Genomic DNA, 56330 nt, shown 5'->3' on the forward strand with positions numbered 1-56330 from the left:
TAGCCGAGCGCGGCGAGCACCTTGTCGAACGCCAGCTCGACGGCCTTGCGCGACTCGTCGGTGTGATCGAGCAGATCGAACGAATGCTGCCCGTTCGGCACGTCGACGATCTCCAGATTCGCGCCGGCCGCTTCGACGAAGGCCGCCACGCCCGCCGCGATCTCGGGCCGTTCCAGACCGACCCTGACCAGCACGATCGGCAGGGTCGACTCGCCGACCGCCTCGACCGGCCGGAACCGCGGTTCGATCTCCCAGCCGGGAAAGGTGGCCAGCAGCGGATAATTCGCCGCGACACAGCGCAGCCAGCCGTGCCCCGCCCGCAGCCATTCGGCGCTGAGCAGCCCACCACCGGAGAAGAACCAGACGGCGATCCGGTTCGGGTCCACCCGAGGATCGGCGCGAACCAGTTCGACCGCGGCGGCCACGTCCTCGGCGGCCGTGGGGTAGGCGTCGAAGGCGTGCAGCCGGTGATCGACCACGGCGGCGACAACGCCCTTGGCGGCCGAAAGCGACCCGTAGCCACGGAAAACCGGCCAGTCACGCGGCGTCGGCCGCTGCTCGGGCGCGACCGGCCCGCCGTGCACGAACACGATCGCGGGCCGGGGCCCGTCCGCGTCGGGCAGGTACAGATCGACGGCGCCGTGCCGTTCGGGCTCAGTGGGTTCGACCTCGATCACGAACGGCTTCAAGACGTCTTCGAACGGCATGTTTTCAGCCTACGGATTTCAGTGAGAGGCCGTGCCCGGTTCCGGCAACGTGAGACTTGACTCCCTGCTGACCAGCGGTTCGGCGGTTACCGTGATCGAGTGGATTCCGAATGGTCAGCTCGTACCCGCGCCGTGGCCGCCGGCCGTCCCCACGGCCCCGGTGAGCCGCTGAACACCCCGATCGTGCCCGCCAGCACCTTCGAAGCAGGCGGCGACCGCAACTACTCCCGCGAGAACGGCACTCCCACCTGGGAGGCGCTGGAGCAGGTGATCGGCGATCTCGAAGGCGGCCACGCCACCGCGTTCGCCTCGGGCATCGCCACGCTCGCCGCGATCATCGACATCACCCCGGTCGGCGCGAAGGTCGCCGTGCCGACGTTCAGCTACGCGGGATCGCGCGGCCTGCTCGCGCACGCCCACCGGACCGGACGCCTGGTCGTCACCGAGCTGCCGCCGGACGAGACCGACGCGTGGACCGGCTCGGACGCGGACCTGCTCTGGCTGGAGTCGCCGACCAACCCGACCCTCGACGTGATGGACCTCAAGGCCATCGCGGCCGCCACCAGCGGCCGGGTCGTCGTCGACAACACCTTCGCGACCCCGCTCGGCCAGCAGCCGCTCAGCATCGGCGCGGACATCGTCGTGCACAGCGCGACCAAGCTGATCGGCGGCCACAGCGACCTGCTCCTCGGCCTCACCATCGCCGCGGAGCCGGCGCTGGCCAAGGAACTCCGCGACGCCCGCACCCGCAACGGCGCGACCCCGGGCGCACTGGAGGCTTACCTCGCGCTTCGCGGCCTGCGCACTTTGCCGGTCCGCCTGGCCGAGCAGACCCGCACGGCCGCGACCCTCGCCGAACGCCTTGCCGCGCACCCGGCCGTCACCAAGGTCCGCTACCCGGGCGAGGGCATGATGATCGCCTTCGAACTGCCCGACGCCGAATCCGCCGACGCGGTGACCGCCCGCTTGCGCCTGATCCGCCGCGCGACCAGCCTCGGCGGCGTCGAAAGCGTGGTCGAACGGCGTGCTTGGCTCGCGGGTGACGCACATGTCCCAGCCGGTCTGCTGAGGTTCAGCGTCGGCCTCGAAGACCCCGAGGACCTCTGGCGAGACCTGGCATCCGCCTTGGGATGACCTGGCTCAAAGGGTCGTGAGTGCTTAGGCCGGTTAGAACCGGCCGCGCCACTCACGACCCCCAGCGAGCACGCCTAACCGACGCCAGTGCCCGGATACGGGAACCCGCGCGGTGCTTCGGCATCGATGTCGACCCAACGCCGCATCCCCGCGTCACAAGCCGCGTAACCCCAGTTGATCAGCCGCTCCTGCACGGCCTTGGGCATCTTCGTCAGCCGGGTGGCGGTCTCGGCGAGCGCCTGGGTCTTCGCCACGGGCGCGGCCAGCGCGTCGGACAGCTCGAAGTTCGAGATGTCGCTGTAGCTGCCCCAGTAAGTCCCGCCCATCTCTTTGTCCACATAGGACTTCAGCAGCGCGCCGGTGCGCAGCTCTCGGACCTGGTTGTCCACGATGTCCAGCACCCGCAACAGCTGCCCCGGCCAGCTGCGCTTCGGCTGGCCCGTGCGGGTCATCCGCTTGCCCGCGTCGCTGACCAGCACGGTCGCGTGCTGGTCTTCGACGGGGTCGAGGCCCAGGTTGTCGTAGACGCCCGCGTCGCTGAGCACGATCTCGCCGCTTCGGTCATCGCGAGGATCCGGGACGAGCACGGGGGACAGGAACGGCGGGAAGGCCGACGACGCCGCGACGGCGGTCGCGAGCGGGACCTGGCCGTACGGGCCGGGCTGGCGGAAGAACCACCAGAGCGCGCCGTCCTGCAGGTTCGTCGCGGTGAACACGAAACGCGGGCCGCTCGGGTCGAGCTGCTCGAGGCGGCGGTCGCCGAACAGGTGCTTGGCGTAGGCGGCGGCGAGTTCCTCACCGACGCTGCGACCGGGTTTCAGCATCCCGCGCAGCACGATCGGGATGTCGAGGCGCTTTCCGGCGAGCCTGCGCAGTGGCGCCACGACCTCGTCGTGGAAGTTGGCCGCGACACCGCCGCTGAACCGGAGCTTCGGCCACGCGTGCGCGAGGGTTCCCGCGGCGATCGAGCCGCCGGAAACGCTGGACACGCAACAGAGCTTGGGCAGCCAGCCGAGTTCGTTGAGCCGCCAGAGCGCGCCCGTGTGGAACAGCATGGCGCGGTAGCCGCCGCCTGACAGCGCCAGGCCGACGCCTTCGCGTTTGTTCTCCCCCTGAGACATGGCATCAGGCTAGGAGGGTGGGCTCAGCCCAGGTCTTCCCTTTCGAGCAGCGCTTCGAGCAGACCTCGCTCGCCTTCCGGGACATACTCCGCGTAGTTGTCGTATAGAGCCTGTTTCGCCAGGCGTGCGGCGCGGGCGCCGTCGCCGTCGCGGATCGCGTCGAGCACTTCGGCGTGGTGGGTGATCCAGGTATGCATCAGCTCCGTCCGGTCCCTGGCCTTCTCCAGCCGGTCTTCGATCAGCTCGAGGAAGACGTTGTGCACCGCCTCGCCGCTGAACACGAGCAGCGCGTTGCCCGTGGCCTTCGCGATCATCTCGTGGAAGAGGATGTCGGCGAGGCTGTACGTCGCGTAGCTCTCCTCGGCGCCTCGTCGCATCGCGTCGAGCGCTTTCTCCAGGTCGCGAAGGTGCTCTTCGGTGCGCAGGCGTGCGGCCAGCAGATGCGCGGAGCCGTCGAGGACCATCCGGAACTGCAGCAGCTCGGCGAGGCCGAGGTGATCCGCGCGCGCCAGCCGGTGCATGGACTTCTTGAGCGCCGCGGGCGACGCCGCGAGGATCTCCGGACCACGCGGGTCACCGGGCTTGGAGCGGACGAGATCACCTGCCTGCAGCACCCGCAAGGCTTCCCGCACCGTGGACCGGCTGACGCCGAACTGGGTCATCAGATCGCGCTCGCTCGGCAGCCGCTCGCCCGCCTTCAAACGGCCGCTGACCACGGCTTCTTCGATCTGCTCGACCACGCGCTCGTAGGCACGCACCGGTGCGACGCGCTCGAACTCCATCTGTGCATCCTTGACTCGGGGCCGTGTTTCTGGGTTACTGGTCTGACCAGCATACCGCCGGAGGAGGGACCATGAAAGGCCGGATACACGCCGCAGCGTTGGCCGCGCTGCTTGTCGTGTCCGGCTGCTCGGCGGGCTCCAGTGCGACGGTCGCGACCGGTGGCGACTCCTTGTCTATCGGCTTCACGGCCGAGCCGCAGAACTTCGACTTCACGCGCACCGACGGCACCGCCATCCCGCAGGTGCTGCTCTACAACGTCTATGAAGGCCTGGTGAAGCTGGACGCGAGTGGCAAGATCGTGCCGCTGCTCGCGAAGTCGTGGAAGATCAGCGAAGACCGTAAGACCTATGACTTCGAGCTCCAGCAAGGCGTCAAGTTCTCGAACGGCGCGCCGTTCACCGCCGCGGACGTCAAATTCTCGCTGGAACGGGTGAAGACGGACTGGAAGATCTCCATCAAGTCCAAAATGGACGTCGTCGATCACGTCGAGGTGGTCGATCCGGCGCACGCCAGGGTCGTGCTCACCAAGCCGAGCAACGGCTGGCTGTTCGACCTCACCGGCCGCGTCGGCGCGATGTTCAGCCCCAGCGGGGTCGCCGATCTCGCGAACACGCCGGTCGGCACGGGGCCGTACACGGTCGCCCAGCGGCGGCGCGGCGATTCGATCGTCTTGAAGCAGAATTCCGCTTACTGGGGCCCTAAACCCGCGTACTCCACGGTCTTCTTCAAGTACATCAAGGATCCGACCGCGCTGAACAACGCGCTGCTCAGCAACGGGATCGACGTGATCTCCGCGATCACGGCGCCGGACTCGATACCGCAGTTCCAGAGTGACGACCGGTTCACCGTCGTCGAAGGCACCACGAACAGCGAGGTCACCCTCGCGATCAACAACGCGAGGCTCAAGGACGTCCGGGTGCGCCAGGCGCTCACCTACGCGATCGACCGGAAAGCCTTGCTGGACACGGCATGGGCAGGCCGCGGCACGCTCATCGGCAGCATGGTCCCGCCGACGGATCCCTGGTACGAGGACCTTTCCGGCAAGTACCCGTACGACCCGGCGAAGGCCAAAGCCTTACTCGCCGAGGCAGGCCAGCCGAATCTCAGCCTCCGCCTGCGGATCCCCAACCTGCCGTACGCGCTTTCCGCGGCGCAGGTGATCGCTTCGCAGCTGGACGATGTCGGCGTCAACGTCACCATCGAGCCGCTCGACTTCCCCGCGGTGTGGCTCAAGCAGGTCTTCACCGACCACGACTACGACCTCTCGATCATCCAGCACGTCGAGGCGCGGGACATCACGACGTTCGGGAATCCCAAGTTCTACTGGGGCTACGACAACCCGAAGGTCAAGAGCCTGCTCGCACAGGCGGACACCGGCACCGAGGAGCAGCAGGTCACCGCCATGCGCGAGGTCGCGCGGCAGCTCAACGCCGACGCCGCCGCCGACTGGCTGTTCCTCTTCCCCAACGTGATCGTGGCGAAGACCAAGGTCACCGGGTTCGCCAAGAACCAGGTGAGCGAGTCCTTCGATGTCACGGGATTGGGGAAGAAATGATCCCCAAGATCCTGCGGCGTACGGCGATCCTGCTGGTCAGTGTGTTCGTCGCGTCCATCGTGGTGTTCCTGTTCATGGCCGTCCTGCCCGGTGACCCGGCGCAGGTCGCGCTCGGCGTCAACGCGACCCCCGAGCTGCTCGCCAAGACCAGGCAGGATTTCGGGATCGACCGCCCGCTGCTCACGCAGTACTTCGACTGGATCGGCGGCGTGCTGCACGGCGACTTCGGCAAGTCGTACGTGACGCGCGAGGCGATCGGGCCGCAGCTGCTGGACCGCTTCGGAGTGACGTTGTGGCTGGTCGGCGCGGGGATGCTGGTCGCGTTCCTGTTCGCGTTGCCGCTCGGCACCTTCGCCGCGGTCCGGCACCGGAAAGCCAGCGGTGCGGCCGTTTCCGGCCTGTCGCAGGTCGGCGTGGCGATCCCGGCCTTCCTTGCCGCGATCCTGCTGGTCCAGATCTTCGCGGTCCAGCTGCGCTGGCTGCCGTCCGGCGGCTGGACTCCGCCCAACCAGGACGCGGGCGAGTTCATCCGCGGCTTGATCTTGCCCGCGCTGTCGCTCGGCTTGGTGCAGGGCGCGGTCCTCACCCGGTACGTGCGATCGGCGGTGCTCGACACACTCGGCCAGGACTACCTGCGCACCGCGCGCTCCAAAGGACTCCGCCCGTTCCAGGCGCTGTTCCGCCACGGCCTGCGCAACGCCGCCGTCCCGGTGGTGACCGTGCTCGGCCTGCAGCTCGCGACGCTGCTGATCGGTGCGGTGGTCGTCGAGCGGGTGTTCGTGCTGCCCGGCCTGGGAAGCATGCTGCTCGACTCGGTCGCCGCGCGTGATCTGCTGACCGTGCAAGGCATCGTGCTCGTACTGGTGGTCGGCGTGCTGCTGATCAACTTCGTGGTCGACCTGCTGTACACCGTGCTCGACCCGAGGCTGCGAGGTGCGTCGTGAACCGGACGCTGACCATCGGGAGCGTGCTCGTCGGCCTGGTGCTGCTCGCCGCGCTGGTGTCCTTCGCCTGGACGCCGTACGACCCGACCAAGATCGACGCGGCGCACCGGCTGCTCGGGCCGAGCGCCGAGCACCTCTTCGGCACGGACCGGTTCGGCCGTGACGTGTTCAGCCAGCTCATGGTCGGCGCGCGCACCACGTTGTACGTCGGCGTGGTCGCGGTCGGCATCGCCGCGCTCATCGGCACTCCGCTCGGAGTGCTCGCCGGGCTGGCGCCGCGGTGGCTCGGCGAGTTCGTCATGCGGGTCAACGATCTCGTGCTCGCCTTCCCGGCGCTGCTGCTGGCCATCATGTTCGGCGCGGTGTTCGGCGCCGACACGCTCACCGCGATGATCGCCATCGGCATCGCGACCATCCCGTCCTTCGCCCGCATCGCACGCTCCGGCAGCCTGCAGGTGATGAGCACCGAGTACGTGCTCGCCGCGCGCTCGGCGGGCCGGTCGCGCACGAACATCGCCACCCGCCACGTGCTGCCGAACATCGGCGGACTGCTGATCGTCCAGTCCTCGGTCTCGTTCGCGATCGCCGTGCTGGCCGAAGCCGCGTTGTCGTTCCTGGGTTTCGGCACCCGGCCGCCCACTCCGTCATGGGGCCGGATGCTGCAGGAATCGCAAGACCTGCTGACGGCGCATCCGCGGCTCGCGCTGGTGCCCGGCATCGCGATCGCGGTGGCCGTGCTCGGCTTCAACCTCCTCGGCGACGGACTGCGAGACCGGCTCGACCCTCGATTGGCGGCGCGGTTATGACTCTCGTCGTCGAAGGTCTCGGTGTGTCCTCGCTGGTGCGGGACGTGTCGTTCGAGGTGGGCAAGGGCGAACGCGTCGGCTTGATCGGCGAGTCCGGCTCCGGCAAATCGTTGACCGCCTTGTCGATCATGGGTTTGCTGCCCGATGAGCTGACCGCCGTTGGCTCGGTGAAGCTCAGCGGCCGCGAGCTGCTCGGCGCACCCGAGCGTGAGCTGTCCCGGTTGCGCGGCGACGAGCTGTCGATGGTCTTCCAGGAGCCGATGACGGCGTTGAACCCGGCGATGCGGGTCGGCCGTCAGGTCACCGAGCCGGCGCGGTTGCGCGGCAAGCGTCCTGACGCAGCCGAGTTGCTCGAGTCCGTCGGCCTGCCCGCTGACGCGGTCCGCGCTTATCCACACCAGCTTTCCGGTGGTCAGCGGCAGCGGGTCGTGCTCGCGATGGCGCTGGTCAACAACCCCGCGCTGCTCATCTGCGACGAGCCGACGACGGCGCTCGACGTGACCGTCCAGGCCCGGATCTTGGAGCTGATCCTCGCCGCCACGCGCGAACGCGAGACCGCGCTGCTGTTCATCACGCACGATCTCGCGGTCGTCGCCTCGGTCTGCGAGCGCGTGCTGGTGATGCTCGACGGCGAGATCGTCGAGGCGGGCACCACCCGCGAGGTGCTCACCGCCCCGCGCCACGACTACACGAAACGCCTGCTCGAAGCCTCGGATCTGGAGGCGTCATGAGTCCGCTGATCGAAGTCCGCGACCTCGAACGCCGGTACAGCCGCCGCGACGTTCACGCGCTGCGCGGCGTCTCGTTCGAGGTCCAGCCCGGCGAGCGGTTCGGCATCGTCGGCGAGTCCGGCTCCGGCAAGTCCACTTTGGTCCGGCTGCTCGCCGCGCTCGACCAGCCGACGGCCGGCTCGGTCTCGTTCCGCGGCCGGCAGGTCACCGGCCTGCCCGAACGGCGGCTCAAGTTCCTGCGCTCCGAGCTGCAGATCGTCTTCCAGGACCCGATGGGTTCGCTGGATCCGCGGATGCGGGTCCGGGACATCATCAGCGAGCCGCTCGGCCACCGCGACCGCACGCGGGTCGCCGAGCTGCTCGAAGCCGTCGGCCTGCCCGCCGACGCCGGTGATCGCTACCCACATCAGTTCTCCGGCGGGCAGCGGCAGCGGATTTCGATCGCGCGGGCGCTCGCGCCGAAGCCCAGCGTGCTCGTCGCGGACGAGCCGGTCAGCGCGCTGGACGTCTCGGTGCGCAAGCAGATCCTCGACCTGCTGGCCTCCCTGGTCGAGCAGTTCCAGCTGACCCTCGTGTTCGTCTCGCACGATCTCGCGGTCGTCCGGCACGTCTGCGAAACGGTCGCGGTGATGCGTCGCGGCGAGATCGTCGAACTCGGCGCGGTCGGCCAGGTCTACGACGAGCCGCGCCACGAGTACACCCGCGAGCTGATCGCGGCCGCGCCCAGCCTGCGCAAGGCGCTGGCCGCATTGACGAAGGGGGAGTGAGGTGCCCTACCCCGAAGGACTGCCGATCGGCCCGGACTGGGTGTCCACTGAGGACAGTGCGCCGGTCGTCTTCCCGTTCAACGGCGACGTCGTCGGCCAGGCCCCGGTCGGCACGGCCGCACTCGCGAGGCGGGCGCTGGACGAGGCGGTCGCGATCGCCGACGTGGTCGCGAAACTGCCGTCGCGGACGCGCCGCGCGTTGCTGCTCGCGGTGGGCGCGGCCATCGAGGCACACCGCGAGGAGTTCGAGCGGATCTTGGTCGGCGAGACGGGAAAGCCGCTGGTCGACTGCCGCGTCGAGGTCGCACGCACGATCGTCACCTGGCATGCCGCCGCCGAAGAGGTCTCGCGGCTGCACGGCGAAACCGTGCCGCTGGACCTGCTGCCCTCGGGCGACGGTCTCGTCGGGTTCTGGACCCGCAGGCCGATCGGTGTGGTCGTCGGCATCGCGGGCTTCAACTACCCGCTGCTCTTGGCCTCGCACAAGATCGCCCCGTCGATCGCCGCGGGCTGCCCGGTCGTCTGCAAGCCCGCGCCGCAAACCCCGCTCGCGACGTTGTGGCTGGTCCATCTCGTCCGGCAGGCGGCCGCCGAACTCGGCGTGCCCGCCGCGCTGGTCCAGCTCGTCACCGGTGGCGCGGACGTCGGCGAAACACTGGTCACCGATCGCCGCGTCGGCGCCGTGTCGTTCACCGGCTCCGCCGCGGTCGGGCATCTGATCGCCAAGAACGCCGCCCCGACGAAGACCCTGCTCGAACTCGGGTCGAACTCCGCGCTGGTCGTGGCGGGGGACGCCGATCTCGACGCGGCCGTCGACGCCGTGCTGCGCGGCGGTTTCTACGCCTCCGGCCAGGCCTGCATCTCGGTCCAGCGGGTGCTCGTGGTCGACGAGATCGCCGACACGTTCGTCGAAGCGCTGCTCGGACGGCTCGGTGAGATCGTCATCGGCGACCCGCGCGAGGAGTCGACGCGGGTGTCCGCGCTCATCGATCCACAGTCGACCGGCCGAGTGCTCGACTGGGTCGACAAAGCGACGAAAGCCGGAGCGAAGGTCGTCGGCGGCGGTCTCGAGGGGACGGTCCTCCGCCCGGCCGTGCTGCTCGACGTGCCGGACGGCGTCGACTGCTGGGACGAGGAGATCTTCGGCCCGGTCGTCTGCGTGCGCACGGTGCCCGATGTGGACACGGCGTTCGACCAGGTCAACGCCTCGCGCTATGGACTCCACGCCAGCGTCTTCAGCCGTTCGCTCAAGACCGCGTTCGACGCGCTCGACCGGTTGCGGGTCGGCGGCGTGGTGGTCAACGAGGTGCCGGGCTTCCGCTCGGACACCATGCCGTACGGCGGGGTCAAGGACTCCGGCATCGGCAGGGAGGGGCCGCGCTTCGCGGTGGAGGAGCTGACCGTGACCAGGATGGCGGTGATCAGGCCGTGAACTACGAGAACCTGTTCCGGCTCGACGGCAGGCGCGCGCTCGTGCTCGGCGCGGGCAGCGGCATTGGCCGCGAGTCCGCCAGAGCGCTCGCCGCGCAGGGCGCGTCGGTCGTCTGCGCCGACCGCGACCTCGGCGGTGCCAAGGAAACCGCCGCCCCGATCGGCGGCGAGGTCTACGAGATCGACCTGCTCGAACCTGGCGCCGCCGAGCGCGCGGCCGCCGAACTCGGAGCCGTCGACGTCGTCGTGCTGACGGCCGCGACCAACGTCCGCAAACGCTTGCTCGACTACACCCGCGAAGAGTTCGACAAGGTCGTCGCGCTGAACCTGGGTGCCGCCTTCGACGTCGTCCGCGCGTTCGGCGCGGGCATGGTCGAGCGCGGCCGGGGCAGCATCATCGGCTTCTCGTCGATCAGGGGCACCACCGTCGAACCTGGTCAGGGCCCATACGCGGCCACCAAGTCCGGGCTGGTCCAGCTGCTCAGGACGGCCGCCGCCGAGTTCGGGCCGTCCGGCGTCCGGGTCAACGCGATCGCGCCCGGCGTCGTCGAGACGCCGTTGACCGCGCAGATCAAGGCGAACCCTGACTGGTACCAGGCGTACGCGAGCAAGGGCGCGCTCGGCCGCTGGGCGCGTGCCGACGAGCTCGCCGGCGCCGTCGTGTACCTCGCGTCCGACGCGGCGAGTTTCGTGACCGGGGCCGTGCTGGCCGTGGACGGCGGCTGGACCGCGGTCGATGGCCGCTTCGAACCCCCGGCGTCGTAGAGAAGAGGCACCCGGATGAGTGACGCGCTTGACCTTTCGGCCACCGAGCTCCGCGCCGCGTACGGCGCGGGCGCGCTGTCCCCGGTCGAGGTGACCGAAGCCGTCTTGGCTCGCGTCGAGACGCTCGAGCCGGTGCTCCACGCGCTCTACGCGTACGACCCGGCCGGCGCCAGGCTCGCGGCCGAGGCATCCGAAGCGCGCTGGCTCGCGGGCGAGCCGCTCGGCCCGATCGACGGCATCCCGCTGACGCTCAAGGAGAACATCGCGACCAAGGGCACCCCGGTCCCGCTGGGCACGGCCGCCACCGAGCTGATCCCGGCGAAGGCCGACGCCCCCGCGGCCGCGCGCGTGCGCGAGTCCGGCGGCGTGCTGCTCGGCAAGACGACCATGCCCGACTACGGGATGCTGACCTCGGGACTTTCGAGTTTTCACGAGACCGCGCGCAACCCGTGGGACACCGCCCGCACGCCGGGCGGCTCCAGCGCGGGCGCCGCTTCGGCCGCCGCGGCCGGGTACGGACCGTTGCACGTCGGCACGGACATCGGCGGCTCGATCCGGCTGCCGGGTGGCTGGTGCGCCTTGGTCGGACTGAAGCCGAGCTTCGGCCGGGTGCCGGTCGACCCGCCGTTCCTCGGCCGGGTGGTCGGTCCGATGACCCGCACGGTCGCCGACACGGCGTTGCTGATGGAGGTGCTCGCGCGGCCGGACGGCCGCGATCACCTGAGCCTGCCGCCCGCGGAGATTCCTTGGCAGGACCTGGAAATCGACATCACCGGAAAACGGGTCGCGCTGCATCTCGACGCGGGACTGGGACTCGGCGTCGACCCCGAGATCCGGGCGGCGATTATCGACGCGGCTCGGCGCTTCGAGGCGGCAGGCGCGGTCGTCGAACCCCTCGACCCGTTCCTGACCAGGGAAATGCTCGAAGGGCTCGACAAATTCTGGCGAGTGCGTGCCTGGTCGGATATCTCGGCGCTGCCGAAGGAACGCCAGGCGAGCGTGCTCCCGTACATCGCCGAATGGGCCGAGGGTGGCGCCTCGATCTCCGGACTCGACACCTATCGCGGTTTCGCGCAGATCGACGCGATGACCGTCGCGACGCTGCGCGCCACCGAACAATTCGACTTCGTGCTCTCGCCGACTTGTCCTGTGTCAGCGCCACCTGCCGAATGGGCGTCGCCGACCAATGACCCGGGCCGACCGTTCGAGCACATCGGTTTCACGGTGCCGTACAACATGTCGGGGCAACCCGCTGTGAGCATCAATGCCGGATACACCAGCGAAAATCAGCCGATCGGGTTACAGATTGCCGCTCGACGATTCGACGACCTCGGTTTATTGCGGGTAGCCGCCCTTTTCGAGCGGCTGCGGGCCGCGCAGCACGAATTTCCCACTATTGCGTAGTCCTTTTCGGCAATCACCCCTGCCACGATTGTCCGCATGCGGATGGTGTTCATCGGTGCCGGGCCGGAAGATTTCGACAGAGCCCAGCGGCGGCTGCTCGACGAGTTCCAGGCCTGGGCCGAGATCCGCGGCCGGGCCGTCGATCCGGCCGCCGCTGGCGCGGTGCTCGAGTATCGCTACCTGACCGACGGCCTGCTCGGCCGCTGGACCGGAGCGCTGCTGCGCGAGGTGCTCAGCCACGAGTTCACCGACGTGGACATGACCCCGGCCACGGTCGGCGCGCTCTTCGACTTCTTCGCCGACACCGATCTCTTCGACGACCGCAGCGATTCGGTCGAGTTCCTGCGTGAAGCGCTGGCGGACATCGCCGCGGGCTTCGACGAGCAGGAGCGTCATGCCCGGTTGCCGCAGTTCTCCACCCCGATCTTCGATCTGGCCGAGGACGACGAGCTCCGCGAGCAGGCCGAGGGCACGGCCATCGTGCGGCGCATGCACGAGTTCCTCGAATGGCTGGACGAAGACCGCACGCTCCCCGACGACATCGACGACTTTCCCGAAGGCCGCAAACTGTTCGCGCTCGCCGAAGGCATCGGCATGTTCCGCGACGAGCCACCGGATGACCTGCTCACCGACGCGCTGGCGCTGTGGACCAAGATGTTCGACCGGATGGACATCTGGGTGGGCGCCGACTCGCCGTCCGATTTCATCGGCGGCGACGGCAAGACGCTGCTGGGCATCCTCGCGGCGATCTTGGGCGGCCAGGGTCACGCGCCCGAAGAGCTCGTGTTCCGGTCGCAGGCCACCGTCGCGAACGACCCAGACGGCCGCGATGAGTTCGATCGCCTCCGCACGCTCCTCTTCGACTACGGGCTCGCCGCCCGCGAGGTGCGCACGATGCGCCACCTGCTGCCCGAAGTCCACGACGAGGACGAGGTCACCCTCCCGCTCTACCGGCTACTGCCGCTCGGCGTCCGCGCGCTGCACGGCGTGTACTCGCACGGCGGCGTCCACACCACGACCTTCCAGGACCTCACCCGCGAGACCCCGGAAGTCATGATCGCGAAGATGCTCGCCTCGGATCCCGCGCTGGCGGACGCGCTCATGGAGAGCTGGATCGCCATGCATCCACCCGGCGACGCCCGCGCCGAGCTCATCGAACTCATCGGCCGCACCGACGACTTCGAGCACCGGATGTTCGCACTCGACCTGCTCGGCAAACTCGGCCAGATCGGCGTCGAAGCCATCGTCGCCCTGCGCGACAACCCGATCTGCGGCCCCTGCGTGGCGACCTGGCTGACCCGCCACGGCATGCTGCCCGAGGAGGACATCTCGGAGCGCGAACTGGTCTACGTCCGCCTCGACGTGCTCACGTCCGGCCTCCGGCAGGCACCCGGCCGCACGATGGCGCAGTTCGCGGCGCAGCCACGCCACCTCCAGGTGCTGATGGTCGAGGACATGCCGGGCAGCGGTCACCCCTGCACCGGAGAGGTCCTCACCAAGATCGCCACCGACCACCCGGACGACTTCGTCGCCAAAGCCGCCCGCCAGGCACTGGACCGCCTGCGCGCCGAATGATCAGTCGCCGGCTTTCCCGATCGCGTCGGCCAGCGCCAGCACGCGGCGGGCGTTGTCCACGTGGAGGTTTTCGATCATCCGGCCGTCCACGGTCACCACGCCCCGGCCTTCGGCCTGTGCCGTCTCGAACGCCGCGATGATCTTCTCCGAGCGTTCGATCTCCTCGGCCGACGGCGCGAACACCCGGTTGCACGCTTCGAGCTGGCCGGGGTGGATCAACGTCTTGCCGTCGAAGCCGAACTGGCGGCCCTGCACGCACTCCGCCTCGAAGCCTTCGAGGTCCTTCACGTCGTTGTAGACGCCGTCGAGGATGACCTTGCCGGTCGCCCGCGCGGCGAGCAGGGCTAGCGAAAGGCCGCCGAGCAGGGGAGCCCGGCCCGGCACGAACTCGGCGTGCAGTTCCTTCGCGAGGTCGTTGGTGCCCATGACCAGCACGGTCAGCCGCTCGCTGGCCGCCGCGATCTCCTCGGCGTGCAGCATGGCGATCGGGGTTTCGACCATCGCCCAGATCTTGGTGTGGTCGGGCGCGCCGCCGAGTTCGAGCGCGCGCTCGATGTTGTGCACCTCGGCGGCGGAGTTCACCTTGGGCACCACCACCGCGGCCGGTCCGGCCTGCGCGGCGGCGCGCAGATCGGCGTCGTGCCAAGCGGTGTCGAGGCCGTTGACGCGAATGGTCACTTCGCGGCGGCCGTAGTCGCCGGACGACGCGGCGGCGCAGACGCGCTCGCGGGCGGCTTCCTTGGCATCGGGGGCGACGGCGTCCTCGAGGTCGAGGATGAGCGCGTCGGCGTCCAGTCCCTTGGCCTTCTCCAGCGCGCGTTCGTTGGCGCCGGGCATGTAGAGCACCGAACGGCGCGGCCTGAGCTCGGTCATCGGTCGGTGTCCTCCTCGGCGATTTCGCGGTACGCGGCGGCCAAGTCCTCGTCGCGCGCGGCGAGTTCCTCGGCCAGCTCGGCGACCACGCGGCACTGTTTCACGGACGCGTCGTCCTGCATCTTCCCGTCGATCATCACCGCGCCGGTGCCGTCGCCCATGGCGGCGATGACCTTGCGCGCCCAGCGGACGTCCTCGACGGACGGCGAGAAGACCTTCTTGGCGATGTCGATCTGGACCGGGTGCAGGCTCCACGCACCGACGCAGCCGAGGATGAACGCGTTGCGGAACTGGTCTTCGCAGCCCACGACATCGCGGATGTCCCCGAACGGCCCGTAGTACGGCAGGATCCCGTTCGCCGCGCAGGCGTCGACCATGCGCGCGACCGTGTAGTGCCACAGGTCCTGCTGGTAGGTCGTCCGGCCCGCGGTGAGGTCCTCGCCGGTCGGGTCGGTGCGGACCAGGTAACCGGGGTGACCGCCGCCGACGCGGGTGGTCTTCATGCGGCGGCTGGCCGCGAGGTCGGCGGGGCCGAGCGAGATGCCCTGCATGCGGGGGCTCGCGCCGGCGATCTCCTCGACGTTCGCGACGCCGCTGGCCGTCTCCAAGATCGCGTGCACCAGCAGCGGGCGGGTGAGCCCGGCGCGCGCCTCGAGCTGGGCGAGCAGCCGGTCGACGTAGTGGATGTCCTGTGCGCCTTCGACCTTCGGGATCATGATCACGTCGAGCTTGTCGCCGATCTCGGTGACCAGCGTGATCAGGTCGTCGAGCACCCACGGCGAGTCCAGGCTGTTGACCCGCGTCCACAGCTGCGTCGAGCCGAAGTCGGTGGCCTGCGCGATCTTCACCAGGCCCTCGCGCGCGGCCTCCTTGCGGTCGGCGCGCACGGCGTCCTCGAGGTTCCCGAGTAGTACGTCGACCTTCTTCGCGATGTCCGGCACCTTCGCGGCCATCTTCTCGTTGCTGGGATCGAAGAAGTGGATCATCCGCGACGGTGGCACCGGGATCTGGCGCAGCGGCTCGGGTGCCCCCACGGCGAGTGGTGCGAAGAAATCCTTCGGCGAGCGCATCGGTCCTCCAAGGCATGTGACTCGTCGGTAACCCTAAACCGGTGACATCGGGAACCGCTGCGGCGAACGTCACCTCTTAGGGGTGTGGATGCTCCGAAATTGACCGGCTTCACCGAGCTGGAAGCGCTGGGCGAAGGTGCCTTCGGCAAGGTCGTGCTGGCCAGGCACGACGTGACAGGTCAGTTCGTGGCCATCAAATATCTCACCCGGATGGACGGACTCGCCGACTTCCGGCGCGAGGCCGAGACGCTCCGCCACGTCGACAATCCGCACATCGCGCGCCTCTACGAGTTCGTCGAGGACGGCACCAACGCCGCGATCATCATGGAACTCGTCCGCGGCATCTCGCTGCAGCGGCTGCTGGCCGAACAAGGCACGCTGGCGCCGGAAGCCGCGTTGGCCGTGCTCAAGGGCTCTTTGCTCGGCCTCGCCGGCGCGCACGCGGCGGGTGTCGTGCACCGCGACTACAAACCGGGCAACGTGCTGGTCGGCGCCGACGGCCAGAGCAAACTGGTCGACTTCGGCATCGCCGTGCTGACCGGGCAGGGCGGCGACCTGATCGGCACGCCCGCGTACATGGCGCCGGAGCAGTGGCGGGGCGACCGGGCCACCCCGTCGACCGACGTCTATGCCGCGACCTGCGTGTTCTTCCGCTGCGTCACCGGACGCCACCCGTACACCGAAGACCTGCGCGAGGCACACCAGCGCGCGCCGATCCCCGTCGCCGACGTGCCGGAGCCGGTACGCGGCCTGGTCGTCCGCGGCATGGCCAAGGAGGCGCTCCTGCGGCCGGCCGACGCCGCGAAATTCGCCGCTGAGCTGGAGAAAGCCGCCAAGGCGGGCTATGGCCGCGACTGGGAGGCCAAGGGCTGGCGGGCGCTCGGGGCAGGCGCGGCGGCGCTGGTGCCGTCGCTGCTGACGCTCGGCGTCGCCGGTTCGGCGCTGGCCCCCGCGATCGGTGGGGTGACCGCGGGCGCGGGCGTCGCCGGCGGCAGTGTCGGTGGCATCGGCGGCGTGGGTGGTGGTGTCGGCGGGCTGACCATCGGCGCGAAGATCGCGATCGGGGTCGGCGCGCTGGTCACGGCCGCCGTGGCGACCGTGGTGGTCGTGCTGTCCACCGGCGGCGAGGACAAGGAAGCCCAGCTTTCGACGACGCAAACTTCCACGCCACTCGCGCTGAACGTCTCACTGCAAGAGCGCTCCGAACAGTTCACGGATCCGAAGTTCGCCTTCCGTGGCCAATACCCGGTCGTCACCGGCATCGCCGATCCCGCCGTCGCCAAAAAGATCAACGACGCGCTGGCCGCGCCACTCGAGGGACGCAAGCAAGAAGTGCGTGACGTGCTCAACGGCCTTGGCCCGGATTTTCTGTCCGGCTACCCCGAGACGCCGACCACCATCACCAAGACGGAAGTGGTGCAGGGCGGTCCCAAGCTGATCACCGTGCGGTACGAGCATTCGGCGGAAGGCCAGATTCTCGGGCACGCTTCCTGGCGCAGCGCGGACATGGTCACCGTTGATCTCACCACCGGACGGCAGCTGAACGCGCAGGACATTTTGAAGCCTTCGACGATGACGGCCGACGGTCTGCGCGCATTGATCACGAAGGTGCGTGCCGCGGATTCGAACCAATTCTGCGGCGAGGACCTCATCCGGTACCCGCTGACGCCCGACATCTTCGCGCGTTATGGCCACCGGGAGGCCGTGAAGATGGCCGCTTCGCCAGGCGGCCTCACGTTTGTGGTGTTCACGCCCGCCATCGGCACCTATGCGGAGGCTTGTGGCGAGAAGACGATCGTGCTCCCGTACGAAAAGATCAAGGAATTCCTGCGCCCGGAATTCCTGGCCCTCATCTGAGTTGTCCACAATGGATTACGCCGTTCAGTCGAACCCATTGGGCCGCTTGACCAATTTGTGACCTCCGGCACCGTAATCGTTCGGTTACACCACTCAGCTCTTGGTCACTCGGTTGGCGGCACGGTCGGACCGAAGTCCGATGACCGCTTGCCGACCGGTCACCGACCGCTGGGCGCCGCCGATCGCAGCCACTCCCGTTACCCGGCGACCGGGCCGTCTCGCACTGGTACTCAATTAACGTGCCCTTTTGCGTTCGGGGCGGACGAGCTTGAAGGAGGCGGACCAGTGGCGGCAACACCCGCATCTCAGAACACCGCGATCACCGGCGGTGCGAAGAGCAGCCGATCGCTGCCCAGTCGCGTGGTGCCGCCCATCGAGCTGCCCGCGCCCGTCGCGGAGCTGGCCCGCGGCGGCGCCGCCCAGCTCGGCTGGAGCGGGGTCGTCCTGCCCGAGATGACGATGCTGGGCCGCAAGGTCACCGTCGTCGCCAGGCTCCGCACGGACGTGCACGCCGAGCGGATCGCCATGGGCATCGGCCCGGTGACCGACCGCGCGACCGTCGACACCTGGACCTGGCCGGAGCTCGCGAGCTCGGCGCCCGGCTCCGCCGCCGAGATCATCGGCGTGCTGGCCGTCGGCAGGCACTGGCGCACCGCGATGGCCTCGGCCGTCCCGTTCGCCCGCTACGGCGAAGCGGCCATGGTGCTGCCGTCGCCGTCCACCCTCACCGAGGACTACGTGGCGAACTGCCTGCCGCGTGCGCGTGCCTACGGCCTCGCCGTGATCACCGCCGACCCGAACGGCGTCATCGACTTCGACCTCGAAGGCCGCACCGAGCGCATGCTCCTGGCCGAGGACCCGGTCTCCCGCTGGGTCAACGAGATGGTCTACGCCGAGCTGCTCGCGACCACTGAGGTGCCCGCCGACGTCGAGTGACCTAGGCTCGTGATCATGCGAGTCGTCATTGCCGGTGGACATGGTCAGATCGCGCTGCGGCTGGAGAAGCTGCTCGCCGCACGCGGAGACCAGGCGGTCGGGATCATCAGGAAACCCGAGCAGGCGGGCGATCTCGAAGCGCTCGGCGCCGAGGCGGCCGTCCTCGATCTCGAGAAGTCCGATGTGGACACCGTGGCCGGTGTCCTTTCCGGAGCGGACGCGGCGATCTTCGCCGCAGGCGCCGGTGCGGGCAGCGGCACCGACCGCAAGGACACGGTCGACCGCGCCGCCGCGGCCTTGTTCGCCGAAGCCTCCGAGCGTGCCGGGGTGCGGCGTCACATCCAGGTCGGCTCGATGGGCGCCGACCGATGGGACACCATCGACGTCTCGGACGACTTCCGGATCTACCTCAAGGCCAAGAAGGCCGCCGAAGACGACCTGCGTGCCCGCGATCTCGATTGGACGATCCTGCGGCCGGGCGCGCTGACCAACGATCCCGGCACCGGGCTCGTCTACGTCGCCGAGTCGACCGGGCGTGGCTCGATCCCGCGTGACGATGTCGCCGCGTTCCTGGTCGCACTGCTCGACCACCCGGGCACCGCGCGCAGCACGCTGGAGCTGATCTCCGGCGAGACCCCGATCGCGGAGTCGCTCTAGGCGGGCCCGAGCACCCGGTCGAGGTAGGCGTTCGAGAACAACCCGGCCGGGTCGACCTCCTTGCGCACGGCGAGGAAGTCGTCGAACCGCGGGTAGAGCCTGCGGAAGTCGTCTGCGCCGAGCGTGTGCATCTTGCCCCAGTGCGGACGGCCGCCGACCTTGGCGACGATCGACTCGAAGCCGGCGAAGTACTCGCGGTAGGGCATGCCGACGAACTGGTGGATCGCGATGTAGGCCGAGTCGCGGCCATACGCCGTGGACAGCCAGATGTCGTCGGCCTGCGCGACGCGGATCTCGACCGGGAACATCACCGGGTTCTCCAGCTTCGGCACGAGCGCGCGAAGCTCGGCCAGCACGTCGTGCAGTGCTTCGACCGGGACCGCGTACTCGGACTCGACGAACCGGACGCTGCGCGCGGTCACGAAGACCTTGTGCGAGACGTCGCTGTACTCACGGCCGGACAACACGTTCGACGAGAGCTTCCCGAGCGGGCGGACGAGTTTCGGCACCGCGCGGCCGAGACGGCACAGCGCGCCGAACGCGATGTTCTCGGTCAGCTCGTAGTCGATGTACTCCTTCACCCGGCTGAGTGGTTTTGTCGGAGTGCCTGCCGGCAGCCGGTTGTTGCGCTTGACCAGCGCGTTGTCGCCGTAGGGGAACCAGTAGAACTCGAAGTGGTCGTTGGTGGCGGCGTCGCGCTCGAACCCGGCGAGCACGTTCTCCAGCGGTTCCGGGCGCTCCTGCGCGGCGAGCGCGTACGCCGGTTCGCACTGCAGGGTGACCGTGGAGATGACGCCGAGCGCGCCAAGCCCGAGCCGGGCGGCGGCGAACAGCTCCGGCCGTTCGCCAGCCGAACAGGTGACGACGGAACCGTCCGCCAGCACGAGTTCGAGCGCGGCGATCTGCGTGGTCATCCCGCCGAACTTCGCGCCGGTGCCATGGGTGCCGGTGGACAGCGCGCCCGCGATGGTCTGGTTGTCGATGTCGCCCATGTTGGTCAGGCCGAGACCGAGCTTGTCCAGCTCGATGTTCAGGTTGTGCAGCGTGGTGCCCGACCGGACGGTGACCAGGTGTTTCGCCGTGTCGACGGCCTCGATGCCGGTCCAGCCGGTGAGGTCGATCGCGTCGGAGTCGGCGGCCGCGATGGCGGTGAACGAGTGCCCGGAGCCCCACGCGCGCACGCGGCGGCCATCGAGCGCGACGCTCGCGACGGCTTCGGCGATCTCGCCGGTGTCACGCGGCTGATGCACCCGCTGCGGGGTCGCGGTCGCGGTACCTGCCCAGTTGGTCCACTGCGTCATGCGTCACCACCATAAGTGAAAGAGATTCGCGTTTCAAGAGTTTTTGTCGTACCGTGAGTAGCGTGAGCACTGCGACGAAGTACGACTTGGCGACGAAGGATCTCGACGCGCCGTTCGCCATTGTCGACCTCGACGCGTTCGACGCCAACGCGGACGACCTCGTGCGCCGCGCCGCAGGCAAGCCGATCCGCGTCGCCAGCAAGTCCGTCCGCAGCCGCTTCCTGCTCGAGCGCGTGCTCGCGAAGCCTGGCTTCGAAGGCCTGATGGCGTACACGCTGGCCGAGGCGTTGTGGCACGTCGAGATGGGCACCACCGACGACCTGCTGGTCGGCTACCCGACCGCCGACCACGCGGCGCTGCGCGCGCTGGCCGCGTCGGACCGTGCCCGCGCGGCCATCACGATCATGGTCGACTCGCCGCAGCACCTCGACCTGGTCGACGCGGCGCTCGGCTCCGACCACCCCGAGATCCGCGTCTGCCTCGAACTCGACGTGTCGTGGCACCCCGTGCCCGGCGTGCACATCGGCTCGCGCCGCTCGCCGGTCTTCACCGCGCGCCAAGCCGCGGACCTGGCGCGCACCATCGTGGCGCGCAAGGGTTTCCGGCTCGTCGGCATGATGGGCTACGAAGGCCAGATCGCCGGCCTCGGCGACACCGCGGGCAGCGGCGCCAAGAACGCCATCGTCAGCTGGATCCAGCGCAAGTCAGCCGCCGAACTGAGCGCGCGGCGCAGCGCGGCCGTCCGCGCGGTGCGCGCGATCGCGGACCTCGAGTTCGTCAACGGTGGCGGCACCGGCAGCATCGAGTCGACCGGCGCGGAAAGCGTGGTCACCGAGATCGCGGCGGGCTCCGGCCTGATCGGCCCGACCCTCTTCGACGGTTACTCCCGCTTCCAGCCCCGCCCCGCGGTCCTGTTCGCGCTCCCGGTGGTCCGCCGCCCGGCCAAGAACATCGCGACCCTGTTCTCCGGCGGCTACATCGCCTCCGGCCCGACGGGCACCTCCCGCCAGCCCGAGCCCTACCTGCCCGAAGGCCTCTCGCTGACCGCCATCGAAGGCGCCGGCGAGGTCCAAACCCCGGTCATCGGCAAGGCCGCCCGCACCCTCCGCATCGGCGACCGAGTCTGGCTCCGCCACGCCAAAGCAGGCGAGCTGGCCGAGCGCTTCGACACCTACCACGTAGTCGTCGGCGACCGAGTCGAGCGCACCATCCCCACCTACCGAGGCGAGCACAAGAACTTCGGCTGACCTCCCAAAAACCCGCCCCCAGTACTTACCCACCCCCCGCCCGTCCCTGGGGGCTCCGCCCTGCATCAGTCTATCGGCCCACCCCGACACACCCCGGCCGAATCGGACATTTCGGCAAGGTTGTCCACAGTTGTGGACCCCTGTGGACAAAATCTGTGGACAGGTGCAAATCAGCAGGTCAGAGCCACTTTCGGGGTGTGGGTGGCTCCGGTTTGCGGGTGCCGAGCGCATGAAGCCACGTTCGCAGCGTTGAGCGACGCAAAAGCCCCGTTCACTACGTCCAGGGCGCCCGGCAAGTCGGGCAAAGCGCGCTAGACCAGACAGAACGCGAGGCCTGACGTCCTCTGTGGACGGTCAACGGCGGTGCGCAGGCGAAGGTGGCCTTCGCGAAACCCGAATTCTGGCCAGCCAATGGCCCAAACTCGGGTTTCGCGTAGCCACGACGCGAGCCGAGCGAACCTCAGGACTCGCCGAATTTGCGTGCCAAGTAGCCCTTCACCAGGAACTTCGTCTCGGCGACGATGTGCTCGTCGCCCATCGGGTCGCGGCGGAAGGCGAGCTTCAGCAGTGCGTCGGCGACCTCGTTGGCGATCGTGATCGCGAACTTCAGGTCGTCGACGGGGGTCGACAGGTTCGGGGAGAGCACACCGACCAGCGAGTCGACGATGACCGTGTTGTTGTCGCGGCTCTCGTCGAGCAGCTGCGTGTCGACCACGTCGCCGAAGTGGACCTTCGAGAAGCCCGGGATCTCGCGGTGCATCCGCAGGTAGATGTCGAGAATCGAGTCGACGACGTCCCACCAGTGGCCCGCGTCGATCGAGTCGAGCCGCTCGGTGATCTGCTGGATGAAGCGCTCGAGGTTGCGTTGGGTCAGCGCCTGCACGACGGCGCGTTTATCGGGGAAGAACTGGTACAGCGAACCAACGGCCACGCCCGCGCGCTTCGCGATGAGCGTCGTCGTCAGTGCTTCGTAGCCGAGTTCGTCGATCAACTGGGCGCTCGCGTCGAGCATCTGCTCGACCCGCTTCGCGCTGCGCTGCTGGACAGGCTGACGGCGAAGGGGCGTGTCCGTCCCCTTCGCGGCCTGGATGTCGGGCACGTCGGCTCCTCCTCTGCTGATCAGCGACTTTATCGTGTCGGCAGGCTTCCCCACCGTCGAGTGAAGGCCTAGTATATGAGAAGTTTTCACGTTCCACTGACGGAAGGTGTGCCTGGAGTGGAAAATCTGAACTTTCCGTCCGACTTTCTCTGGGGAGTGTCCACTTCGGCCTTCCAGATCGAGGGCGCGACTCGCGAGGGCGGCCGCGGACCGTCCATTTGGGACACATTCACCGAGACCGAAGGCAAGATCGCACAGGGGGAGGACGCCAAGGTAGCGGCGGATCACTATCACCGCTACCCGGAGGACATCGCGCTGATGTCCGAACTCGGTGTCGGCGCCTACCGGATGTCCCTTGCGTGGCCGCGAATTCAGCCTGACGGCAAAGGCGCGCCCAACAAGGCGGGCCTCGACTTCTACGACCGGCTCCTCGACGCGATCTGCGACGCGGGCATCGCGCCCACCGTCACGCTCTACCACTGGGACACCCCGCAGGCGCTCGAAGACACTGGCGGCTGGCTCAACAGGGATACAGCCGAACGCTTCGCGGAATACGCCTCGATCGTCGGTGAGCGTTTCGCCGATCGAGTGAAGATGTGGATTCCACTCAACGAACCGATGGTCATGTCGATTTATGGCTACGCGATCGGTGAGTACGCGCCAGGCCAGTTCCTCATGCTCGACGCGATTCCGACCGCGCACCACCAGAATCTCGCGCACGGGCTGGCCGTGCAGGCGCTGCGTGCCGCCGGCGCCACCAACATCGGCACGGCGAACAACCATTCTCCGATCTGGCCAGCCAACGACACCGACGAGGACGACAAGGCGGCCATCTGGCTCGACGCGCTGCTCAACCGCCTCTTCGCCGATCCGGTGCTGCTCGGCAGCTATCCCGAACAAATCCTCGATCACCTGCCCGCGAATTACGCCGCAGACCTCGCGACCATTCACCAACCGCTCGACTTCTACGGCGTCAACTACTACGAGCCGCAGGGTGTCGCCGCGCCAGGCGAGGGAAACCCGCTGCCGTTCGAGCTTCGCCCGATCGACGGATTTCCCATGACCACCAACGATTCCCCGATCGTCCCGCACGGGCTGCGCGAACTACTGCTCTCTTTCCACAACCGTTACCAGGAAAATCTCCCGCCGATCCACATCACCGAGAACGGCTGCAGTTTCGCCGACACGGTCGCCGAGGACGGTGGCGTGCACGACCCCGAGCGCATCGACTTCCTCACCGGGCACCTCGGCGCGCTCCGCGAGGCGATGGACGCCGGCGTCGACGTCCGCGGCTACTTCGTCTGGTCGTTGCTGGACAACTTCGAGTGGTCCAAGGGCTACGCGCCACGTTTCGGCATCGTGCACGTCGACTACGAAACCCAGAAGCGCACGCCCAAGGACTCGTTCCGCTGGTACCAAAAGCTGATCAGCAATGACTGACGTCCACACCCCTGAAGCGCTGGCCGAGCCGCGGACGAAGGTCCGCGGCGGCTGGATGACGTTGTTGGTGCTCGCGAACATCGCGCTGTGGCTCGGGATCTACGCCCCGATCCAGGTGCTGCTCCCCAAGCAGGCCGAACTGCTCGACGCCGCGGACAAGGTCGCCATCTTCAGCATCGTCAGCGCGATCGGCGGTGTGGTCGCGCTGATCGCCAACCCGGCGGTCGGCCTGCTCTCGGACCGCACCTGCTCCCGTTTCGGCCGTCGCCATCCGTGGACGGTCATCGGGGCCGGCGTCAGCGTGCTCGGGTTCGTGGTGCTGGCCGTCGCGCCGAACGTCGTCGTGATGACGGTCGGCTGGTGCCTGGTCCAGGGCGGGCTGAACGGCATGCTCGCCGCGCTCATGTCCGCGTTACCCGACCGGGTGCCGGTGCCGCAGCGCGCGATGGTCGGCGGACTGGTCGGGATCAGCCAGATGCTCGGCACCGTGCTCGGCGCGGTCGTCGTCGTGGTGGTGCTCGACATGGCAGGCGTGCCGACCGCTTATCTCGTGTGCGCTGTCGTCGTCGTGCTCGGCGCTGCGGCGTTCGTACTGCGCACGCCCGACGCGCCGTTGCCCGCCGAATTCCGGCCGCGCACCGATGTCGCCGAAATCCTGCGCGGCCTGTTCACCCCGCTCCGGCACGCGGACTTCGCCTGGGCGTGGAGCTGCCACTTCATGATCAACCTCGGCAACGCGCTGGGCACGCTGTACCTGCTGTTCTTCCTCAAGGACGCAGTGCACTACGAGGACCCCGAGTCGGGGCTGCTCGTCATGATGGGTCTCTACGCCGCGGCGTTGGTGGTCGGTGCGCTGGTCACGGGACACTTCTCCGACAAGTCCGGCAACCGGAAGCCGTACGTCTACGTGTCGTCGGTCGTGATGGCGATCGCCGCGCTGATTCTGGTGTTCTGGCCGAACTGGACCGCGTCGCTGATCTCGGCGCCGCTGCTCGGCGTCGGATTCGGCATGTACATGTCGGTCGCGCTGGCGATTCTCACCCAGGTGCTGCCCGAGGCGAAGGACCGCGCGAAGGATCTCGGCATCATCAACATCGCGAACTCACTGCCGCAGGTCGTCGCGACCACGGCGACGGTCGGGATCCTGTCGCTGCTCGGCGGTTATGCGGGGCTGTTCACCGCATCCGCCGTGGCGACGATTCTCGCGGCAGTGCTCATCACGCGAGTGAAATCCGTGAGCTGAAGCGTTGGAGACCGCGGGCCCCGTGCCGGTCGGGGGAGGGGGAGTGCAACGGCACGGGACCCGCGGCGTTCGGGGCCGCATTCTCTTGAGGGCGGGGGTACTACTTCAAGGGACCGAGGGAGGCTCGTCACGCTCGGGGGGTACGGACGAGCCTTCCTCGGTCAAAGGTGAGATTCGGCGTCAAACCCTGACGGGGGCATTCAGGTCCGCCGCGCTCACCAGCCTGGATTTACGGTGTGGCGGCGATGACGTGCCGCGACGGCGGGATGAGCGCGTGACGTCCGGTCGTCTCCGCGGGGGTCGGGGAACTCCCTCGGCTCTGACTGGGCACGCTCTTCCGCCGTCCCTGACGCCGCGTGTCGTGCTGCGGAGCCAGGCCACCGGCGACCAGGTGTTCATGGGCGACCTGCCAGACGGAACACGGCGCCTTGCACCGGTGCCAGCGGGTCGAACAGGTGGGGCAGTCGCCACGCTCGTCGGGCATGTGCGCCTGGAGCATGGCGCGCCAGCCTTCGGCGAGACGAGGCAGTTCGGAGCGGGCTACCGAGACCAGGGAGTGGGCGTCGGCCCGCTGCGCCAGGTCGGAGAGCATGTCGAGGCGTTCCCACACGGCATCACGGAGAACCTGCCCAAGGACTTGATCCACTTGGAACTCACCGTCACCTTTCCGCCATCTTGGCGGCTTCGTTGAGCGCGGCTCTGAGCTGACCGAGCTGGCCAGTGGTCAGCCGCGCTGTCTCTCCCGGCGGTGAAACGAGAACCACCTGGTTGTCTTCGACGAAAACCGTCACGGCGCGCTCCCGGCTGATCAGGTCACCACACTGCACTCGCCAGACCAGCTGGCCGCCTTCGTAGCGGCGCAGGCCTGCGGTGCGGGGGTCCACGACCGGTGCGGGCGCAGTGCGGGCCACCGTCATGGGACGCACGGTGCGCGTGGCTGTTCCAGCATGTGCTGGCATCGCGTCCACGAACTCCACGGGGCTTCTCCGCTCTGTCGGCTGGCGCATCTTGCATTTCGCACTGCGGTTTTCGGTAGCTCTCCGTGATCGCGGGCCGTACCCGGGCGGTCACGGAGAACTGATGACTACATTGCGACCAAACCGGAGTCGATAGAAGGTCGAAACCGCGTCATAGCGGCGACTGGTCCGGGTTCCACGGTAAGCGGTCGGTGAAGTTCGTTCGGGCCGATCAGTGACCGCTATCGGGGTTTAGCACGGTTGAATAGCTTTGCCTACGCTGAATGACAGACGCCCGATCGGACTGTGAGGGGGCGCAATGGACGCCACTGGTTCCGGCCAAGACGGCCGGCAGGGTCAGCAGCTCATCCCCGCGGATGCCTGGGAGCACCCGGAGATGCGCGAGGCCCTGTCCAAAAGAGAGATCAGCTCGGTGTACCGGCTGCTCCGCAAGCACGGTGTCTCGCAGCGTCAGATCGCCGCGATGACCGGCCAGTCACAGTCCGAGGTGTCCGAGATCCTCAAGGGTCGCCAGGTCATGGCCTACGACGTCCTCACCAGGATCTCGGACGGCCTTGGCGTCCCCCGTGGATACATGGGCCTCGCTTATGACGAGGCCACAGCGATACGGGTCGTCGGCGCGGCCGGCGGCCAGCAGGCAGAGGAGGACGAGTCCGTGAAGCGACGGAGGTTCCTCGCGCATGCCGCACAGGTGACGATGGGCGCGGCGGTGTTCGGCCCGGAGTCGGGTACGTGGTCGGCGAATCCGGCACGCACGCCCGCACCTGGGCGGATCGGCATGACGGACGTGCGGCAGGTCGAGGCCGCGACCAGGGCGCTGCGCGCGCTGGACTACCAGTACGGCGGCGGGTTCTGCAGGGACGCGGTCGTCGCACAGCTGTCCTGGGGACAGCAGATGCTCGAATCGAACGGCACGGACATCGTCAAGGGCAGGCTCTACGTCGCCCTCGCCGATCTGCACAGCTTGGCGGGCTGGACCTCGTTCGACACCGGGCTCATGGATTCCGCGCGCGGGCACTTCGCCAACGCGCTCGACCTGGCCAAACAGGGTGAGAATCACCCGCTGGTGGCCAACGTGCTCTACCGCATGGGCCGGGTCTACCTGCACCAGGACGCGCCGAACGACGCGCTGAAGCTGTTCCAGCTGGGTCAGATCGCCGCCCAGGAATCCGGCTCCGAGCTGGCCGTCTCCGTGCTCTGCGCCAACGAAGCGTGGGCCTACGCGATGATGGGCAACGACGACATGGCCGTGAAGCTGCTGAACCGGTCGAAGGACGAGTTCGGCCGCGCGGACATCGACAAGGCCGAGTCCTGGGTCAAGTTCTTCAACGAGACCGACGTCTACGCGATGATCGGCACCGTCCACACGGTACTGGCGCAGGAAGTGAGTGCTTCGCACACGAAGTTCGCCATTCCCGCGCTGACCAAGGCCGTCGAGTCCTACGACGACGACATGGCACGCAGCAAGACCTTCATGCTGGGCGCGCTCGCCACGAACCACCTGCTCGACGGCGATATCGACCAGGGCGCGAAGGTCGGAGGCAAGGCGCTCGACTGCGCGGAGGGCATCAAGTCCGCGCGGGTGCGCGACCGCCTGAAGCCGCTGCAGGTCGAAGCCGAGCAGCGCCGGAACAATCCGGATGCCCGCGACCTCGCCGACCGGCTGCACGCGTTCTTCGCGGCCTGAGGCGCAGGCGGTATCCGGGGGGACTGACACCGTCTTGGACGGTCGCTTCACCAGGGAAAAGCTCGAAGAAGTCCTGATCAGCGCCTGTGCGCTGCTCGGCTTCGACGCTCAGGGCGCGCGGCTTCTCCGGTTCACCAACAACGCCGTCTACGCGCTGGACGGCGCGGGTGTGGTGATCCGGATCGTCGGCTCGCGCGCGCTGCGGCACCGCGTCGGCAAGGTCGTGCGGGTCGCCGAGCATTTCGAACGCCACGGGGTGCCCGCGATCCGCCTGCTGCCCGGCGTTCACCAGCCATTGTGGATCGCCGGGCACCTGCTCACGGTGTGGACCGAGGTGCCGGACACCGGCCGTGAGCCCACCGCGGCCGACCTCGCCCAGCTGCTTCGCCAGGTCCACGCGCTGCCGCCGCCCGACGACATCCCCGACTGGGCGCCGCTCGACGCCGTCCGCGCCCGCGTCGCCGACGCCGAAGAACTCGACGACGGTGACCGGCGGTTCCTGCTGCGGCGCTGCGCCGAGGTCGAGGCCGAGCTGGCCGAACTGGACTTCGCGCTGCCCAGAGGGCTCGTGCATGGCGACGCGCACACGGGCAACGTCATCTGCGGGCCCAGCGGCCCGGTGCTGTGCGACTTCGACTCCGCCTGCCTCGGCCCGCGTGAATGGGACCTGACGCCGATGGCCGTCGGCCGTGAGCGGTTCGGGGACTCCGAGGAGCGCTACCGCGAGTTCGCCGGAGTCTACGGCTTCGACGTGACGTCCTGGCCAGGTTTTTCGGTGCTGCGAGCGGTCCGCGAACTCAAGCTGACGACCTCAGTGCTGCCCATCCTGCGCAGTCATCCCGATGTGCGGGACGAATTGCGCAGAAGACTTGATGATCTACGCGCGGGCCGCACCGATGTTCGGTGGAACCGGTACCGCTAAAAGGCCTAGGACATGATTGTTCTCGGGCATTCACCGAACCGTAATGACCGCTCGTCGTTTCTGAGGTGAACGGCGTATTTGAGTAGTCATTTCGGCGGAGCTGATCACCCTGGACGGGCTAGTTGCAAACCCACATGCGCAAGTTGCAGCTACGCTCCGCCACCTTACCGGGTAACGATCATGCTTTCGCGTCGGGGGTCACAACCCGGCGAGCCGATTCCGTAACGCATCGGCTTCAGGACGGCCCAAGCCGACGAGGATGGGGAGCGCCTGGTCGTAGAGCCGCTTGGCCTCGTCGACATCGCCCGCGGTCTCCGCGACCTCACCGAGTGCCTGCAGGGTCCTGGCCTCTTCGAACTTCGAGCCGCGTGCCCGCATGACGGCCTGCGCCTTGCCGAGTTCCTCGCGGGCGGCCGCGAACTCGCCGGTCAGCGCGAGCGCGCGGCCGAGTTCGATGCGGGCGCGGGCGTCGTTGTACTCGTCGCCCTGTTCGGTGAGCAGCGCGCTCGCCTCTTCCAGCCTGACGATCGCCTCGGCAGGCCGCTCGGCCTTGGTGAGTGTCGCGCCGAGGTTGATCAGCGCGAGGCCGACGTCGTGCGCCCGCTCCTGGTCCCGGCTCATCCGCAGGTTCTCGGTGAACGCCTCGATCGCGTCGTCCACCCGCTCCTTCGCGAGCGCGACCAGCCCGAGTCCCTCGACCGAGCGAATCGCCACGACCTGGTCGTTCGCCGCGGTCGCCGTCTCGTAGCCCGACCGGTAGTGCCCGACGGCGTCGTCGAACCGGCCGGTGCCGCGTGTCGCCGCTCCGCTGCGGTTGTGCATCAGCGCTTCCGCCGAGTGGTTGCCCCACCGGCTGGCGCACTTGACGCCGAGCTGGCTGACCCGCAGGAAGTCCGGATAGTGCTTGTGGAGCAGGAAGAGCGGCCACATCGCGGCGGCCAGCTGCCAGCCGAGCTCGTACAACTGCTGCTCGTAGGCGGTCTCGACGGCGGCGATCAGGTTGGCGCGCTCGAGTTCGAGCCAGGCGAGCGACTCCTCGCGCGAGGCGAACGTGACGCGGGTCTTCGGCCGGTACTCGTAGGTGTATTCGATCGGCTTCTGGTCGGCCACGGTCAGATCGGCCGTCGCGCTCGCGGCGTAGAGGTACCACTCGAGCATGCGGCGAATGGCGATCTCGCGGTCGCGCTCGTTCTCGTGGCCCGCCGTCTTCTCCTTGGCGTGCAACCTGGCCAGATCGTGGAAAGTGAACCGCTCGCCGTCGCCGTGCACGTCGATCAGCAGGCCATCGTCGACGAGCTGGTCGAGCAGGTCCTCGGCGGCCTCCGTGCTCTTGCCGATGGACGCGGCGGCGACCCCGACCCCGAAGTCAGGCCCGGGGTGGAGCCCGAGCGCCGCGTACAGCGCGGCCGCGTCCGGCGGTAGCGCGTCATAGGACAGGTTGAAGCTGGCTTGCACCGAAGTCGCCTCTTTCGTCAGCACCGCGAGTCGTCGATGCTCCAGTTGTAGCTCAGATGCGACCTTCGCGAGCGGCATGCGTGGTTTGGCGGCGAGTTTGGCGCTGATCGTCGACAGCGCGATCGGCAACCCGCTGCACAGCCGGACGATCACTTCGGCGTGCTCGGTTTCGGCGTTGACCCGGTTCTCCCCGATGGTCCGCGTCAGCAGTTCCGCACCGTGCGCCGAGTTGAAGGGGTCGAGTTGCACCAGGTTGACCAGGTGCTCGGACTGCAAGGTCCCCAAGGTGCGCCGGGACGTCACGATGACCAGGCTGTCCGCGCTCGCCGGGATCAGCGGCCGGACCTGGTCGGAGGTGCGCGCGTTGTCGAGGAACACGAGCAACGGCTTGTCGGCGGTGACCGTGCGATACAGGTTCGCCAGCTCGTCGGGATCGCCGGGCAGCCCGTTCGGCGGCACGCCCAGCGCACGCAGGAACCGGCCGAGCACCTCGGACGTGGCCAGCGGGCCGGTGGTGCTGTAGCCACCGAGGTCCGCGTGCAGCTGGCCGTGCGGGAAGCGCCAGCTGACACTGTGCCCCCAGCTCGTGGCGAGCGCGGTCTTGCCGATCCCGCCCTGGCCGCTGATCAGCTGGATGGCCGGGGTGTCCCGCTCACGCTCGATCAGCTTGTCGAGCAGCCGGACCTCTTCGGCGCGGTTCGTGAAGTGCGCGGGCACGATCGGTAGTTGCCTCGGCCCTGACGTCGACGGCCTCGCGGCTCCCGCCCCGGCACGCGGCTGGGGCACTTCCACCTTGCGGTCTCCCGGAACCGGGCCACCCATCGACGCGCTCCTCCTCCACACGGGTTACCCCAGAGAACGCGCCGAGCATCCCCCGTGACGCGTCTCGGGGTAACCGCTTCGCGTCAATTAGGGCCGTTTGGAGTAGCGGCGCGCGGACTGACCCGGCGCCAGTAGGTGAGCGCGCTGATCGCCGAGGTGCCGAACGCGAGTACCGCGTAGCCCAGCAGCCACCAGGTGAACTCGGGCGGCTGCCGGTGGGTCGTCACCAGGTCGATCAGCACGAGCACGGCGAAATAGCCGGGCATGGCCAGGAAGCTGTCTTCGACGCGCAGCATGGCGTCGACCGAGGCCGATGCCGGGTCGTCGGCGATGACCGGCGCTCGCCACGTGCCGACGAGGATCACCGCGGTGCACAACGCGCCCCAGGCGAGTGCCCCCAGCCAGCTCCACGCGTAGGTCCGCGCCGAGGTGGTGACGTACATGGCCACGGCCAGTGCCGTGCCACCGGCGAAGGTGATCACCAGCGAGGCCAGGTACCAGCCGCCGAGGTGCTTCGACCAGGACGGGCGCTCCACACTCGCCGAGACAGGCAACCCACCGAGGTCCCGCTCCCGGCCCCGGATCGACAACCAGAAGCCGACAACCGTCCCGCCGATGATGAAGTAGACGCCCTGGCTCTCGGTCATCTCGACGCCGCGCACGTTCGGCAGGTACTGCAGGCAGTGGTAGGCGACGGCCAGCAGGAGGCCGATCAAGAACCCGCCTGCCCGCCAGCGGTTCAGCACGAGCCGGCTGGGTTTGACATCGCGGGCGCCGAGTCGCACCGCGAGCATCCTGGGCAGGGGACTGATCAACACGCCGTGCTTGGTCAGCCAGGCGTTCGCGAACTTGGTCTCCGCCTCGGTCAAATCCGTGTTCACGACCGCTACACGCAGGCGGCGACGAGAAGGTTGCCTCGGGAGATCAGCTGATCGAAACCGGAGCCCTCGTCAGCACCACGGCGAACCCGAAGGCCAGTCCCATGATCGTCAGTTCGAGCGTCGCCCAAGCCGCGAGCGCCGTCCGGTTGTGCCGGATGATCTGCGGCATCAGCCGCCACCGCACGTGCGCGCCGAGCAGCGCGATCGCGCCGGTGCACAGGAACTTCAGGATCACCAGCCGCCCGTACGGCGTGCTGAACAGACCGTCCCAGAAGCTCAGCGTCGGATTCAGGTAGATCTCGATCAGGCCGTTGAACAGCCCGGTGGCCGTCGAAAGGATCAAGCACAGCGTCGCGAGCTTCGAGAACTTCGGGAGCGCGTGGGCGAGCAGGGTGCGGTTGCTCGCCAGCAGCACGGTCATCGCGCCGAGGCCGCCGGTCCAGGCGACGGCGCTCATCACGTGCAGTTCCATCGAGATCATCGTGTAGTCGTGGTAGTTCCAGTTCGCCGCGTGCCCGGTGACCGGCAAGGGCAGCAGCGCGAACAACCCCAGCCCGACCCGCACCTCGGCGGGCACCTTTTCACCGTGGCGCAACGACAAAATGCCCAAGCCCGCGTGCAGCAGCGCGAGCACGGCGACGATCAGCAAAGCCTTGCCAGCGCCGAACTGCGCGATGTACGCGCCGACGTCGTTCATGCCGATCTTGGCCGCGCCCGGCCGGAATTCGGCCGTCTGCAACACCAGCGCGACGAGTGCGGTCGCCGCCCAGACCAGAGCGGCGGCGACGGCGCCGGGACGCGCGTGGCGCATCACGGGTTCGCTCAGCTTCGGCCGGTCGTAGCCGACCAGCACCGAAAGCAGTGACAACCCGATGGTCGTGACGGCCGCTATGTCGAGCAGCACCCGCACGATCGGGATGCCGACCGAGACCACCCCGCCTGCCTCCTGGACACCGGGCACCGGTGTCGTGGTGGTCAGCGCGACGCCGATGAGCGCGCCGATCAGACCGGCCGTGACCACGCACAACAGCGTGGAATAGCGGACATTCGAGGTGGTCTCGGTCTTGGTCATGCCTTGGAACCCGTTCGGAGCGCGACGGTCAGCCCGACGCCGAGCAGCACGACGGCTCCCGCGATCCACACCCAGATCGGCACTCCACTGTCCGATGTGGACTCGGCGGTGGCCGCCTGCCCGGTGCCCTTGGCCGCTTCGGCGCTCGCCGGCGTGCCGGTGCCCGCCTTGGCGAGGGTGAAGGTGGACTCGCCGGTGACCGCGTGCCCGTCCGCGGACAGGATCCGGTAGCCGATCTTGTACTCGCCCGCCGGGCCGAGCGGGCGCAGCGGCACGGAGACGACGCTGCCGTCGACCTTGACCTGGCCCTCGGCCCACTGGCCGCCGCCGGGACCGGTCACCGCGATCTGGTTGACGTCGGCGTTCTGCACGAACTGGTCGAACGTGAGCGTGATCTTCGCGGGCCCGGCTTCGATCGAAGAGCCCTTGGCCGGATCCGTCGAGATGAGCACATTGTGTGCCAGCGCCGGAGCGGCCGAGAAGAACAGGGCCGCCCCGGCGAGGGCTAGCGCGATGAGCGCTTTACGCATCAGTTGGTTCCCTTGCCTGCTTTACGTGCACGGATCGTCGCGCCCGCGCCGACGCCCAGGCCCAGCGCGCCGACGGCCAGCCCGGCGCCGGCGAGCCAGCGGGCCGTGGTGTCACTGCCGGCCGCCGCTTCAGTGTGCTCCGAAGTGTCGGTCGCCGTCGCGCCGCCGTGGTGGTCGCCTTCGGCCTTCTTGTCGGCCAGCTTGACGGTCGGGGCCGGGTGCTCCGGCTCCTCGCCGCCAGCGGGGGCCTTCTCGTTCCAGTTGACGACCTTGTTGCCTTCGTAGGTCTGGGTCGCCGGGAACTCGATCTCGTCGAGCTTCGGGAGCGCGCCGATGCTGATCTCGAACTCCGCGAACTCCGAGGTGCCCGCGGCGATCTTGTTGCCGGGCTCCGCGGTCCAGCTGACCTTGGTGACGACCTCGGAGACGTCGGCGCCTGCCGCGTTCTTCACCGGGGCGGGCAGCTTGGTCTTGGTGACCTGGGCGGTCCAGCCGGGCACCTTGGTGGTGCGGACGGTGCCGATCGCGTACTCCGGCTTGATCTCGATCTCGACCTTGGTGGTGCCGACCGCGGGGTCCTCGTTGGGCACGCGGAAGAAGATCGCGCCGTAACCGCCCTTGGTCGGCTGGGCGCCGTAGACGTTGGCGGTGACGTGGGCCGAAGCGATGCCGGTGCTCATGAGGCCGAGGACACCGACGGTGGCGGCCAGGAAACCGGCGCGCTTGAGAGACTTCTTGTAGGACACGGAATACTCCTGAACAGGGGTGTGCCAACGAATCGGGGGATTCGTTGGTGGGTAAGGGAAAATGAGGGTTCAGGAGTAAACGGGCGGACCGCGTCGCGCATGCAGGCGGCGCAGTGTGACGCGCGTGAGATGCCCGGCGACCGGCGGGAACGCCAGCGCGCGGGCGGGTGCGGCCGGAACGGGGACCGGCCGCCAGACGACGGGGAGCAGCAGCCGCAGCGCCGCCACCGCCGTGAGCAACAGGGTGTCGGCGTGCGCGAGCAGGAGCGCCGTGGCCAGCGTCGCGAGCGCGTGCGTCGCGAACATCGGCCCGCTCGGCAGCAGCCCTGAGCCGCCGCTGTGCAGTTCGGCGTGCGTGACCAGCGTGGTGAGCACGGTGTGCATCACGACCTGCCCGGCGCCGAGCACGGCCACCGTGCCGAGCGCGCCGCGGCTCTTGGTCGCGAGCGCCGTGGCCGTCCAGCCGATCAGCGTGGTGAGCAGCAAGGTCAGCGCCGCGTCCGGCACACCACCGTCCGCGATCGCGTGCGCACTGACCGCGAGCGCCGCCGACGAGACCGCGAGCAGGGCACCACGAACCACGCGCAAGGCGCTCTGCTCGTTGGTCCGGATGCTCACCCGGCTCACTCTATGGGACGAACCAGTGCCAAAGCGACAGCTTCTCGCGTGGTGAGCACGACAGCGGTGGGCGACTCACACGAATGGCATCTTGACAGTAATTAGCGCTGGTCAGGGGCTTAAGTAAGCCTCCAAACCGGACGCGAAGGTTGCCGAACCCAGGTGAATAGGCAACGGTTGGCAGACGTTCGGCGGTGGGAGTTCCCAAGACAATGAACATTCTCGAGTACGTGTCCGACCGGTGGGACCGGCTGTCCCTCCAGGCATTACTGCACGTCAGCGCGGTGGTGCAGTGCACGATCCTGGCCGCGGTCATCGGCGTGCTGATCGGGGTCGCGGTCTACCGCAGCCCGGTCGGCTCCGCGCTGGCCACGGCGCTCGCCAGCACCATCCTGACCGTGCCGTCCTTCGCGCTGCTGGGCCTGCTGATCCCGGTGCTCGGGCTCGGCGCCGACACCACGGTCGTCGCGCTGGTGCTCTACGCGCTGCTGCCGATCGTGCGGAACACGATCGTCGGCCTCGGCGGCGTCGATCCGGCGATCAGCGACGCGGCCAAGGGCATCGGGATGAGCCGCTTCGGCGTGCTGACCAGGGTCGAGCTACGGCTGGCGTGGCCCGCGATCCTCGCCGGGATGCGCGTCGCGACCCAGATGCTGATGGGCATCGCGGTCATCGCCGCCTATGCCAAAGGCCCCGGCCTCGGCTCCGAGGTCTTCTCCGGCCTGTCCAACGCGGGCAGCGCCAACTCGCTGAACCAGGCCATCACGGGCACGGTCGGCGTGGTCATCCTCGCGCTGCTGCTCGACGGCGTTTACGTCCTGATCAACCGGCTTACTGTTTCGAGGGGTGTCCGTGGCTGAGAACGAGGTCTCCGGGGTCGAGATCGAACTGGAGAACGTCACCAAGCGTTATCCGGGCACCCGTGAACCCGCCGTCGACGACTTCTCGATGGTCGTGCCCGCCGGCAAGATCGTGGTCTTCGTCGGACCGTCCGGCTGCGGCAAGACGACCACCATGCGGATGATCAACCGGTTGATCGAGCCGACCTCCGGCAAGATCACCATCGGCGGCGAGGACGCGCTCAGCATCGACGCCGACGACCTGCGGCGCCGGGTCGGCTACGCGATCCAGCAGGCCGGATTGTTCCCGCACTTCACCGTCTCGCAGAACATCGCCGTGGTGCCCGGGCTGCTCGGCTGGGACAAGAAGCGGATCAACGACCGCGTCGAGGAGATGATGGACCTGGTCGGCCTCGACCCCGCCGACTTCCGCGACCGCTTCCCTCGTCAGCTTTCCGGCGGTCAGCAGCAACGCGTCGGCGTCGCACGCGCGCTCGCCGCCGACCCGCCGGTGCTGCTGATGGACGAGCCGTTCGGCGCGGTCGACCCGATCACCCGGGGCAACCTGCAGGACGAGCTGCTGCGCCTGCAGACCGAGCTCAAGAAGACGATCGTGTTCGTCACGCACGACTTCGACGAGGCCGTGAAGCTCGGCGACAAGATCGCCGTTCTTGGCGACAAGTCGACAATCCTGCAATACGACACCCCGGAGTCGATCCTCGCGAACCCGGCCGACGACACGGTCGCCGGTTTCGTCGGCGCCGGCGCCTCGCTGAAGCAGCTGACCCTCCTGCGCGTCCGCGACGTCGAACTCCAGCAGGAAGCGCTTACGGCGGAAATCGGTGAGTCGCCCGCCGATGTGCGCGAGAAGCTGGTGCAGCGGAACAAGCACTTCGTGCTCGTGCTCGACCAGCGCCGCCGGCCGGTGCGCTGGGTGCACCTGCGCCAGCTCAGCACCGCGAGTTCGCTGGCCACGGCCGGGAAACCGTTGCGCGACATCGTCACCCTGCAGTCGACGCTGCAGGACGCGCTGGAGGCGATGCTCGCCGAAGGTGGCGCGGTGCCGGTGACCGGCGCGCGCGGTGAGTACGCCGGGACGATCGAACTCGACACGGTGATCGCCACCATCCAGAAGCTGCGCGAGGACCACAACGGGGATGTGGCGGAATGACGGCTGCTGTCGATACGGGGTTTTCCACTGAATCCAGTTCCAAACGTGCCGAGCGGGTCCGGCTATTCGCCCAGCCCGCCGCGGTGCTGCTGATCGTCGGCGGAGTGCTCGCGGTGGTGTTCGCGAGCGACCTTTCCGCCACGGAGAAGGAAACCCTCAACGCGAGTTCGTTGTTCGCCGCGCTCGGCGATCACCTGCTGATGACGCTGGTGGTGACGGCGATCGTGGTGGTCGTCGCGGTACCGCTCGGCGTCATGGCGACGCGGCCGTGGGCGCGCTGGGCCGCGCCGGTGCTGCTGGCGATCGCGAACATCGGCCAGGCGGCGCCCGCGCTGGGCGTGCTGGTGCTGTGGTTCATCATCACCGGCGCGACCGGCGGGCTGTGGGTGGCCGCGCTGCCGCTGGCGTTCTATTCGCTGCTTCCCGTGCTGCGCAACACGATGGTCGGCCTGCAACAGGTCGACCCGGCGCTGATCGACGCAGGCCGCGGCATCGGGATGTCCTCGTCCGGCGTGCTGTGGCGCGTCGAGTTCCCGCTGGCCATCCCGCTGATCCTGGCCGGTCTGCGCACCTCGCTGGTGCTCGCGGTCGGCACGGCGACGTTCGGCATGTTCGTCAACGCGGGCGGCTTCGGGCTGCTGATCGACACGGGCTACAAGCTCAACCTGACCAAGGTGCTGGTCACCGGCTCGGTACTGGCCGTCGGGCTGGCGCTGCTGGTGGACTGGCTGGGCGCGGTCGCCGAACAGCTGCTCGGACCGAAGGGACTGCGATGAAGGCTCGGGCACTCGCCGCCGTGGCGTTGGTGGCGTTGACCAGCGCGTGCGGCCTGGACGTCAACACCTCGCTCCCGTACACGATCCAGCCCGGCTCGATCCAGCCGATCCCGGCGCTCAAGGACGTCAAGGTGACCGTGGGGTCCAAGGACTTCACCGAGAACATCCTGCTGGCGTACATGGCCGAGATGGCGTTGTCGGCGGCGGGCGCCGACGTGCGCGACCTGACCGACATCAAGGGCTCGAACTCGTCACGGCAGGCCCTGCTGGGCGGCCAGACCGACGTCACGTGGGAGTACACCGGCACCGGCTGGATCAACTACCAGGGCAACGAACTGCCCGTGCCCGGCGGTGAGCAGGCCCAGTACGAAGCGACCAAGAAGGCCGACGAGGAGAAGTTCGGCATCAGCTGGCTGAACTACTCGCCGCTGAACGACCAGTACGGCTTCGCCGTCACCGAGGCCTACGCGCAGCAGAACAACCTGAAGACGACCTCGGATCTGGCTCGCTTCTTAAAGGAGCGGCCAGATCAAGCGGTGTTCTGCCTGGAGACCGAGTTCACCAGCCGTCAGGACGGTTTCCCCGCCGCGGTCAAGGCGTACGGCTTCCAGCAACCGGTGGTGAAGAACTTCGGCATCGGCACGATCTACTCGGCCGTGTCGAGCGGCACCTGCCCGATCGGCGAGATCTTCACGACCGACGGCCGCATCGCCGGGCTCAACCTCAAGGTGCTCGACGACGACAAGAAGGCGTTCCCGCAGTACAACGCCGTCGCCACGCTGCGCTCGGACTTCCTCAAGCAGCACCCGGAACTGCGCGGGCCACTCGAGACGGTCAGCAAGGCCATCGACAACAAGCAGATGATCGAGCTGTGCAAGCAGGTCGACGTCGACGGCCGCGACCACGGTGAGGTCGCACGCGACTGGATGGTCGCGAAGGGGTTCGTGAAGACCGACTAGCCTGACCCGTATGGGGGAATGGAGCAAACTCGGCGAAATCACGTGTCCGTCCGGTGTGCTGGTGATCGGCGACGGCGGTCATCTCGGGATCTGGTCGGGCGAGCGGTCACCGGCCGAGCTCGACGTCGCGGGGCTGGACGTGCATCCGGCGCGGGTGGCGGAAGAACCGGAGACGCCGCATGCCGAGCGCGCCAGGCAGGGCGCTGACGGCGAGTTCGCCGTCTTCGGTCTGCCGATGGTGGCCGTCGGCGGTCTGCCCGTCGACCGGCCGTTGAGGGTCGACGGAACCCGGATGCCGGATGACGAGTACTCGTGGGAAAGTCTGCGGCTGGCCGTCTCGGAGTCACCGGCGGCGCGCACTGTGCGGCTCGGCTCGATCTGCGTCGACTGGGCACGCCTGTTCTTCGGCGATGTCGACGCGTTGAGTCACTGGGAACACCACGATCCGATCGACGGCAAGGCCGACTTGGTCTTCTGGGGGCGTGCCGAGGAAGCCGTCGCGGCCGAGTTCGGTGCGACCCGGACCGGAATCCCAGGCGAGGAAACGAGCTGGGGCTGGGTCGGCCTGGGCATGCGCGAGGCCGTCGAGCGCGGACGCGCGATCGTCGCTTGGCAGCAGGCGAATCCCGAGCATCGGTTCAAGCTCGACTTCCGTCCGCACTCGCACCACTGGCAGGTGATGGCCCAGGTTCGCGCCACCGCGGAAGAAGCCGGGGTCGTCGAGGTCGGCGGCGCGCGAGTGCTCTTCGCGATGACCACCTGGGGTGACGGCTTCTTCCCCGTGTACGCCGACTACGACGGCGACAATGCCCTGGTCGCCGTCCGCGTCGACTTCGTGGGCGACTAGACGCCGAGCCGGTGCAGCAGCTGGCCCTCCAGCACGTCCAGCTCACCGGCGACCGCGCGGTGCGCGGACTTGCGGCGCGGCGCAGGCATCCGCTCGGCCGCGCGCACGGACGCGGCGAGCTGCTCGAGCGTGCCCTTGGTGCGGTCGGCGAACTCCTTGTCAGCCGCGGTCGCCTTCGAAGACAGGGAAAGCTCGACGAGACCGTCGGCCAGACCCGAGATCCGGGCGTGGAGTTTCGCGCCGCGCCCGGTGAACTCGGCGAGCCGGGAAACGTCGACGCCGAGCTTGCGTGCCTGGTAGCGGTCGTAAGCCTCACGAACCGCGCCCGCCGCCTGCACCGCGTACGGCGCCACGACCGGGATCACCGCGGGCGCGATCACCTTCGCCACGCCGAGTGCGTTGCGTGCGTTCTTGGGGGTGAACTTGCCCTCACCCGCGTCCTTCTTGACCTTGCGCGCCATGGTCTACCTCCGGGAGCTTGGTCACGAACTTACTGGCACCGGTGACCGCGAGCATGTCGGTGTCCGGCTTCTTGCATAGAGTGACCTCCATGGGCCCGGATGTTCTCCTCGATGCTGGCGCGGTCAGCCGCTGTCGTCGTCGTGTGCATTTGGACCACGACCCGGCCATGCGTGACGTTCCGCTGGCCCCGCCTGACCCCGCGGCCGAGCAACGCATCGCCGACGCGACCGCGCACCGCAGGGAGATCGCGCGCCAACTCGAAGAGGCCGCGAACGCCGGCGACGGCTGGGTGACCATCGCGCGCGACCAGCCCGCGGCCGAGCGCGTCGAAGCCACGGAGAACGCGCTCGCGGCCGGTGCGCGCTACATCTGGGGCGGCCTGCTGCCCGCCGACCGCGTCGGGCACCGGCGCGGTGGCTCGGAACTGCTGGTCCGGACCAGTCAGGGGTACCTGCCGGTGCTGGTCGTGCGGCACCGCATCACCGACCGCGGCTCCGGCGCGATGACCACCCCGATGCTCGACCTCGACGCGGCGAACCAGCTGCCCGATCCGGCGCGCAAGGTCCGCTCGCAGCCGCGTGATCTGCTGCGGCTGGTCCACCTGCGCAAGATGCTGGAGACGCTCGGTCACGCCGAAACCGGCCGTGCGATCGGCGGCGTCATCGGGCTCGACGCCGACGTGGTCGTCTGGCACGACCTCGCGGCGCCGACCTGGCCGGGTGGCCGCAGCGCGCTCGCCGAGTACGAGACCCGGTTCGCGGACCGGCTCGCGATCGCGACGGCCGCGTCGAACGGCGATCCCGCGCTCGCGGAGCCGTCGCGCGTGCTGGAATGCCGCCGCTGCCCGTGGTGGCCCACCTGCGAGACCGAGCTGAACAACGCGCGCGACGTCAGTCTCGTGGCACGCGGCGAGGACGCGGCCGAGCTGCGCAAGGCCGGAATCTCCACTGTGGACAAACTGGCCGCGATGAACCCCGGCGAAGAACCGCCGATGCCATGGACTGGCCCGAGCTTCTCCGACGCGGTCTACCTCGCGCGCGCCTGGCTCGCCGACCTGACGGTGGTCCGCCGCACCCGCGACGTGTTCGTCCCGCGCGCGGACGTCGAGGTCGACGTCGACATGGAGAGCTTCGGCGAATCCGGCGCCTACATGTGGGGTTCGCTGCTCACCGGTGCCGACATCGGCCTGCCGCAGGGCTACCGCGCGTTCGTCACCTGGGACCCGCTCCCGACGACCGACGAGGCACGCTCGTTCGCGGAGTTCTGGGCCTGGTTGAGCGAAGTCCGCGAGCGCACGGCCGCGGCGGGCCTGACCTTCCGCGCCTACTGCTACAACGCGATGGCCGAGAACCGCTGGCTTTTCGGCTCGGCCGATCGGTTCGCCGAATACCCCGGCATCCCGACGAAGAAGGACATCCAGTCCTTTGTGGACTCCGAGGAGTGGGTCGACCTCTTCCGCAGCGTCACCGACCAGTTCCTGTGCTCCCAAGGCAAAGGCCTCAAGGTGATCGCCCCGGTCGCCGGCTTCACCTGGCGCGACCCCGAAGCGGGCGGCGAAGCCTCGATGGGCTGGTACCGCGACGCCGTCGGCATGGACGGCGGCCTCCCCGACCCCACCCAGCGCGACCGACTCCTGCGCTACAACGAGGACGACGTCCAAGCCACCCGAGCCCTCCGCGCCTGGATGTCCGGCCCCGCCATGGCCAACGTCCCCTACCTAGGCGACCTCTGACCCCCCGGCCCTGGAAAAAAATCCCAATGTGGCATTGGTCAGTTTTCAAACCCCGAAAGTGACTTTCGTCAGATGGGACCTGACGAAAGTCACTTTCGGGGTTTTCCGAGGCCCTAACGGGGGGCCATCCGGAGCGAGCCGTCCATGCGGATGACCTCGCCGTTCAGGTAGTCGTGGTCGATGATCGCCAGCGCGAGCTGGGCGTACTCGTCCGCCCGGCCCAGGCGCTTCGGGAACGGCACACCGGCGGCCAGCGTGGCGCGGAACTCCTCGGAGACGGTCGCGAGCATCGGCGTCTCGATGATGCCCGGCGCGATGGTCATCACGCGGATGCCGTGCGAGGCCAGGTCACGCGCCGCGGGCAGGGTCATCCCGACCACGCCGCCCTTGGACGAGGAGTACGCCACCTGCCCGATCTGGCCGTCGTAGGCGGCGACCGAGGCGGTGTTGATGATGACGCCGCGCGCGTCGTGCTCGAGCGGCTCGGTCTTGGCGATGGCCTCCGCGGCCAGCGTCAGCACGTTGAAGGTGCCGATCAGGTTGATCTGGATGACCTTGGCGTACAGGTTGAGGTCGTGCGGGCCCTTCTTGGACAGCACGCGCCCGGCCGGGCCGATGCCCGCGCAGTTCACCACGGTCCGCAGCGGCCCCGACCCCGCCGCCGTGTCGACGGCGGACTGGACCTGCTCGGGGTCCGTCACGTCGGCCTCGACGTAGGTGACGCCTTCGACCTTCTCGGCCTTCTCGATCGAACCCGCGAGGTCGAGCGCGAAAACCCGCGCGCCCTTCGCGGCGAGCGCCGATGCGGTGGCGAAGCCGAGACCGGAAGCGCCACCCGTGACGATCGCGGACGTGTCGGTGATCTGCATGTTCATCCCTTCATGACCTGCGTGAGACCGAGAACAGGTTAACGCTCGTTCGCACATTCGTCGCCAGTGTGCTGCCTCACCTGTCGTGAGGAGTACTCGGGGAGGCCCACCTTTGTTAGTTTCGCGGTCAACTCGGGCTGAGACCTTCGCAATCATGACCGCAGCTCGGATCGTGGTGGTGGGGACCGGATACGTCGGCTTGACCACGGGGGCCTGCTTGGCCAGCCTGGGTCACCGCGTCACGTGCGTGGACGTCGACCAGGCAAAGGTCGCGCGGCTCTCGGCAGGCAGGGTCGACATTCTCGAACCCGGTTTGTCCGAATTGGTCGCCAGGGGACTGACCAGTGGGCGGCTCACCTTCGTCGTCGGCGCCCGCGAGGCCGTCCAAGACGCCGAGGGCGTGTTCCTCTGCGTGCCGACCCCGATGGGCGCGGGCGGATCGGCCGACCTGCGCGCCGTCGAGGCGGTGACCGAAGAGATCGGCGACGTGCTGCCGTCCGGCTGCGCGCTGATCACCAAGTCGACCGTGCCCGTCGGCACCTCGCGGCGGATCCGCGAGATGGTCGGCCGCTCGGACATCCCGGTCGTGTCGAACCCGGAGTTCCTCCGCGAGGGCACCGCGGTCGTCGACTTCCTCAACCCAGACCGCATCGTCGTCGGCTCGGACGACCGCGAAGCCGCCACCTGGGTCGGCTCGCTCTACGAAGACCTCGCTTCGGCCACCGTCATCTGCGACGCGGCCAGCGCCGAGCTGGTCAAGTACGCGGCGAACTGCTTCCTCGCGGTCAAGCTCTCCTACGTCAACTCGATCGCCGAGCTCTGCGAACGACTCGGCGCGGACATCACGGTCGTCACCGAGGGCATGGGCTACGACCGCCGCATCGGCCGCTCCTTCCTCAAGCCAGGCCCCGGCTGGGGCGGCTCCTGCCTCCCCAAGGACACCAGCGCGCTGGTCAAGATCGCCGAGTCGGTGCAGTACGACTTCGGTCTGCTCAACTCCGCGATCGAGGAGAACATCGCCCAGCGCGACCGCGTGGTCGCCAAGATCGCGGGCGCGGTCGGCGGCACGCTCAACGGCGCCCGCATCGGCGTGCTCGGCCTGGCCTTCAAAGCGGGCACCAACGACCTGCGTGACTCACCCGCGCTCGCTGTCTCCTCGGTCCTGTGCGCGCTCGGCGCCGAGCTCACGGCCTACGACCCGGCCGTCGGCGGCGAGATCGCGGGCATGACGGTCGTCGACGACCCGTACCAGGTCGCGAAGGCGGCCGACGTGGTCGTCGTGCTGACGGAATGGGACGAGTTCAAGCGCCTCGACTGGTCCTACATGGCCGAGCAGATGGACGGCGACACGGTCGTCGACACGCGCAATCTCCTTGACCCGCAAGCGATCCTGGACGTCGGCCTGTGCTGGCAGGGCATCGGCCGTCCCCGCGTGCGCCGCGAGGTCAACGCCTGAGTACTAGGGTCTGCGCATGTCTGTAACCGTGCGACCTGCTACTTCGGCCGACGTGCCCGCCGTCGCCAAGATCTGGCGCGACGGCTGGCACGACGCGCATCTCGGCCATGTCCCCGACGGGCTCGTCGAGGTCCGCACCGACGAGTCGTTCGCGACGCGTGCGGCCGAGCAGGTCGGCGAAACGGTTGTCGCGGTGGTCGGCGGGGTGCTCGCCGGGTTCGTCATGGTGATCGCCGACGAGGTCGAGCAGGTCTACGTCTCGGCCGACCATCGGGGCGCCGGGGTCGCGGCGGTGCTGCTTACCGCGGCGGAGCAGGTGGTCGTGCGCAACGGCCACGGAAAGGCCTGGCTCGCCGTGGTCGAGGGCAACACCAGGGCTCGCCGGTTCTACGAGCGGCAAGGCTGGATCGACGAGGGACCGTTCGATCATCACGCGCCGAGTGCCGATGGGCTGATTCTCGTGCCTGCTCATCGCTACGTGAAAGTAGTTAGCAACGCGTAGGATCTGAGGCGTGTTCACGACCAGGCCGGAACTCGCCGGTACCCACGGCATGGTGGCATCGACGCACTGGCTGGCCTCGGCCACCGGCATGGCGGTGCTCGAAGACGGCGGCAACGCCTTCGACGCGGCAGTGGCCGCCGGGTTCGTGCTCCAAGTCGCCGAGCCGCACCTCAACGGCCCCGGCGGGCAAGTGCCCGCGATCTTCGTGACCGCGTCGGACCGGACGCCCCGCGTGCTCGCCGGCCAGGGTGTCTCGCCCGCCGCCGCGACGCCCGAACACTTCGCCGACCTGGGCCTCGATCTCATCCCCGGCTCCGGGCTGCTGGCCGCGACAGTGCCGGGCGCGTGGGACGGCTGGCTGCTCCTGCTGCGTGACCACGGCACGAAACGCCTGCGTGACGTGCTCAAGTACGCGATCGCCTACGCCCGTGACGGGGTCCCGCTCGTCGACCGCGTCACCGAAACGATCGCCGCGGTGTCCGATTTGTTCCGCGATCACTGGACCTCATCGGCCGAGTTGTGGCTGCACGCCAGGCCGGGCGAACTGCACCGCAATCCCGCGCTGGCCGCGACCTGGGAACGGCTGCTGCGCGAGGCCGAGTCCGTCAACGACCGCGACGCCCAGATCGAGACCACGCGCCGGGCCTGGTCGCGTGGGTTCATCGCCGAGGCGATCGACGCGTTCAGCCGCCAGGCGTTCCGCGACGACTCCGGCCGCGACCACGCCGGCCTGCTCACCGCGGACGATCTCGCGAGCTGGGAAGCGACCTACGAAGACGCGTTGATCACCGATGTCGGCGACTGGGGACTCGTCAAGCTCGGAGCTTGGACGCAAGGACCGGCGCTCGCGCAGCAAGTGTTGCTGCTGGACGGTTTCCGCGACGAATTGTCCTATGTGGACGGCGTGCCGACGGCGCGCACGGTGCACCTGGCGACCGAGTGCGCGAAGCTCGCGTTCGCCGACCGCGAGGCTTGGTACGGCGACACCGACGTCCCGCTCGACGTCCTGCTGTCCGCCGAGTACACGGCCGCGCGCCGCGCGTTGATCACCGATGAGGCGAGTGCCGAACTCCGGCCGGGCAACGGCGGCCGGCTGCCGTCGATCATCGAGAAACTCCGTGGCGCGCAAGCGGGTTCGGGGGCGACCGGCGAGCCGACCATCGGCCCGCAGGGACAGACGCGCGGCGACACCGTGCACATCGACGTCGTCGACGCCGCGGGCAACATGGTGTCCGCGACCCCGTCCGGCGGCTGGCTGCAGTCGAGCCCGACCATCCCCGAACTCGGTTTCTGCCTCGACTCGCGCGCCCAGATGTTCTGGCTCGAACAGGGCCTGCCGAACTCGCTGCGCCCAGGCAAACGCCCGCGCATCACGCTTTCGCCGTCGATGGCGCTGCGCCACGGCGAGCCGACCATCGCGTTCGGCACGCCGGGCGGCGACCAGCAAGACCAGTGGCAGCTGTGCTTCTGGCTGGCGCACACGCTCGGTGGCCTGAACCTCCAAGAGGCCATCGACTCGCCTGCCTGGCACACCACCGCGTTCCCGAGTTCGTTCTACCCGCGCTCGTGGACACCGCGTGAGCTGGTCGTCGAATCACGGCTCGGAAAGTCCACAATGGACGAACTCGCCGAGCGAGGTCACCAGGTCGTCGACGCCGGACCGTGGTCACTCGGCCGCCTGTCGGCCGTCTCGCGCGACCCTGCCACCGGCATCCTGCGCGCCGCCGCCAACGCGCGGGGCGCGCAGGGATACGCCGCGGGCCGCTAGGGCTTGCGCCAGAGCCAGAACTCGATGCCCTGGTCGTCGGTGCAATCCGCGGTGTCGCCATACGGGTTGTGCTCGATTTCCCCTGGCCGCCCGCCCTGCGCGCGAACCCGCTCGAGTGCCGCCTCCAGGTCGTCGACGGCGTACATCAGCTTCCAGCCGACCTGGGACTGCCCGCCCCAGAGCCCGCCAGGGAGCCCCGGCCCTTCGAAGCCCCAAGCCCCTTCGACACGCCCGGCCGAGAACTGCCAGCCCAGCACGGCGCTGTAGAACGTCTTCGCGGCCTTGTCGTCCGGGGCCTGGAAGGTGAAGTACATGGCTTCACCGTGCTTGGCGGGTTTCTGCCCCGGCGCGGTCGGCGCCGCCGCCTGCGACACCAGCCACCGCTGGCCGAAGGGGTCACGGAACGCCCCGCTCGTGCCATAGGGCGACGCCGTCACCGGCCGGATCACCTCGGCGCCCAGCTCCACCGCCCTGGTGAAGCTCGCGTCCACATCGGACACCTCGACCCGCACCGACGCCCCACCGGTCGTCGAGGCGACGTGCCCGATCTCGGGGTGCTCCTCGGCCAGCATCAGCACGGAATCGCCGATGGCCAGCTCCGCGTGCCCGATCTTCCCGTCCTCCATGACGATCGGATCGCCCCGCCGGGTCGCGCCGAACACCTCGACATAGAAGTCCAACGCCGCCCGCGCGTCGGAAACAGCCAGGTAAGGCGCGAGCGAACGGGTTTCGGCGCGCGACGGCGCCTCGGTCGTGGTCATGTCGTCTCCTCGCAACACGGCTTCGCGAAGCCGCGTCAGCAGCTCCTCGGCGAAGTCCGCGTCAGGTTCGATGGGCTGCGGAGGACGGCGAAGCGCGTCGAACGGATCAAGCATCGCTGCCCTCCTTCTCTTGATAGGCCTTCCTGAACGCCATGCGCGCTCTGACCAGCAACGCCTCGGTCGCGTGCACGCTGCGTCCCAAATGCGCCGCGACCTCGGGCACCCCGAGCCCGTCCACATAGCGCAACGTCAACGCGGACCGGTGATGCGGACCGAGCGTCGCGAGCACCTGCCTGGCCAGCAGCGCGTCCAGCTGCTCGTCCCACGGATCAGTGACCTCGGGTTCACTGTCGTGGACGATCCGGAGCCCGCGCTCTTCACGTTCCTTGCGCCGCCAGTGGTCGGCGAGCTTGTGCCGGGCGACGCCGATCAGCCACCCGGTGCTCACCTCGGGTGCGTAGTCCTTGCGGCAGGCACTGACCGCGCCGAGAAAGGTCTCGGACGTCAGCTCCTCGGCCAGCGTGCGATCACCGCACCGGGACAGCAAGTACCCATAGACCTCCGGCAACGCCGACTCGTACAGAGCCAGCAGCGCGAAGGCCGGGTCCCGGCGCACCCGCGGTTCCGTCACATCCTCATCGTCGCTCGGCGAGCCCATTCTCCGACGGGTGAATCTCGAATTTTTCGAGCAGCGCCGACTTGATCACCGGCCTGCTGCCCGCGACCAGCAAGAACGTCGCCTCCCTGACCAGCCGCTGTGCGTGCTGACCGGCGAGCACGGCACCACTGCCGACCGCCGCGACCAGGGCACCGGCCGACCGGAAAGCCAACTCGGCGGCCCGTGCCCTGGCCTGTGGCAGCGCGCCCGGATCGGCCAACCCCACGTCCAGCGCGGCTCGGATCTTTGTCTGCTCGGCGCGTAGGGAAGCGGCGGTTTCCGGCTTCCCCGCGTCTTCGATCAGGCGGGCCGCCCGCTCGGCGATTCCCAGGGGAGCGCAGCCGTTCAGCCGCGACGCGAAGGTGTTCCCGGCGACGAAGTCCGCGTAAGCCACCTCGGCGAAGACGTTCTCTCGTGGCACGTACAGGCCGTCCACGGTCAGCCCGACGGTAGCGGTGCCTTGCGCTGCCACCAGCTCCAGCCGCCTGACCGCGAGATTCGGCCCGGCCACCGGCCGGATAACGGCGCTGACCACGGCGTCGCCGTCCCGTCCGGAAAGCTGAAGCACATCGATGCCGCCCCAGCCGCTCACGAAAGGCGCCTCGCCTTCGAACATGTACCCACCGTCGACGCGGGTGGCGCGCATCCGCGGCGGCGTCGGGATGACGCCCGCGTAGGCGACCCCGGCGCGCAGATCACCCCTGATCAGCGAGGCGAGGTACCTGTCGCGCAGAGCCTCGTTCGACGACGAGAGCAGGCCGACCACCAGTCCGTGGTGCTGGATCCAGGTGAACATCGTGCTCAAGCAGCCGCCTGCGAGCGTCTCAAGCACCGCGATCAGTTCCGGGAACTCGGCCCCGGCGCCGCCCGCCTCGGCAGGCGCCGCCAAGCCATAGAAGCCGTCAGCGGCCAGCCGGTCGAAGTGGGCGCGTGGCACCTCACCCTTCGCGTCCACCTCGGCCGCGGCCGGAAACAGTACGTCATCGGCGAGGGCACGGGCCCGCTCGACCAGCTCACTCATGAAGTTAGGTTACCCTAAGTTGAAGGGCTCGTGAGCGTTGCGGGCGGTTAGAACCCGCCCGCAACGTTCACGACCCCCGTTTACCCCCGCGGATCCGGCAGGCGCCGGGCGAACCACATGACCCCCACCGTCAGCACCGCCTGCAGCCCGATCACCGTCATGAACGCGTCCCGAACGCCCACCGACCCGATCAGCGAAGCGAACAGGCTCCCCAAGGTCGCGACCCCCAGCGCCAGCGACGTCTGCTGAGTCGTGGTCATCACGCCACTACCCACACCGGCGATCTCGGTGGGCACCCGCGAAAGCACGACCCGGAACAGTGTCGTCATCGCCAGCCCCTGCCCGATCCCGGCCAGCAACATCCCCGGCGCCAGGTCCAGCACGGTGACCAATGGCCAGGCCATCGCGACCGTCCCGACCAGCACCAGCAGCCCGATCAGCTGAAACGCGGCGCCCGCCACCACGACCCGCTGACCGAACCGCGTCACGAACCGGCTGCTGACCAGCGACATCGTGAAGAATCCGACGGCCATCGGGGTTAGCGCGAGCCCAGACTTCAGCGGCCCGAAGTGCAGACCCTCTTGCAGCGTCACGGCGACCACGAACATGAACGCGCCGAAGCCCGCGAAGAACGGCACCCCCACCATCAGCCCGCGGCGCATCGACGGCATCCGCATCACCGAAGGCGGCAGCAGCGGCATCGCACCGGACCGCTCGATCCGCCGTTCCACCACCACGAAACCCCAGACGGCGAGTGGGAACACGGCCAGCAGCACGATGCTCCACACCGGCCACCCCAGCGCGCGCCCTTCCATGAGCGGGACCAGCAGCGAAAGGATCGAGACACCCAGCAACACCGTGCCGAGCCGGTCGACGCCATGCGGGTTCTCCGAGCGGCTCTCCGGCAGCGTCTGGCGGGCGAGCCAGAGGCCGACGAGGCCGATCGGCACGTTGACCAGGAAGATCGGCCGCCAGCCGGTGCCCCACAGGTTGGCCGAGACGAGCAGTCCGCCCACGAGCTGGCCGACGACGGTCGAGATCCCGCCCATCGCGCCGTAGAGTCCCAGCGCCTTCGACCGGCTTTCCCCCGATGTCGACGCCTGGATGATCGAAAGCACCTGCGGCAGCATCAACGCCGACGCCGCCCCTTGCAGGGCCCTGGCCAGCACCAACATGTCGACAGATGGCGCGATTCCGCAGAGCAGCGAGGTCACGGTGAACGCCATGAGCCCGATGAAGAACAGACGGCGGCGGCCGTAGGCGTCCCCCAGTCGCCCACCCACCACCAGCAACAGCGCATACGAGATGCCGTACGCCGCGACCACCAGCTCGAGCGTGGCGGTGGACGCGTGCAGATCGGCGTTGATCGTCGGCAGCGCGACGTTGACGATGAAGAAGTCGATGATCGGAAGTGCCGCCCCCAGCAGCACGGTGACCAGGCCAGCACTGGACAGGCCCGGCCTGACTACGCGCGTCGGCGCGGCTTGAGTCAAGGTCATGGGTACTACGATCCGCCGCCAGGGAACCTGGTACCAGGAGCCTGTTCATCCTGGTACCACGACTACCTGGCACCCGTCTCACGCCTGTGCGAACCTGGATACATGACCGTTGCCGTCCAGCGCCACGAGCTGGCGTCCTTCCTCCGCAGCCGCCGCGAGCGCATCACGCCCGAGCAGGTCGGGCTGCCGCAGGGCGGCCGCCGCCGCACGCCCGGCCTGCGGCGCGAGGAGGTCGCGCAGCTCGCCGGGGTCGGTGTCACCTGGTACACCTGGCTCGAGCAGGGCCGGGACATCAACGCCTCCGAGCAGGTGCTCGAAGCCATCTCGCGCACGCTGCGCCTGGACCCTTACGAGCACACCCACCTGTTCACCCTCGCGGGCGCGCCCGAACCGGCCATCCAGTCCGAGTGCCGGGTGATCACGCCCGCCATGCAGACGATGCTGACCCAGCTGGAGCCGCTCCCGGTCGCGGTCCGTAACGCACGCTGCGACCTGCTCACCTACAACCGGTCCTACAACTGGCTGATGGGCGACGTCGACGCCATCCCGTTCGAAGAGCGCAACACCCTGCTGCAGTGCCTGACCAACCCCGACTGGCGCCGCCGCCTGCCCGACTGGGAGATCAACCTGCCGAGGGTCATCGCCGGGTTCCGGGCCGCGATGGCCGAGCACCTCACCGAACCGGCGTGGAAATGCCTGGTCAAGCGGTTGCGGGAGGAGTCGCCGTTCTTCCAGCAGGTCTGGGATCAGCATGACGTCAGCTCCGAGCGGATCCTCACCAAGCGGTTCCTGCATCCCGAGGTCGGCATGCTGCGGTTCAACTTCGCCTACCTCTATCTCGGCCGCCGGTCCGAGATCGTGATGACCACCTACACGCCCGCCGATGAGGACACAGCGGGCAAATTGCCCATGTTCAGCTGAGCCGGTTCGGAACTATTTGTACCTCCAACTCAAATTTCGGGCAGGGGTGGCCTATTTCGTGGCCAGCCCCTGCCCGAGTTCGTTTCTCACTCGGCTCGAGTGGTCTTCACTGCGTGCGGCCCTAATAGTTCAGTTGCGCTGGAGAGCTAGACGATGTTCTGAACTGCTGCGCAAGCCCCGTTGCAACTGGGTCCGTATAAGCGGACCCAGTGCTCTCCTGGGCCGCTTCCGAAACGGTGATCCATCCAGCTTTGCTCCCACTCGCCAAACGTTTTCGTTGAGGCGCACCAGTCGTGCTCGATTGTAAGTTTATTATTTCGTAATAGAAGAGTGTGGAGAAGTTGAGCTAACTCACGTATGCTTTCCGGGCAGTATACGATTTTCGGACTAACAAAAGTCGGCTCAATGAAGTATTTCTAGCCGGCAGGTTTCGAGCTCCACCTCGCCGCCTGTCGGCCAGGAATACGTTAGATTTCGATCGGCTTCGGCAAGGACTCTCCTTTCCTGAACGCAAGTCCCTGGCGCTTTTCGCCACGTACCCACCCATTCCAGGCCTTGAGGTACACGGCGATGTGTTCTCTGGCATCCATCCGCCTTCGGCCGTTCTGTGCACGGGCATTGAGAAAGAATGCACGCAGTCGGAGTCGGGGGTCTCCTTCATCCAGGTTGGCGCCTGTGATGACACCGTTAAACCAATCCTCCTGGTCCAGTTCCGGCGCACTTCGGCGGGTCAGATAGATCGCGCTAGCGCAGGCTGATGCAATGATGCCAATCGTGCCTGCAACTGGACGGGCTCGTCGAACGCACTCGATCATTCGAGGGTGCTTTTCATGAAGTTCGAGTATCTGATCGTTAGTAAGCCTTGCGCGATGTCCACTCCATGCGGCATCGCCAGGCAGTGTGTCGCAAAGATGCACGTACCTCAGTGCGGCGGCAAGGTGAATGACGTCCGCTGCTCCAATTGTACGAAGACTGTCGCTGGCACTTCGACGCTTGCCTGTATCAACGATGCTAAATGAATTGCGATCCACGCCGCGAACTACCAGCATTGGGACGGTTTTGCCGGACTTGACTACGGCCGCAAGGCGATGTTGCCCATCCAGCAGCTCCCCTTCTTGGTCGATTGCGATTCCTTGATGTGACAGTCGCCATTCGTTGCGCTTCATCGCTCCGGCGTAGATTTCTACCGTGGCACGATCAAGCTTCCGGTTCCCTTCGTTCTGCTTGAGAATTTCGACTGCGACCTCGGGGGTCACTAGCTGAATACTTGATGCGAAACCGTCGGGCTCGAGGTCCGTCTCGTCATGATCAATTAGTTGTAGCTCAATCACGCTACCAACACCTACTCTTCGAGTGTCGAACAACAAGACGTCCAGGCGAGCCTGCCGCCTGGACGTCGAAGACGGTATCGACCTGACGTGTGACTCCCTGTTTAGCGACACAAGCGCCCGACTCGAACCACTCGTTCGTGTGAACCTTCCCAAAGGTGCTAGGGAGCGGAAAGCGTGAAGTGTGTGACCTACCGCAGGCGGCCGACGTGTGGTCCGAGGAGTCCCTACGCGATCGGAAGGTGGTCGAGATCGTGACCTGCATGTGTGTGGGTGCTCCGCCGTTCGTCAGTCCCGCTTGAACTACTGCGGAATGCTCACTGGCCACCCTGCGCATAGAGATGGCACGCTCATCAAGTTTTCGCGTGCTAGACGTGAGTGTTGGTTGTGTACTCGCGGGCCACTACCTAGCGAACGGGACTGATTACATAGAGTGCTAGTCGAGGTGGGTGCAGCGGGCAAATTGCCCATGTTCAGCTGAGCCGGAATACCGCACCTGACGTAGTACGAGAACCGCTTCTCGGCTGACGCTGTTGGCGCTCTACTCGGAGTAGTTTGCCTCCCGTGTGGAAGACAGCGCGCAAGGCGGACGTGGTGACAGCGGTCATCGCGACCCTTTTCGTGCTCGCCGTGCACACCGGGGCCGCCAGGTGGCAGCCGGAAACGCACCGGCTCGACGCGTTCGCCTACCTCTGGCTCGCGGCCGCCGGGCTGCCGCTGATCGTGCGGCGCCGCTTCCCGTTGACGGTCTTCCTCGTCTCCGGCGTACTCACGTGGGCGTACTTCGCGGCGCATTACTACGCGCTCGGTCCCGCGTTCGTGCTGCCGACCATCGCGCTGTTCGTGCTGACCAGGGTGCGCGGCTGGGTTGTCGCGAGCATCGCCGCGGGTTCGCTGATCACCGGTGGCTGGATCGCCTACCTCATCACCGGCGGCCCACTCCTGCCGGACATGCGTGGCGTGGTGGTGCTCGTCTTGGCGAGCGCGGTGATCGGAATCGGCACGGCTGTGCAGAACCGGGTGGCCGTCATCGCCGCGAACCGTGAGCGCGCGGCCGAGCAGCAGCAGCGGATGGCCGAGCAGGAGCGGCTGCGGATCGCGCGCGAGGTGCACGACGTCGTCGCGCACAGCCTGGCGATGATCAACGTTCAGGCCGGGGTCGCCGCGCATGTCGCCGACCGGCGGCCGGATCAGGCCAAGGAAGCGCTGGTCAACATCAAGGAAGCCAGCGCTTCGGCGCTCAAGGACCTCCGTGCGACGGTCGCGCTGCTGCGCGGCGGCGAAGACAGGGCACCGGCGCCGAGCCTTCGTCAGATGTCGGAGCTGATCGAACACGCCCGCGCGACAGGGCTTGAGGTGCAGGTTCACGGTGAACCCGGTGAGCTGCCCGCGCCGGTCGACGGCGCCGCTTACCGGATCTTGCAGGAGTCGCTGACCAATGTCGTGCGCCATGCCCACGAACCGACCAAGATCGATGTCCATTTCGGACAACAAGGCCTCCAATTCCTGCTCGTCGTCAGGGATGATGGGACGGGAGCGGTTCAGCCGAAACCCGGGCACGGCTTGCGGGGCATGGGTGAGCGGGCGGCGGCGCTCGGCGGACGGCTCACGGCGTCCGTTGTAGACGGCGGGTTCGAAATCAAAGCCGAGTTACCGATCGAGGGGGCGCCATGATCCGCGTTCTGCTGGCCGACGACCAGGTGCTGGTGCGTGCTGGATTCCGCGTGCTACTCGAGACCGAAGACGGCTTCGAGGTCGTCGGTGAGGCCGGCAACGGTGAAGAAGCCGTCGCGATGGCCACCGAGTTCAAGCCGGACATCGTCGTCATGGACATCCGGATGCCCGGCGTCGACGGCATCGAGGCCACCCGCAAGATCACCTCGAACCCCGACCTCGACCACGTGAAGGTCCTGGTGCTGACGACCTTCGACGTCGACGAGTACGTCTACGACGCGCTGCGCTCCGGCGCGAGCGGGTTCCTGCTCAAGGACACCGAGCCGGTCGAGCTGCTCCGCGCGATCAAGGTGGTGGCCGACGGTGACTCGCTGCTCGCGCCCACGGTGACCAGACGGCTGATCGCGGAGTTCGTCGGCAGGCCGGAGAACCGGCAGATCGACACCAGCGCGGTCCGCGAGATCACCGATCGCGAGCGCGAGGTGCTCGCGCTCGTCGCCGGCGGGCTGTCCAACGACGAGATCGCCAACCAGCTGGTCATCTCGGCGGCGACCGCGCGCACGCACGTCAGCCGGATCATGACGAAGATCGGGGCCCGCGACCGGGCCCAGCTCGTCGTGCTCGCCTACGAATCCGGCCTGGTCACGCCGCGCGGACGCTGAATCAGCGGCTTCTCAGCTGTAGCGCCACGCGGACGACGAAGACAACGGCGAGCACGGCGACCACGACGATCTCGAATGTCATCGCGACTCCTCAGTCATGTCAGCAGATGCTCTGCCTCAAGGACGCCTGACTGTGGGACGTGGTCGCGGTCCGAGACCTATGTCACCCCTTCGGACTAACGGCGGCCCAGGCTCGCCGGGGGTCCAGATCGAGCGGACGCGGGTCGGGATCGGGGCGCAGACGTCGCAGCAAAAGCTGCTGGACCAGCGCGGATCGGTGTTCGCCGCGGGCCACCTGCAGCCAGAAGAGGTGATCTTCGAGGCCTTCGAGCATCGGCTCCTCGGTCCAGCCGCCCAGCGTGTCGACCAGCGATCGTCGCACCAGATAGCCGCTGCCGAGGTACGGGAGCGTCCGCAGCCGCCGCTCCTCGGGCGGCAGCGCGCCGACCAGGCCGTCGACCGGATCGCCGACCGGCGCGTGCACGACGTCGACCCCGTCGGCCGCCGCCACGAACCGCTCCAGCAGGTGCCTGGACGCGCGCATGCCGCCGTCGAGCACGAGCAGCATCGACGCGGACGAGCGCTCCAACAGAATGTTTCGCGTGAAACCACGGCCCAGTGGCCGCTCGTTGAGCAGCAGGTCATACGGCCGCGGTGCGGGCCAAGGCGAGACGCCGTCCTCGCCAACGAGCACCCGCTTCGGCAGCATGGTGCCGGTCAGCAGGTCCGTGACCAGGTCATCCGGGTCGACTTCGCCGGGACGGCGCACGATCAGCACGTCGACATCGGCGTGCGCTGAGTCCGCGAACAGGTGCGAACCCGAAGCGGGCACCCAGCGCCGCTCGGCGAGCCGCCGCGCGGCCGCCGCACGCTGCGCGAGCTGACCGGCCTGCGCAGTCGCCCGCGCGGTGACCGGCGCGCCCATCGACCGGTCGCCCGCGAAGCGCGCGTCCCAGGACGGGGTGTCGATCGCCATGGCGTTCTCCGGCGAGCGAAGGCTGTTCGCGTGCGCCCGCGCCGCGTCCACGCTGACCGCCGGGGCGGTGCCGTTGACCAGCGAAGACGCCAGCTCGATCAGCATCCGGGCCGAACCGGCCATGTCGAGCGTCTTCACGAACTCGTACGCGGCCATCCGCAGGTGCCGCTCGCGTTCGGGCTCGGCGGCCATCGCCGCGGCGACCGCGCCGAGCGAGTCCGGCCTGGCGATCACCAGGTGCTCACCGGGGATCATCGGCTCGACGTCGATCGAGGTCTCGGTGATGACGACAC

At 68.3% G+C, this 56330-nt stretch carries 54 protein-coding genes (3 of these 54 cut by a window edge); 31 read left to right on the forward strand and 23 right to left on the reverse strand.

Annotated elements, in window-relative coordinates; all coding sequences use genetic code 11:
* Positions 1 to 3 carry the end of a VOC family protein gene (locus BLV57_RS13170; RefSeq protein WP_091288911.1) on the forward strand. 348 nt of this gene lie to the left of the window's left edge, so only the last 3 of its 351 coding nucleotides appear in the window; the start codon falls outside the window, past its left edge; the stop codon is at positions 1 to 3.
* Here BLV57_RS13170 and BLV57_RS13175 read toward each other — a convergent pair.
* On the reverse strand, positions 1 to 707 hold the 5' portion of the coding sequence (locus BLV57_RS13175; protein ID WP_091288912.1) for a dienelactone hydrolase family protein. The gene continues 1 nt to the left of window position 1, outside the view; 707 of the gene's 708 nt are visible here — the first part of the coding sequence; it begins with the start codon at positions 705 to 707; only part of the stop codon is in view: it crosses the left edge, with 2 bases visible at positions 1 to 2. The genes BLV57_RS13170 and BLV57_RS13175 overlap by 4 nt on opposite strands.
* Positions 708 to 806: 99 nt before the next feature.
* Between BLV57_RS13175 and BLV57_RS13180 the strand changes: the two genes are divergently transcribed.
* Positions 807 to 1841 (forward strand): trans-sulfuration enzyme family protein, encoded by a 1035-nt coding sequence (locus BLV57_RS13180; RefSeq protein ID WP_091288913.1) that lies wholly within the window; start codon positions 807 to 809, stop codon positions 1839 to 1841.
* A 74-nt stretch (positions 1842 to 1915) separates the two neighbouring features.
* Here the strand turns inward: BLV57_RS13180 and BLV57_RS13185 are convergent, their stop codons facing one another.
* Both BLV57_RS13185 and BLV57_RS13190 read right to left on the reverse strand, forming a co-directional pair.
* Complete coding sequence (locus BLV57_RS13185) at positions 1916 to 2962, reverse strand: patatin-like phospholipase family protein (protein WP_091288914.1); 1047 nt, start codon at positions 2960 to 2962, stop codon at positions 1916 to 1918.
* A 23-nt stretch (positions 2963 to 2985) separates the two neighbouring features.
* A complete protein-coding gene (locus BLV57_RS13190) occupies positions 2986 to 3744 on the reverse strand; it encodes a FadR/GntR family transcriptional regulator (RefSeq protein WP_091288915.1) in 759 nt (252 codons plus the stop codon).
* A 71-nt stretch (positions 3745 to 3815) separates the two neighbouring features.
* Here BLV57_RS13190 and BLV57_RS13195 point away from each other — a divergent pair, with 71 nt between their 5' ends.
* From BLV57_RS13195 to BLV57_RS13235, 9 genes are read left to right on the forward strand one after another with little or no spacing between them, the layout of a single operon-like run.
* Positions 3816 to 5300: an ABC transporter substrate-binding protein gene (locus BLV57_RS13195; RefSeq protein WP_091288916.1), complete on the forward strand. Its 1485-nt coding sequence runs from the start codon at positions 3816 to 3818 to the stop codon at positions 5298 to 5300.
* Positions 5297 to 6244, forward strand: a complete 948-nt coding sequence (locus BLV57_RS13200; RefSeq protein ID WP_091288917.1) for an ABC transporter permease — start codon at positions 5297 to 5299, stop codon at positions 6242 to 6244. Before BLV57_RS13195 ends, BLV57_RS13200 begins: the two co-directional genes overlap by 4 nt.
* Entirely contained in the window at positions 6241 to 7050 is an 810-nt protein-coding gene (locus BLV57_RS13205; RefSeq protein WP_091288918.1) for an ABC transporter permease, read from the forward strand. Before BLV57_RS13200 ends, BLV57_RS13205 begins: the two co-directional genes overlap by 4 nt.
* Positions 7047 to 7781 carry an ATP-binding cassette domain-containing protein gene (locus tag BLV57_RS13210; RefSeq protein WP_091288919.1) on the forward strand — a complete coding sequence of 245 codons (735 nt, stop codon included), beginning with the start codon at positions 7047 to 7049 and terminating at the stop codon, positions 7779 to 7781. Before BLV57_RS13205 ends, BLV57_RS13210 begins: the two co-directional genes overlap by 4 nt.
* Positions 7778 to 8548, forward strand: coding sequence for an ATP-binding cassette domain-containing protein (locus BLV57_RS13215; protein WP_091288920.1), 771 nt, complete (start codon positions 7778 to 7780; stop codon positions 8546 to 8548). The genes BLV57_RS13210 and BLV57_RS13215 overlap by 4 nt, the downstream gene beginning before the upstream one ends.
* Before the next feature lies 1 nt (position 8549).
* Positions 8550 to 9980 carry an aldehyde dehydrogenase family protein gene (locus tag BLV57_RS13220; protein WP_091288921.1) on the forward strand — a complete coding sequence of 477 codons (1431 nt, stop codon included), beginning with the start codon at positions 8550 to 8552 and terminating at the stop codon, positions 9978 to 9980.
* Positions 9977 to 10744, forward strand: a complete 768-nt coding sequence (locus BLV57_RS13225; RefSeq protein ID WP_091288922.1) for an SDR family NAD(P)-dependent oxidoreductase — start codon at positions 9977 to 9979, stop codon at positions 10742 to 10744. The genes BLV57_RS13220 and BLV57_RS13225 overlap by 4 nt, the downstream gene beginning before the upstream one ends.
* A gap of 15 nt (positions 10745 to 10759) precedes the next feature.
* Positions 10760 to 12148 (forward strand): amidase, encoded by a 1389-nt coding sequence (locus tag BLV57_RS13230; protein ID WP_091288923.1) that lies wholly within the window; start codon positions 10760 to 10762, stop codon positions 12146 to 12148.
* A 36-nt stretch (positions 12149 to 12184) separates the two neighbouring features.
* Complete coding sequence (locus tag BLV57_RS13235; RefSeq protein ID WP_091288924.1) at positions 12185 to 13723, forward strand: hypothetical protein; 1539 nt, start codon at positions 12185 to 12187, stop codon at positions 13721 to 13723.
* Here BLV57_RS13235 and BLV57_RS13240 read toward each other — a convergent pair whose 3' ends face one another.
* Together BLV57_RS13240 and BLV57_RS13245 are read right to left on the reverse strand one after the other, a co-directional pair.
* Positions 13724 to 14596: an HpcH/HpaI aldolase/citrate lyase family protein gene (locus BLV57_RS13240; RefSeq protein ID WP_091288925.1), complete on the reverse strand. Its 873-nt coding sequence runs from the start codon at positions 14594 to 14596 to the stop codon at positions 13724 to 13726.
* Complete coding sequence (locus tag BLV57_RS13245) at positions 14593 to 15666, reverse strand: HpcH/HpaI aldolase/citrate lyase family protein (protein ID WP_091288926.1); 1074 nt, start codon at positions 15664 to 15666, stop codon at positions 14593 to 14595. Before BLV57_RS13245 ends, BLV57_RS13240 begins: the two co-directional genes overlap by 4 nt.
* 99 nt (positions 15667 to 15765) lie before the next feature.
* On the opposite strand from BLV57_RS13245, the gene BLV57_RS13250 reads away from it, so the two are divergent.
* The 3 genes from BLV57_RS13250 to BLV57_RS13260 all read left to right on the forward strand — a co-directional run bounded on the left by BLV57_RS13250 (position 15766) and on the right by BLV57_RS13260 (position 19116).
* Entirely contained in the window at positions 15766 to 17523 is a 1758-nt protein-coding gene (locus BLV57_RS13250; protein WP_143047047.1) for a serine/threonine-protein kinase, read from the forward strand.
* 285 nt (positions 17524 to 17808) lie between these two features.
* A complete protein-coding gene (locus BLV57_RS13255; RefSeq protein WP_091288928.1) occupies positions 17809 to 18459 on the forward strand; it encodes a hypothetical protein in 651 nt (216 codons plus the stop codon).
* Positions 18460 to 18474: 15 nt separating this feature from the next.
* Positions 18475 to 19116 carry an NAD(P)H-binding protein gene (locus tag BLV57_RS13260; protein ID WP_091289126.1) on the forward strand — a complete coding sequence of 214 codons (642 nt, stop codon included), beginning with the start codon at positions 18475 to 18477 and terminating at the stop codon, positions 19114 to 19116.
* Here the strand turns inward: BLV57_RS13260 and BLV57_RS13265 are convergent.
* Positions 19113 to 20417: a D-arabinono-1,4-lactone oxidase gene (locus BLV57_RS13265; protein WP_091288929.1), complete on the reverse strand. Its 1305-nt coding sequence runs from the start codon at positions 20415 to 20417 to the stop codon at positions 19113 to 19115. The two genes, BLV57_RS13260 and BLV57_RS13265, sit on opposite strands and share 4 nt — an antisense overlap.
* 62 nt (positions 20418 to 20479) lie before the next feature.
* On the opposite strand from BLV57_RS13265, the gene BLV57_RS13270 reads away from it, so the two are divergent.
* A complete protein-coding gene (locus tag BLV57_RS13270) occupies positions 20480 to 21664 on the forward strand; it encodes an amino acid deaminase/aldolase (protein ID WP_091288930.1) in 1185 nt (394 codons plus the stop codon).
* Between the two features lie 460 nt (positions 21665 to 22124).
* On the opposite strand, the gene BLV57_RS13275 is transcribed toward BLV57_RS13270, so the two are convergent.
* Complete coding sequence (locus BLV57_RS13275) at positions 22125 to 22763, reverse strand: TetR/AcrR family transcriptional regulator (protein WP_091288931.1); 639 nt, start codon at positions 22761 to 22763, stop codon at positions 22125 to 22127.
* A 117-nt stretch (positions 22764 to 22880) separates the two neighbouring features.
* Between BLV57_RS13275 and BLV57_RS13280 the strand changes: the two genes are divergently transcribed.
* Together BLV57_RS13280 and BLV57_RS13285 are read left to right on the forward strand one after the other, a co-directional pair.
* Positions 22881 to 24203, forward strand: a complete 1323-nt coding sequence (locus tag BLV57_RS13280; RefSeq protein ID WP_091288932.1) for a GH1 family beta-glucosidase — start codon at positions 22881 to 22883, stop codon at positions 24201 to 24203.
* Complete coding sequence (locus BLV57_RS13285) at positions 24196 to 25446, forward strand: MFS transporter (protein ID WP_091288933.1); 1251 nt, start codon at positions 24196 to 24198, stop codon at positions 25444 to 25446. Before BLV57_RS13280 ends, BLV57_RS13285 begins: the two co-directional genes overlap by 8 nt.
* 229 nt (positions 25447 to 25675) lie before the next feature.
* Here the strand turns inward: BLV57_RS13285 and BLV57_RS13290 are convergent, their stop codons facing one another.
* Together BLV57_RS13290 and BLV57_RS13295 are read right to left on the reverse strand one after the other, a co-directional pair.
* Positions 25676 to 26092, reverse strand: coding sequence for a hypothetical protein (locus BLV57_RS13290; protein ID WP_091288934.1), 417 nt, complete (start codon positions 26090 to 26092; stop codon positions 25676 to 25678).
* A gap of 13 nt (positions 26093 to 26105) precedes the next feature.
* A complete protein-coding gene (locus BLV57_RS13295; protein ID WP_245757291.1) occupies positions 26106 to 26363 on the reverse strand; it encodes a hypothetical protein in 258 nt (85 codons plus the stop codon).
* A gap of 358 nt (positions 26364 to 26721) precedes the next feature.
* Between BLV57_RS13295 and BLV57_RS13300 the strand changes: the two genes are divergently transcribed.
* Together BLV57_RS13300 and BLV57_RS13305 are read left to right on the forward strand one after the other, a co-directional pair.
* Complete coding sequence (locus BLV57_RS13300) at positions 26722 to 28110, forward strand: helix-turn-helix transcriptional regulator (RefSeq protein ID WP_091288936.1); 1389 nt, start codon at positions 26722 to 26724, stop codon at positions 28108 to 28110.
* Positions 28111 to 28144: 34 nt separating this feature from the next.
* A complete protein-coding gene (locus BLV57_RS13305; RefSeq protein ID WP_176968586.1) occupies positions 28145 to 29032 on the forward strand; it encodes a phosphotransferase enzyme family protein in 888 nt (295 codons plus the stop codon).
* A 198-nt stretch (positions 29033 to 29230) separates the two neighbouring features.
* Here BLV57_RS13305 and BLV57_RS13310 read toward each other — a convergent pair whose 3' ends face one another.
* The 6 genes from BLV57_RS13310 to BLV57_RS13335 form a co-directional block, all read right to left on the reverse strand.
* Positions 29231 to 31309 carry an ATP-binding protein gene (locus BLV57_RS13310; protein WP_091288937.1) on the reverse strand — a complete coding sequence of 693 codons (2079 nt, stop codon included), beginning with the start codon at positions 31307 to 31309 and terminating at the stop codon, positions 29231 to 29233.
* Positions 31310 to 31392: 83 nt separating this feature from the next.
* Positions 31393 to 32190, reverse strand: a complete 798-nt coding sequence (locus tag BLV57_RS13315) for a hypothetical protein (protein ID WP_091288938.1) — start codon at positions 32188 to 32190, stop codon at positions 31393 to 31395.
* A gap of 43 nt (positions 32191 to 32233) precedes the next feature.
* A complete protein-coding gene (locus BLV57_RS13320) occupies positions 32234 to 33262 on the reverse strand; it encodes a copper resistance D family protein (RefSeq protein ID WP_091288939.1) in 1029 nt (342 codons plus the stop codon).
* Positions 33259 to 33792: a copper resistance CopC family protein gene (locus BLV57_RS13325; protein ID WP_091288940.1), complete on the reverse strand. Its 534-nt coding sequence runs from the start codon at positions 33790 to 33792 to the stop codon at positions 33259 to 33261. Before BLV57_RS13325 ends, BLV57_RS13320 begins: the two co-directional genes overlap by 4 nt.
* Positions 33792 to 34472 (reverse strand): YcnI family copper-binding membrane protein, encoded by a 681-nt coding sequence (locus BLV57_RS13330; RefSeq protein WP_091289128.1) that lies wholly within the window; start codon positions 34470 to 34472, stop codon positions 33792 to 33794. The genes BLV57_RS13325 and BLV57_RS13330 overlap by 1 nt, the downstream gene beginning before the upstream one ends.
* 135 nt (positions 34473 to 34607) lie before the next feature.
* Entirely contained in the window at positions 34608 to 35105 is a 498-nt protein-coding gene (locus tag BLV57_RS13335) for a hypothetical protein (RefSeq protein WP_091289129.1), read from the reverse strand.
* A 263-nt stretch (positions 35106 to 35368) separates the two neighbouring features.
* On the opposite strand from BLV57_RS13335, the gene BLV57_RS13340 reads away from it, so the two are divergent.
* The 5 genes from BLV57_RS13340 to BLV57_RS13360 are packed head-to-tail and all read left to right on the forward strand — an operon-like array spanning position 35369 to position 39748.
* Entirely contained in the window at positions 35369 to 36016 is a 648-nt protein-coding gene (locus tag BLV57_RS13340; protein WP_091288941.1) for an ABC transporter permease, read from the forward strand.
* The gene (locus BLV57_RS13345) at positions 36003 to 37166 is read left to right on the forward strand and encodes an ABC transporter ATP-binding protein (RefSeq protein WP_176968587.1); all 1164 of its coding nucleotides are present in this window, start codon (positions 36003 to 36005) and stop codon (positions 37164 to 37166) included. The genes BLV57_RS13340 and BLV57_RS13345 overlap by 14 nt, the downstream gene beginning before the upstream one ends.
* Positions 37163 to 37942, forward strand: coding sequence for an ABC transporter permease (locus BLV57_RS13350; RefSeq protein WP_091288942.1), 780 nt, complete (start codon positions 37163 to 37165; stop codon positions 37940 to 37942). The genes BLV57_RS13345 and BLV57_RS13350 overlap by 4 nt, the downstream gene beginning before the upstream one ends.
* Positions 37939 to 38901, forward strand: a complete 963-nt coding sequence (locus BLV57_RS13355; protein ID WP_091288943.1) for a glycine betaine ABC transporter substrate-binding protein — start codon at positions 37939 to 37941, stop codon at positions 38899 to 38901. Before BLV57_RS13350 ends, BLV57_RS13355 begins: the two co-directional genes overlap by 4 nt.
* A 10-nt stretch (positions 38902 to 38911) precedes the next feature.
* Positions 38912 to 39748: a hypothetical protein gene (locus tag BLV57_RS13360; RefSeq protein ID WP_091288944.1), complete on the forward strand. Its 837-nt coding sequence runs from the start codon at positions 38912 to 38914 to the stop codon at positions 39746 to 39748.
* Here BLV57_RS13360 and BLV57_RS13365 read toward each other — a convergent pair.
* Complete coding sequence (locus tag BLV57_RS13365; protein ID WP_091288945.1) at positions 39745 to 40209, reverse strand: DUF6474 family protein; 465 nt, start codon at positions 40207 to 40209, stop codon at positions 39745 to 39747. The two genes, BLV57_RS13360 and BLV57_RS13365, sit on opposite strands and share 4 nt — an antisense overlap.
* Positions 40210 to 40298: 89 nt before the next feature.
* On the opposite strand from BLV57_RS13365, the gene BLV57_RS13370 reads away from it, so the two are divergent.
* Positions 40299 to 41942 (forward strand): TM0106 family RecB-like putative nuclease, encoded by a 1644-nt coding sequence (locus BLV57_RS13370; RefSeq protein ID WP_176968588.1) that lies wholly within the window; start codon positions 40299 to 40301, stop codon positions 41940 to 41942.
* Positions 41943 to 42055: 113 nt separating this feature from the next.
* On the opposite strand, the gene BLV57_RS13375 is transcribed toward BLV57_RS13370, so the two are convergent.
* Positions 42056 to 42811: an SDR family NAD(P)-dependent oxidoreductase gene (locus tag BLV57_RS13375; RefSeq protein ID WP_091289132.1), complete on the reverse strand. Its 756-nt coding sequence runs from the start codon at positions 42809 to 42811 to the stop codon at positions 42056 to 42058.
* Between the two features lie 154 nt (positions 42812 to 42965).
* Between BLV57_RS13375 and BLV57_RS13380 the strand changes: the two genes are divergently transcribed.
* Genes BLV57_RS13380 through BLV57_RS13390 form a run of 3 tightly spaced genes read left to right on the forward strand, consistent with a single transcriptional unit; the run spans position 42966 to position 46537 of the window.
* A complete protein-coding gene (locus BLV57_RS13380) occupies positions 42966 to 44267 on the forward strand; it encodes a UDP-glucose dehydrogenase family protein (RefSeq protein WP_091288946.1) in 1302 nt (433 codons plus the stop codon).
* A 16-nt stretch (positions 44268 to 44283) separates the two neighbouring features.
* Positions 44284 to 44769, forward strand: a complete 486-nt coding sequence (locus BLV57_RS13385; RefSeq protein WP_091288947.1) for a GNAT family N-acetyltransferase — start codon at positions 44284 to 44286, stop codon at positions 44767 to 44769.
* 10 nt (positions 44770 to 44779) lie between these two features.
* Positions 44780 to 46537 (forward strand): gamma-glutamyltransferase family protein, encoded by a 1758-nt coding sequence (locus BLV57_RS13390; RefSeq protein WP_091288948.1) that lies wholly within the window; start codon positions 44780 to 44782, stop codon positions 46535 to 46537.
* On the opposite strand, the gene BLV57_RS13395 is transcribed toward BLV57_RS13390, so the two are convergent.
* From BLV57_RS13395 to BLV57_RS13410, 4 genes are all read right to left on the reverse strand, one after another.
* A complete protein-coding gene (locus BLV57_RS13395; RefSeq protein WP_091288949.1) occupies positions 46534 to 47412 on the reverse strand; it encodes a VOC family protein in 879 nt (292 codons plus the stop codon). The two genes, BLV57_RS13390 and BLV57_RS13395, sit on opposite strands and share 4 nt — an antisense overlap.
* Entirely contained in the window at positions 47405 to 47929 is a 525-nt protein-coding gene (locus tag BLV57_RS13400; RefSeq protein WP_091289133.1) for an RNA polymerase sigma factor, read from the reverse strand. Before BLV57_RS13400 ends, BLV57_RS13395 begins: the two co-directional genes overlap by 8 nt.
* A gap of 4 nt (positions 47930 to 47933) precedes the next feature.
* The gene (locus BLV57_RS13405; RefSeq protein WP_091288950.1) at positions 47934 to 48977 is read right to left on the reverse strand and encodes an acyl-CoA dehydrogenase family protein; all 1044 of its coding nucleotides are present in this window, start codon (positions 48975 to 48977) and stop codon (positions 47934 to 47936) included.
* 80 nt (positions 48978 to 49057) lie between these two features.
* Positions 49058 to 50476 carry an MFS transporter gene (locus BLV57_RS13410; RefSeq protein ID WP_091288951.1) on the reverse strand — a complete coding sequence of 473 codons (1419 nt, stop codon included), beginning with the start codon at positions 50474 to 50476 and terminating at the stop codon, positions 49058 to 49060.
* A 102-nt stretch (positions 50477 to 50578) separates the two neighbouring features.
* Here BLV57_RS13410 and BLV57_RS13415 point away from each other — a divergent pair, with 102 nt between their 5' ends.
* Positions 50579 to 51397 carry a helix-turn-helix transcriptional regulator gene (locus tag BLV57_RS13415; protein WP_091288952.1) on the forward strand — a complete coding sequence of 273 codons (819 nt, stop codon included), beginning with the start codon at positions 50579 to 50581 and terminating at the stop codon, positions 51395 to 51397.
* A gap of 467 nt (positions 51398 to 51864) precedes the next feature.
* On the opposite strand, the gene BLV57_RS42830 is transcribed toward BLV57_RS13415, so the two are convergent.
* Positions 51865 to 52728 carry a ParB N-terminal domain-containing protein gene (locus BLV57_RS42830; protein ID WP_143047048.1) on the reverse strand — a complete coding sequence of 288 codons (864 nt, stop codon included), beginning with the start codon at positions 52726 to 52728 and terminating at the stop codon, positions 51865 to 51867.
* Positions 52729 to 53289: 561 nt separating this feature from the next.
* Between BLV57_RS42830 and BLV57_RS13420 the strand changes: the two genes are divergently transcribed.
* Both BLV57_RS13420 and BLV57_RS13425 read left to right on the forward strand, forming a co-directional pair.
* Positions 53290 to 54399 (forward strand): sensor histidine kinase, encoded by a 1110-nt coding sequence (locus BLV57_RS13420; protein WP_245757293.1) that lies wholly within the window; start codon positions 53290 to 53292, stop codon positions 54397 to 54399.
* Positions 54396 to 55061 (forward strand): response regulator, encoded by a 666-nt coding sequence (locus BLV57_RS13425; RefSeq protein WP_091288953.1) that lies wholly within the window; start codon positions 54396 to 54398, stop codon positions 55059 to 55061. The genes BLV57_RS13420 and BLV57_RS13425 overlap by 4 nt, the downstream gene beginning before the upstream one ends.
* A gap of 163 nt (positions 55062 to 55224) precedes the next feature.
* Here the strand turns inward: BLV57_RS13425 and BLV57_RS13430 are convergent, their stop codons facing one another.
* A protein-coding gene (locus BLV57_RS13430; RefSeq protein WP_245757294.1) for a glycosyltransferase family protein crosses the window boundary here: on the reverse strand, positions 55225 to 56330 show its 3' portion. Its footprint extends 685 nt past the window's final position; the window shows 1106 of its 1791 coding nt (coding positions 686-1791); its start codon lies beyond the right edge, outside the window; the stop codon is at positions 55225 to 55227.

The organism is Amycolatopsis xylanica (genome assembly GCF_900107045.1).
Classification (GTDB): Bacteria; Actinomycetota; Actinomycetes; order Mycobacteriales; family Pseudonocardiaceae; genus Amycolatopsis; species Amycolatopsis xylanica.

Bases quoted from the DNA above. Each gene is read 5' to 3' on its own strand.
- BLV57_RS13185 (WP_091288914.1), bottom strand. From the start codon at position 2,962: ATGTCTCAGGGGGAGAACAAACGCGAAGGCGTCGGCCTGGCGCTGTCA.
- BLV57_RS13190 (WP_091288915.1), bottom strand. From the start codon at position 3,744: ATGGAGTTCGAGCGCGTCGCACCGGTGCGTGCCTACGAGCGCGTGGTC.
- BLV57_RS13195 (WP_091288916.1), top strand. From the start codon at position 3,816: ATGAAAGGCCGGATACACGCCGCAGCGTTGGCCGCGCTGCTTGTCGTG.
- BLV57_RS13200 (WP_091288917.1), top strand. From the start codon at position 5,297: ATGATCCCCAAGATCCTGCGGCGTACGGCGATCCTGCTGGTCAGTGTG.
- BLV57_RS13210 (WP_091288919.1), top strand. From the start codon at position 7,047: ATGACTCTCGTCGTCGAAGGTCTCGGTGTGTCCTCGCTGGTGCGGGAC.
- BLV57_RS13215 (WP_091288920.1), top strand. From the start codon at position 7,778: ATGAGTCCGCTGATCGAAGTCCGCGACCTCGAACGCCGGTACAGCCGC.
- BLV57_RS13230 (WP_091288923.1), top strand. From the start codon at position 10,760: ATGAGTGACGCGCTTGACCTTTCGGCCACCGAGCTCCGCGCCGCGTAC.
- BLV57_RS13235 (WP_091288924.1), top strand. From the start codon at position 12,185: ATGCGGATGGTGTTCATCGGTGCCGGGCCGGAAGATTTCGACAGAGCC.
- BLV57_RS13240 (WP_091288925.1), bottom strand. From the start codon at position 14,596: ATGACCGAGCTCAGGCCGCGCCGTTCGGTGCTCTACATGCCCGGCGCC.
- BLV57_RS13245 (WP_091288926.1), bottom strand. From the start codon at position 15,666: ATGCGCTCGCCGAAGGATTTCTTCGCACCACTCGCCGTGGGGGCACCC.
- BLV57_RS13260 (WP_091289126.1), top strand. From the start codon at position 18,475: ATGCGAGTCGTCATTGCCGGTGGACATGGTCAGATCGCGCTGCGGCTG.
- BLV57_RS13265 (WP_091288929.1), bottom strand. From the start codon at position 20,417: ATGACGCAGTGGACCAACTGGGCAGGTACCGCGACCGCGACCCCGCAG.
- BLV57_RS13285 (WP_091288933.1), top strand. From the start codon at position 24,196: ATGACTGACGTCCACACCCCTGAAGCGCTGGCCGAGCCGCGGACGAAG.
- BLV57_RS13295 (WP_245757291.1), bottom strand. From the start codon at position 26,363: ATGACGGTGGCCCGCACTGCGCCCGCACCGGTCGTGGACCCCCGCACC.
- BLV57_RS13300 (WP_091288936.1), top strand. From the start codon at position 26,722: ATGGACGCCACTGGTTCCGGCCAAGACGGCCGGCAGGGTCAGCAGCTC.
- BLV57_RS13310 (WP_091288937.1), bottom strand. From the start codon at position 31,309: ATGGGTGGCCCGGTTCCGGGAGACCGCAAGGTGGAAGTGCCCCAGCCG.
- BLV57_RS13320 (WP_091288939.1), bottom strand. From the start codon at position 33,262: ATGACCAAGACCGAGACCACCTCGAATGTCCGCTATTCCACGCTGTTG.
- BLV57_RS13325 (WP_091288940.1), bottom strand. From the start codon at position 33,792: ATGCGTAAAGCGCTCATCGCGCTAGCCCTCGCCGGGGCGGCCCTGTTC.
- BLV57_RS13330 (WP_091289128.1), bottom strand. From the start codon at position 34,472: ATGAGCACCGGCATCGCTTCGGCCCACGTCACCGCCAACGTCTACGGC.
- BLV57_RS13340 (WP_091288941.1), top strand. From the start codon at position 35,369: ATGAACATTCTCGAGTACGTGTCCGACCGGTGGGACCGGCTGTCCCTC.
- BLV57_RS13350 (WP_091288942.1), top strand. From the start codon at position 37,163: ATGACGGCTGCTGTCGATACGGGGTTTTCCACTGAATCCAGTTCCAAA.
- BLV57_RS13355 (WP_091288943.1), top strand. From the start codon at position 37,939: ATGAAGGCTCGGGCACTCGCCGCCGTGGCGTTGGTGGCGTTGACCAGC.
- BLV57_RS13360 (WP_091288944.1), top strand. From the start codon at position 38,912: ATGGGGGAATGGAGCAAACTCGGCGAAATCACGTGTCCGTCCGGTGTG.
- BLV57_RS13365 (WP_091288945.1), bottom strand. From the start codon at position 40,209: ATGGCGCGCAAGGTCAAGAAGGACGCGGGTGAGGGCAAGTTCACCCCC.
- BLV57_RS13370 (WP_176968588.1), top strand. From the start codon at position 40,299: ATGGGCCCGGATGTTCTCCTCGATGCTGGCGCGGTCAGCCGCTGTCGT.
- BLV57_RS13375 (WP_091289132.1), bottom strand. From the start codon at position 42,811: ATGCAGATCACCGACACGTCCGCGATCGTCACGGGTGGCGCTTCCGGT.
- BLV57_RS13380 (WP_091288946.1), top strand. From the start codon at position 42,966: ATGACCGCAGCTCGGATCGTGGTGGTGGGGACCGGATACGTCGGCTTG.
- BLV57_RS13385 (WP_091288947.1), top strand. From the start codon at position 44,284: ATGTCTGTAACCGTGCGACCTGCTACTTCGGCCGACGTGCCCGCCGTC.
- BLV57_RS13395 (WP_091288949.1), bottom strand. From the start codon at position 47,412: ATGCTTGATCCGTTCGACGCGCTTCGCCGTCCTCCGCAGCCCATCGAA.
- BLV57_RS13405 (WP_091288950.1), bottom strand. From the start codon at position 48,977: ATGAGTGAGCTGGTCGAGCGGGCCCGTGCCCTCGCCGATGACGTACTG.
- BLV57_RS13410 (WP_091288951.1), bottom strand. From the start codon at position 50,476: ATGACCTTGACTCAAGCCGCGCCGACGCGCGTAGTCAGGCCGGGCCTG.
- BLV57_RS13415 (WP_091288952.1), top strand. From the start codon at position 50,579: ATGACCGTTGCCGTCCAGCGCCACGAGCTGGCGTCCTTCCTCCGCAGC.
- BLV57_RS13425 (WP_091288953.1), top strand. From the start codon at position 54,396: ATGATCCGCGTTCTGCTGGCCGACGACCAGGTGCTGGTGCGTGCTGGA.